This window comes from Modestobacter sp. I12A-02662, assembly GCF_041028325.1.
Lineage (GTDB): Bacteria > Actinomycetota > Actinomycetes > Mycobacteriales > Geodermatophilaceae > Modestobacter.
Genome location: NZ_JABGDE010000007.1, coordinates 225283 through 281191 on the forward strand (window position 1 = coordinate 225283; position 55909 = coordinate 281191).

55 protein-coding genes are annotated in these 55909 nt (G+C 74.5%); 33 read left to right on the top strand and 22 right to left on the bottom strand.

Annotated elements, in window-relative coordinates; translation table 11 throughout:
- The first annotated feature begins 28 nt into the window (after window positions 1-28).
- Genes HL189_RS12390 through fahA form a run of 5 tightly spaced genes read left to right on the top strand, consistent with a single transcriptional unit; the run spans window position 29 to window position 6572 of the window.
- Window positions 29-1384: an MFS transporter gene (locus HL189_RS12390; protein WP_369134004.1), complete on the top strand. Its 1356-nt coding sequence runs from the start codon at window positions 29-31 to the stop codon at window positions 1382-1384.
- 1 nt (window position 1385) lies between these two features.
- Window positions 1386-3275, top strand: a complete 1890-nt coding sequence (locus HL189_RS12395) for an FAD-dependent monooxygenase (protein WP_369134005.1) — start codon at window positions 1386-1388, stop codon at window positions 3273-3275.
- 17 nt (window positions 3276-3292) lie between these two features.
- Window positions 3293-4507: a homogentisate 1,2-dioxygenase gene (locus tag HL189_RS12400; RefSeq protein WP_369134006.1), complete on the top strand. Its 1215-nt coding sequence runs from the start codon at window positions 3293-3295 to the stop codon at window positions 4505-4507.
- Window positions 4504-5397, top strand: a complete 894-nt coding sequence (locus HL189_RS12405; RefSeq protein WP_369134007.1) for a hypothetical protein — start codon at window positions 4504-4506, stop codon at window positions 5395-5397. Before HL189_RS12400 ends, HL189_RS12405 begins: the two co-directional genes overlap by 4 nt.
- Window positions 5394-6572 carry a fumarylacetoacetase gene (gene fahA, locus HL189_RS12410; RefSeq protein ID WP_369134008.1) on the top strand — a complete coding sequence of 393 codons (1179 nt, stop codon included), beginning with the start codon at window positions 5394-5396 and terminating at the stop codon, window positions 6570-6572. Before HL189_RS12405 ends, fahA begins: the two co-directional genes overlap by 4 nt.
- Before the next feature lie 24 nt (window positions 6573-6596).
- Here fahA and HL189_RS12415 read toward each other — a convergent pair whose 3' ends face one another.
- On the bottom strand, window positions 6597-7064 hold the full coding sequence (locus tag HL189_RS12415) for a MarR family winged helix-turn-helix transcriptional regulator (protein ID WP_369134009.1): 468 nt from the start codon (window positions 7062-7064) through the stop codon (window positions 6597-6599).
- A gap of 84 nt (window positions 7065-7148) precedes the next feature.
- On the opposite strand from HL189_RS12415, the gene HL189_RS12420 reads away from it, so the two are divergent.
- From HL189_RS12420 to HL189_RS12435, 4 genes are read left to right on the top strand one after another with little or no spacing between them, the layout of a single operon-like run.
- A complete protein-coding gene (locus tag HL189_RS12420) occupies window positions 7149-7481 on the top strand; it encodes a hypothetical protein (protein WP_369134010.1) in 333 nt (110 codons plus the stop codon).
- A complete protein-coding gene (locus HL189_RS12425) occupies window positions 7478-8311 on the top strand; it encodes a slipin family protein (RefSeq protein WP_369134011.1) in 834 nt (277 codons plus the stop codon). Before HL189_RS12420 ends, HL189_RS12425 begins: the two co-directional genes overlap by 4 nt.
- Window positions 8312-8318: 7 nt before the next feature.
- The gene (locus HL189_RS12430; protein ID WP_369134012.1) at window positions 8319-9254 is read left to right on the top strand and encodes a universal stress protein; all 936 of its coding nucleotides are present in this window, start codon (window positions 8319-8321) and stop codon (window positions 9252-9254) included.
- On the top strand, window positions 9245-9544 hold the full coding sequence (locus tag HL189_RS12435; protein ID WP_369134013.1) for a DUF488 domain-containing protein: 300 nt from the start codon (window positions 9245-9247) through the stop codon (window positions 9542-9544). The genes HL189_RS12430 and HL189_RS12435 overlap by 10 nt, the downstream gene beginning before the upstream one ends.
- A gap of 7 nt (window positions 9545-9551) precedes the next feature.
- Here HL189_RS12435 and HL189_RS12440 read toward each other — a convergent pair whose 3' ends face one another.
- From HL189_RS12440 to HL189_RS12450, 3 genes are all read right to left on the bottom strand, one after another.
- Window positions 9552-10403 (bottom strand): class I SAM-dependent methyltransferase, encoded by an 852-nt coding sequence (locus tag HL189_RS12440; RefSeq protein WP_369134014.1) that lies wholly within the window; start codon window positions 10401-10403, stop codon window positions 9552-9554.
- A 97-nt stretch (window positions 10404-10500) separates the two neighbouring features.
- The gene (locus tag HL189_RS12445) at window positions 10501-12180 is read right to left on the bottom strand and encodes a LuxR C-terminal-related transcriptional regulator (RefSeq protein WP_369134015.1); all 1680 of its coding nucleotides are present in this window, start codon (window positions 12178-12180) and stop codon (window positions 10501-10503) included.
- Window positions 12181-12218: 38 nt separating this feature from the next.
- Window positions 12219-12806 (bottom strand): TetR/AcrR family transcriptional regulator, encoded by a 588-nt coding sequence (locus HL189_RS12450; protein WP_369134016.1) that lies wholly within the window; start codon window positions 12804-12806, stop codon window positions 12219-12221.
- A 71-nt stretch (window positions 12807-12877) separates the two neighbouring features.
- On the opposite strand from HL189_RS12450, the gene HL189_RS12455 reads away from it, so the two are divergent.
- The 5 genes from HL189_RS12455 (at window position 12878) to HL189_RS12475 (ending at window position 17843) form a co-directional block, all read left to right on the top strand.
- On the top strand, window positions 12878-14020 hold the full coding sequence (locus HL189_RS12455) for an alpha/beta hydrolase (protein ID WP_369134017.1): 1143 nt from the start codon (window positions 12878-12880) through the stop codon (window positions 14018-14020).
- On the top strand, window positions 14017-15222 hold the full coding sequence (locus HL189_RS12460) for an FAD-dependent oxidoreductase (protein WP_369134018.1): 1206 nt from the start codon (window positions 14017-14019) through the stop codon (window positions 15220-15222). The genes HL189_RS12455 and HL189_RS12460 overlap by 4 nt, the downstream gene beginning before the upstream one ends.
- An 85-nt stretch (window positions 15223-15307) precedes the next feature.
- Window positions 15308-16738 carry a serine hydrolase domain-containing protein gene (locus HL189_RS12465; protein ID WP_369134019.1) on the top strand — a complete coding sequence of 477 codons (1431 nt, stop codon included), beginning with the start codon at window positions 15308-15310 and terminating at the stop codon, window positions 16736-16738.
- Between the two features lie 4 nt (window positions 16739-16742).
- Window positions 16743-17264, top strand: a complete 522-nt coding sequence (locus HL189_RS12470; RefSeq protein ID WP_369134020.1) for a GNAT family N-acetyltransferase — start codon at window positions 16743-16745, stop codon at window positions 17262-17264.
- Between the two features lie 150 nt (window positions 17265-17414).
- Window positions 17415-17843, top strand: a complete 429-nt coding sequence (locus tag HL189_RS12475; RefSeq protein WP_369134021.1) for a hypothetical protein — start codon at window positions 17415-17417, stop codon at window positions 17841-17843.
- Between the two features lie 104 nt (window positions 17844-17947).
- Here HL189_RS12475 and HL189_RS12480 read toward each other — a convergent pair whose 3' ends face one another.
- Entirely contained in the window at window positions 17948-18535 is a 588-nt protein-coding gene (locus tag HL189_RS12480) for a TetR/AcrR family transcriptional regulator (protein ID WP_369134022.1), read from the bottom strand.
- Between the two features lie 77 nt (window positions 18536-18612).
- Here HL189_RS12480 and HL189_RS12485 point away from each other — a divergent pair, with 77 nt between their 5' ends.
- Both HL189_RS12485 and HL189_RS12490 read left to right on the top strand, forming a co-directional pair.
- Window positions 18613-19671 (top strand): hypothetical protein, encoded by a 1059-nt coding sequence (locus HL189_RS12485; RefSeq protein ID WP_369134023.1) that lies wholly within the window; start codon window positions 18613-18615, stop codon window positions 19669-19671.
- 71 nt (window positions 19672-19742) lie between these two features.
- Window positions 19743-20336, top strand: coding sequence for a hypothetical protein (locus HL189_RS12490; protein WP_369134024.1), 594 nt, complete (start codon window positions 19743-19745; stop codon window positions 20334-20336).
- An 85-nt stretch (window positions 20337-20421) separates the two neighbouring features.
- Here the strand turns inward: HL189_RS12490 and HL189_RS12495 are convergent, their stop codons facing one another.
- From HL189_RS12495 to HL189_RS12510, 4 genes are all read right to left on the bottom strand, one after another.
- Window positions 20422-21837, bottom strand: coding sequence for an ATP-binding protein (locus HL189_RS12495; protein ID WP_369134025.1), 1416 nt, complete (start codon window positions 21835-21837; stop codon window positions 20422-20424).
- A 262-nt stretch (window positions 21838-22099) separates the two neighbouring features.
- The gene (locus tag HL189_RS12500) at window positions 22100-22804 is read right to left on the bottom strand and encodes an NRDE family protein (protein ID WP_369134026.1); all 705 of its coding nucleotides are present in this window, start codon (window positions 22802-22804) and stop codon (window positions 22100-22102) included.
- Between the two features lie 74 nt (window positions 22805-22878).
- Window positions 22879-23040: a hypothetical protein gene (locus tag HL189_RS12505; protein WP_369134027.1), complete on the bottom strand. Its 162-nt coding sequence runs from the start codon at window positions 23038-23040 to the stop codon at window positions 22879-22881.
- Window positions 23041-23271: 231 nt separating this feature from the next.
- A complete protein-coding gene (locus HL189_RS12510) occupies window positions 23272-23916 on the bottom strand; it encodes a hypothetical protein (RefSeq protein ID WP_369134028.1) in 645 nt (214 codons plus the stop codon).
- A 169-nt stretch (window positions 23917-24085) separates the two neighbouring features.
- Here HL189_RS12510 and HL189_RS12515 point away from each other — a divergent pair, with 169 nt between their 5' ends.
- From HL189_RS12515 to HL189_RS12540, 6 genes are all read left to right on the top strand, one after another.
- Entirely contained in the window at window positions 24086-25075 is a 990-nt protein-coding gene (locus tag HL189_RS12515; RefSeq protein ID WP_369134029.1) for an ATP-binding cassette domain-containing protein, read from the top strand.
- The gene (locus tag HL189_RS12520; RefSeq protein ID WP_369134030.1) at window positions 25072-25908 is read left to right on the top strand and encodes an ABC transporter permease; all 837 of its coding nucleotides are present in this window, start codon (window positions 25072-25074) and stop codon (window positions 25906-25908) included. The genes HL189_RS12515 and HL189_RS12520 overlap by 4 nt, the downstream gene beginning before the upstream one ends.
- Window positions 25909-26003: 95 nt before the next feature.
- Window positions 26004-27200, top strand: a complete 1197-nt coding sequence (locus HL189_RS12525) for a CaiB/BaiF CoA transferase family protein (protein WP_369134031.1) — start codon at window positions 26004-26006, stop codon at window positions 27198-27200.
- A gap of 56 nt (window positions 27201-27256) precedes the next feature.
- Window positions 27257-29239, top strand: a complete 1983-nt coding sequence (locus HL189_RS12530; RefSeq protein ID WP_369134032.1) for an aconitate hydratase — start codon at window positions 27257-27259, stop codon at window positions 29237-29239.
- Window positions 29240-29252: 13 nt separating this feature from the next.
- Entirely contained in the window at window positions 29253-30161 is a 909-nt protein-coding gene (locus tag HL189_RS12535) for a hydroxymethylglutaryl-CoA lyase (RefSeq protein WP_369134033.1), read from the top strand.
- Between the two features lie 110 nt (window positions 30162-30271).
- Window positions 30272-31672 (top strand): SLC13 family permease, encoded by a 1401-nt coding sequence (locus tag HL189_RS12540; RefSeq protein ID WP_369134034.1) that lies wholly within the window; start codon window positions 30272-30274, stop codon window positions 31670-31672.
- Between the two features lie 29 nt (window positions 31673-31701).
- On the opposite strand, the gene HL189_RS12545 is transcribed toward HL189_RS12540, so the two are convergent.
- Entirely contained in the window at window positions 31702-32550 is an 849-nt protein-coding gene (locus HL189_RS12545) for an Asp/Glu racemase (protein WP_369134035.1), read from the bottom strand.
- A gap of 227 nt (window positions 32551-32777) precedes the next feature.
- Between HL189_RS12545 and HL189_RS12550 the strand changes: the two genes are divergently transcribed.
- The 5 genes from HL189_RS12550 (at window position 32778) to HL189_RS12570 (ending at window position 38149) form a co-directional block, all read left to right on the top strand.
- Entirely contained in the window at window positions 32778-33278 is a 501-nt protein-coding gene (locus HL189_RS12550) for a hypothetical protein (protein ID WP_369134036.1), read from the top strand.
- 70 nt (window positions 33279-33348) lie between these two features.
- Entirely contained in the window at window positions 33349-34917 is a 1569-nt protein-coding gene (locus HL189_RS12555; RefSeq protein WP_369134037.1) for a phospholipase D-like domain-containing protein, read from the top strand.
- 110 nt (window positions 34918-35027) lie between these two features.
- Complete coding sequence (locus HL189_RS12560; RefSeq protein WP_369134038.1) at window positions 35028-36110, top strand: tripartite tricarboxylate transporter substrate-binding protein; 1083 nt, start codon at window positions 35028-35030, stop codon at window positions 36108-36110.
- A gap of 70 nt (window positions 36111-36180) precedes the next feature.
- A complete protein-coding gene (locus HL189_RS12565; protein ID WP_369134039.1) occupies window positions 36181-36639 on the top strand; it encodes a tripartite tricarboxylate transporter TctB family protein in 459 nt (152 codons plus the stop codon).
- Window positions 36640-36646: 7 nt separating this feature from the next.
- A complete protein-coding gene (locus tag HL189_RS12570) occupies window positions 36647-38149 on the top strand; it encodes a tripartite tricarboxylate transporter permease (protein WP_369134040.1) in 1503 nt (500 codons plus the stop codon).
- A gap of 19 nt (window positions 38150-38168) precedes the next feature.
- Here HL189_RS12570 and HL189_RS12575 read toward each other — a convergent pair whose 3' ends face one another.
- The 4 genes from HL189_RS12575 to HL189_RS12590 all read right to left on the bottom strand — a co-directional run bounded on the left by HL189_RS12575 (window position 38169) and on the right by HL189_RS12590 (window position 41332).
- On the bottom strand, window positions 38169-38780 hold the full coding sequence (locus tag HL189_RS12575) for a hypothetical protein (protein ID WP_369134041.1): 612 nt from the start codon (window positions 38778-38780) through the stop codon (window positions 38169-38171).
- A 120-nt stretch (window positions 38781-38900) separates the two neighbouring features.
- Complete coding sequence (locus tag HL189_RS12580) at window positions 38901-39431, bottom strand: DUF6653 family protein (RefSeq protein WP_369134042.1); 531 nt, start codon at window positions 39429-39431, stop codon at window positions 38901-38903.
- A 114-nt stretch (window positions 39432-39545) separates the two neighbouring features.
- The gene (locus HL189_RS12585; protein ID WP_369134043.1) at window positions 39546-40166 is read right to left on the bottom strand and encodes a response regulator; all 621 of its coding nucleotides are present in this window, start codon (window positions 40164-40166) and stop codon (window positions 39546-39548) included.
- The gene (locus tag HL189_RS12590; RefSeq protein ID WP_369134044.1) at window positions 40163-41332 is read right to left on the bottom strand and encodes a sensor histidine kinase; all 1170 of its coding nucleotides are present in this window, start codon (window positions 41330-41332) and stop codon (window positions 40163-40165) included. Before HL189_RS12590 ends, HL189_RS12585 begins: the two co-directional genes overlap by 4 nt.
- A 141-nt stretch (window positions 41333-41473) precedes the next feature.
- On the opposite strand from HL189_RS12590, the gene HL189_RS12595 reads away from it, so the two are divergent.
- Window positions 41474-42175: a VTT domain-containing protein gene (locus tag HL189_RS12595; protein ID WP_369134045.1), complete on the top strand. Its 702-nt coding sequence runs from the start codon at window positions 41474-41476 to the stop codon at window positions 42173-42175.
- Window positions 42176-42285: 110 nt separating this feature from the next.
- On the opposite strand, the gene HL189_RS12600 is transcribed toward HL189_RS12595, so the two are convergent.
- From HL189_RS12600 to HL189_RS12625, 6 genes are all read right to left on the bottom strand, one after another.
- Window positions 42286-42852 (bottom strand): dihydrofolate reductase family protein, encoded by a 567-nt coding sequence (locus HL189_RS12600; RefSeq protein WP_369134046.1) that lies wholly within the window; start codon window positions 42850-42852, stop codon window positions 42286-42288.
- Between the two features lie 129 nt (window positions 42853-42981).
- The gene (locus HL189_RS12605) at window positions 42982-43851 is read right to left on the bottom strand and encodes an alpha/beta fold hydrolase (RefSeq protein ID WP_369134047.1); all 870 of its coding nucleotides are present in this window, start codon (window positions 43849-43851) and stop codon (window positions 42982-42984) included.
- Window positions 43852-43947: 96 nt separating this feature from the next.
- The gene (locus tag HL189_RS12610) at window positions 43948-44592 is read right to left on the bottom strand and encodes a trimeric intracellular cation channel family protein (RefSeq protein WP_369134048.1); all 645 of its coding nucleotides are present in this window, start codon (window positions 44590-44592) and stop codon (window positions 43948-43950) included.
- A gap of 86 nt (window positions 44593-44678) precedes the next feature.
- A complete protein-coding gene (locus HL189_RS12615; RefSeq protein ID WP_369134049.1) occupies window positions 44679-46040 on the bottom strand; it encodes a glucose-6-phosphate dehydrogenase in 1362 nt (453 codons plus the stop codon).
- Window positions 46037-47881 carry a glycoside hydrolase family 15 protein gene (locus HL189_RS12620; RefSeq protein WP_369134050.1) on the bottom strand — a complete coding sequence of 615 codons (1845 nt, stop codon included), beginning with the start codon at window positions 47879-47881 and terminating at the stop codon, window positions 46037-46039. Before HL189_RS12620 ends, HL189_RS12615 begins: the two co-directional genes overlap by 4 nt.
- 141 nt (window positions 47882-48022) lie before the next feature.
- Window positions 48023-48505 carry a MarR family winged helix-turn-helix transcriptional regulator gene (locus HL189_RS12625; protein ID WP_369134051.1) on the bottom strand — a complete coding sequence of 161 codons (483 nt, stop codon included), beginning with the start codon at window positions 48503-48505 and terminating at the stop codon, window positions 48023-48025.
- 69 nt (window positions 48506-48574) lie between these two features.
- Between HL189_RS12625 and HL189_RS12630 the strand changes: the two genes are divergently transcribed.
- The 4 genes from HL189_RS12630 (at window position 48575) to HL189_RS12645 (ending at window position 52289) form a co-directional block, all read left to right on the top strand.
- Window positions 48575-49048 carry a general stress protein gene (locus HL189_RS12630; RefSeq protein ID WP_369134052.1) on the top strand — a complete coding sequence of 158 codons (474 nt, stop codon included), beginning with the start codon at window positions 48575-48577 and terminating at the stop codon, window positions 49046-49048.
- A gap of 168 nt (window positions 49049-49216) precedes the next feature.
- Window positions 49217-49423 (top strand): DUF2191 domain-containing protein, encoded by a 207-nt coding sequence (locus HL189_RS12635; RefSeq protein WP_369134053.1) that lies wholly within the window; start codon window positions 49217-49219, stop codon window positions 49421-49423.
- Complete coding sequence (locus HL189_RS12640) at window positions 49420-49836, top strand: PIN domain-containing protein (protein ID WP_369134054.1); 417 nt, start codon at window positions 49420-49422, stop codon at window positions 49834-49836. Before HL189_RS12635 ends, HL189_RS12640 begins: the two co-directional genes overlap by 4 nt.
- Window positions 49837-49949: 113 nt before the next feature.
- Entirely contained in the window at window positions 49950-52289 is a 2340-nt protein-coding gene (locus tag HL189_RS12645) for a glycoside hydrolase family 65 protein (RefSeq protein ID WP_369134055.1), read from the top strand.
- A gap of 12 nt (window positions 52290-52301) precedes the next feature.
- Here the strand turns inward: HL189_RS12645 and HL189_RS12650 are convergent, their stop codons facing one another.
- Window positions 52302-53522 (bottom strand): hypothetical protein, encoded by a 1221-nt coding sequence (locus tag HL189_RS12650; RefSeq protein WP_369134056.1) that lies wholly within the window; start codon window positions 53520-53522, stop codon window positions 52302-52304.
- A gap of 102 nt (window positions 53523-53624) precedes the next feature.
- Between HL189_RS12650 and HL189_RS12655 the strand changes: the two genes are divergently transcribed.
- Window positions 53625-54662, top strand: coding sequence for a site-specific integrase (locus HL189_RS12655; protein WP_369134057.1), 1038 nt, complete (start codon window positions 53625-53627; stop codon window positions 54660-54662).
- A gap of 106 nt (window positions 54663-54768) precedes the next feature.
- Here HL189_RS12655 and HL189_RS12660 read toward each other — a convergent pair whose 3' ends face one another.
- On the bottom strand, window positions 54769-55881 hold the full coding sequence (locus HL189_RS12660) for an alcohol dehydrogenase catalytic domain-containing protein (RefSeq protein ID WP_369134058.1): 1113 nt from the start codon (window positions 55879-55881) through the stop codon (window positions 54769-54771).
- Window positions 55882-55909: the final 28 nt, after the last annotated feature.

The following is a 55909-nucleotide window of genomic DNA, read 5'->3' on the forward strand; positions in this document are numbered from 1 at the left end:
GCCGTCCTCCAGAGCGGAAGGTCACCTGATGGCGACTACGGTCACGCCCCACCGGAGCCCGCACCAGAAGACCGTGCGGCGGGCTGTCGCGGGCAGCTTCGTCGGCACGGCGATCGAGTGGTACGACTTCTTCATCTACGGGACGGCGGCCGCGCTCGTCCTCGGGCCGCAGTTCTTCCCCGGCTCCTCGGACCTCGCCGGCACCCTCGCCGCGTTCGCCACGCTGGCCGTCGGCTTCATCGCCCGGCCCATCGGCGGCGTGGTGATGGGCCACTTCGGCGACCGGACCGGCCGCAAGTCGATGCTGGTCGTCTCCATGGTGCTGATGGGCACCGCGACGGTCGGCATCGGGCTGCTGCCCACCTACGACAGCATCGGCGTGTGGGCGCCGGTGCTGCTGGTCGCCCTGCGCTTCGTCCAAGGCATCGGCGTCGGCGGCGAGTGGGGCGGCGCCGTCCTGATGGCCACCGAGCACGCCCCGCCGGGCAAGCGGGGGCTCTACGGCTCCGCGCCCCAGATGGGCGTCCCCGCCGGTGTGATCCTGGCCAACGTCGTCTTCCTGGTGTGCACCCAGTCGATGAGCGAGCAGGCGTTCCTGGCCTGGGGCTGGCGGCTGCCGTTCCTGTTCAGCGTCGCGCTGATCGCCGTCGCGATGTGGATCCGCCTCGGCGTGCTGGAGACCCCGGCCTTCCAGGCCGCCGCCGACGACGACCGGATCGCCCGGATCCCGATCGTGGAGGTGCTCGCCACCAGCTGGCGCACGGTGCTGCTCGCCGGCGGCACGTTCATCGCCACCAACGGCATCGCCTACGTCTTGATGGTCTACGTCCTCAGCTACGGGACCACGGAGCTCGGCTTCAGCCGGGGCACCATGCTCACCCTGCTGATCGCCTCCTGCCCGGTCTGGATGCTGGGCATGGGCCTGTCCGCTCACCTCTCCGACCGGCTCGGCCGGCGCCGGGTCTACGTGGCCTCGGCGATCGCCCTGCTCGCGACGTCGGCGGTGTTCTTCCCGCTGATCGACACCGCCTCGGTGCCGGTGATGCTCGCGGCGATGCTGGTCCTGGCCTTCGTCCTCGGCTGCACGGTCGGCCCGCAGTCGGCGGTGTTCGCCGAGCTGTTCCCCGCGCACCTGCGCTACAGCGGCGCCTCGCTGGGCTACCAGGTGGGCGCCATCCTCGGCGGCGGTCTCGCCCCGTTCCTGGCGACCTGGCTGTACGCCCGGTTCGGCACAACGCTGGCCATCTCCGCCTACTTCGTGGCCGTGAGCCTGGTCAGCCTGGCCTGCGCCGTCGCCCTCCTGCGTCCCCGCCGCGCGACGGCGGCGTTCGCCCCCGCACCGGCGCAGCCCGAGCTGCAGCCGCTCGTCGAGAAGGTGGCCTGACATGACCACGTCCCCCTACTACCAGCCCCGCCAGTACGAGCCCGCGACCTTCCCGTCGATGACGGCGGCCGACCCGGCCCTGCCCGTCGTGGTGGTCGGCGCCGGCCCGGTCGGGATGGGCGTGGCGCTGGGCCTGGCCCACCGCGGCATCCCCGTCACCGTCCTGGAGGCCGCCACCGGGGTCTCCTTCGGCAGCCGCGCCATCTGCGTCTCCCGGCACAGCCTCGAGGTCGCCGACCGGCTGGGGTTCGGCGAGGAGCTCACCCGGCTGGCGCTGCCCTGGGACGGCGGCCGGAGCCTCTACCGCGACGTGGAGGTGCTGCGGTTCCGCATGCCGAACGAGCCGCACGCCGTGCGGCCGCCGATGGTCAACGTCTCGCAGTCCGAGCTCGAGCAGGTCATGGCCGACGCCTGCGCGGCCCACCCGCTGGTCACCCTGCACTGGGGCGCCCCCGTCGCCCGGTTCACCGAGGACGACGACGGCGTGGACCTGGAGGTGGAGACCGCGGCCGGGCACCGGCACCTGCGGGCCCGCTGGGTGGTGGCCGCCGACGGCGGCCGCAGCCGGATGCGCGAGCTCACCGGCGTCCGGCTGCAGGGCACCAGCTACGAGGGCCGGTACGTCATCGCCGACATCCACTGGCCCTGCGACCTGCCGGCCGAGCGGACGGTCTGGTTCGACCCGCCGAGCAACCCCGGCTCGACGGTGATCATGCACCGCCAGCCCAACGACGTCTGGCGCATCGACTACCAGCTCGACCCCGGCGAGGACGCCGAGGCCGAGACGCAGGAGGAGCGGATCCGGGCCCGGATCAGCGACCACCTGGCCTGGCTGGGGCACGAGGGCCCGTGGACGCTGGAGTGGTTCGGCTTCTACAAGGCGCACGCCCTGGCGCTGGACAGCTTCGTCCACGGCCGGGTGCTGTTCGCCGGCGACGCGGCCCACCTCGTCCCCATCTTCGGCGTCCGCGGGCTCAACTCCGGCATGGAGGACGCCGAGACGCTGACCTGGATGCTGGCCGCGGTGCTCGGCGGGGTCGCCGACCCCGCGCTGCTGGACACCTACTCGGCCGAGCGGCACCACGCCTGGGAGCAGAACGTGGCCAACGCCGGCAAGTCGACGCTGATCATGACCCCGGGCAGCCACGGGCACCGGGTCACCCGGGACGCGCTGCTGGCCCTGGCCACCGTGCGGCCGGAGTTCAACCACCTGATCAACCCGCGGCAGAGCAGCGCCACCCACGCGCGCTGCTCACCGCTGACCGTCGCCGCCGCGCCCGGTACGCCGGGGCTGCTGCCCGGCGACCCGGTGGGCGACCGCCGGGTCCGGCTGGCCGACGGCAAGGAGACCAGCCTCGACCAGGTCCGCGGCCGCGGCTTCCTGCTGGTCGGGTTCGGCCTGGACCCGGCGGCGACGGCCGACGCCGCCCGGCTGCGCGACGCGCTGGCCGCGGCGCTGGGCGCCGAGGAGGTCGGCCTGGCGCTGGTGGCCCCGGAGGCCGACGTCCCGCCGTTCGTCCCCGAGCTGGACGACGAGTCCGGTGAGCTGGCCGCCGCGTGGGGAGCCCGGCCCGGTGAGGTGTTCGTCGTCCGCCCCGACGGGCTGCTGCTCGCCCGGGGCCCGGTGGCCGGGCACGCCGGGTTGCCGGCCCACCTGCGCGCCGGCCGGCCCGCCGCGGCCGGTCCGTCGCAGCAGGCGGCGGACGCGGTCGCGCTGCCGCCCGCCGAGGCGGCCCGCGAGGCCGCCTGGCTGGCGCTGTCGGCCGGCCTGGACGCCGTGCCCGCCGGCGACCGCGAGGGCGTGCTGGCCCGGCTGGCCCTGCTGCTGGCCGACCGGGTCGGCACCGACGACTTCCTGGCCGCCGTCTCGACCGCGGCCTCCACCCGCTGAACCCGAGGAGACCCGACATGCCGTACTACCGTTCCGCCGGCTCCGTCCCCCGGAAGCGGCACACCCAGCACCGCGCCGCCGACGGCGGCCTCTACTCCGAGGAGCTGATGGGGGAGGAGGGCTTCTCCTCCGACTCCTCCCTGCTCTACCACGTCGACGTCCCCTCGGCCGTGGTGGACGTGCGCGCCTGGCACCTGCCCGACCAGTCGCTCACCCCCAACCACCCGATGGCCCCGCGGCACTTCGCCACGCACGCCCTCTTCGACGGCGGCGCGACCGGGGTGGACGCGGTCACCGGCCGGCGGCTGCTGCTGGGCAACGGGGACGTGCGGCTGTCCTACGTGGTCGCCGACGCCCCGAGCCCGCTGTACCGCAACGCGGTCGGCGACGAGTGCCTCTACGTGGAGTCCGGCCGGGCCGAGGTCCGGACGCTGTTCGGTGACCTGTCGGTCGGCGAGGGTGACTACGTGATCGTCCCGCGGGCCACCACCTACGACGTGGTGCCCACCGGCGGGCCGGTGCGGATCTACGCGATCGAGGCCAACTCGCACATCGGCCCGCCCAAGCGCTACCTGTCGCGGTACGGCCAGCTCCTCGAGCACGCGCCCTACTGCGAGCGGGACCTGCGCGGGCCGGCCGAGCCACGGGTCGTCGAGGGGGAGGACGTCGACGTCCACATCAAGCACCGCGGCCCAGGCCCGGGCGGCATCGCCGGCACGGTGCACACCTACCCGAAGCACCCCTTCGACGTGGTGGGCTGGGACGGCTGCCTGTACCCGTACGCCTTCAACGTCGCCGACTACGAGCCGATCACCGGCCGGATCCACCAGCCGCCGCCGGCGCACGAGGTGTTCGCGGGCAACAACTTCGTCATCTGCAACTTCGTGCCGCGCAAGGTCGACTACCACCCGCTGGCGGTGCCGGTGCCCTACTACCACTCGAACGTCGACTCCGACGAGGTGATGTTCTACTGCGGCGGCGACTACGAGGCCCGCAAGGGCTCCGGCATCGGGCAGGGCTCGATCAGCCTGCATCCCGGCGGGCACCCGCACGGGCCCCAGCCGGGCGCCGTGGAGCGCTCGATCGGCGCCGACTTCTTCGACGAGCTCGCCGTCATGGTCGACACCTTCCGGCCGCTGGAGCTGGGTGAGGCGGCCCGGGCCACGGACGACGGCCGGTACGCCTACTCCTGGTCGGGCGGCCGGCGGCTCCGGTTGGAGCAGCCGGCATGACCGCCGCCGAGCCCGCCGGTCCCCGGCTGTTCGAGGGCCTGTGCGACGACGCGGCGGTGTTCCCGCCCGGCAACCTGCCGCTCGCGCAGGCGGTGCCGGCCCATCTGGAGCACCAGGCCGGCTGGTACCACCGGCTGGTGGGCCCCTTCGTCGTGGCGGCCGCCGCGCTGCCCGAGCTGGCCGGTCTGCTGCTCGGCCGGCCCGCGGGGTCGTTCGACGTCGCGCTCACCGTCCCCGAGCCCGCTGCCGTGGCGGGCGCCCTGGCGGCGGCCGACGGCATCGCGGCCGTCCGGGTGGTCGCGGTGGAGGTCGCCGTCCCGGCCGGCATCGGCGCCGGTGGGGTCGTGCCGGTGCTCGACGCGGCGCGCGCCGGGTGTCCCGGCGTCCCCGTCTTCGTCGAGCTGCCCCGCGACGGGCGCCGCCCCGACCTCGTCCGGGCGCTGGCCGGCACCGGCCTGCTGGCCAAGCTCCGCACCGGCGGCGTGCGGGCCGAGCTGTACCCCGGGGAGGCGGAGCTCGCCCGGGCGCTGGTCGCCACCGCGCGGGCGGGCCTGCCGGTCAAGGCCACCGCCGGCCTGCACCACGCGATCCGCAACACCGACCCGGTGACCGGTTTCGAGCAGCACGGCTTCCTCAACGTGCTCACCGCGGTGGACGCCGCCCTCGACGGCGCCGACGCCGCCGACGCCGAACGCCTGCTGGCCGAGCGGGACCCTGAGGTGCTGGCCGACCGGATCTCCGCGCTGGCCGACCGGAGCGCCCGGCTGCGGGAGCAGTTCCGCTCGCTCGGCACCTGCAGCATCGTCGAGCCGCTCGACGAGCTGGTCGCGCTCGGCCTGCTCGACCCAGCCCTCCTCTCGACCACCGCCCCGATCGGAGTTCCCCGATGACCACCGTGACCGTGCCCGAGGGTTCCCTCTTCGGCCCGTCCAACCTGCCGTACGGCGTCTACTCCGTCGCGGGCTCGGCCCCGCGGGTCGCCACCCGCCTCGGGGACGCGGTGGTCGACCTCGCCGTCCTGCTGGGCGACGAGGTGTTCGCCGCTCCGACGCTGAACCCGTTCATGGCGCAGGGGCACGACCGGTGGGTCGCCGTCCGCCGGGAGATCACCGAGCGCGTGACCGGCGACGTCCCCGACGAGGCGCTGCACGACCTGGCCGACGTCACCCTGCACCTGCCGATCGACGTGGCCGACTACGTCGACTTCTACGCGTCGGAGCACCACGCCGCCAACCTCGGCCGGCTGTTCCGGCCGGGCAACCCCGATCCGCTGATGCCCAACTGGAAGCACCTGCCGGTCGGCTACCACGGGCGGGCGAGCTCGATCGTCGTCTCGGGCACCGACGTCGTCCGGCCGTGCGGGCAGCGCAAGGGCGCGGACGACCCGGCGCCGGTCTTCGGCCCCTCGGTGCGGCTGGACATCGAGGCCGAGCTCGGCTTCGTCGTCGGCGCGGGCTCGGCGATGGGGGAGCGGATCCCGGTCGAGGACGTCGAGCGGCACGTGTTCGGCGTCGTCGTCTTCAACGACTGGTCGGCGCGGGACATCCAGGCGTGGGAGTACGTGCCGCTCGGACCCAACCTCGGGAAGTCCTTCGCCTCGACCGTCTCGCCGTGGGTGGTGCCGCTGCTCGCGCTGGAGGCGGCGAAGGTGCCCACCCCCGTCCAGGACCCGCAGCCGCTGCCCTACCTGTCGATGGACCGCCCCTGGGGGCTGGACGTCGACCTGTCGGTGCGCTGGAACGGGCAGGAGGTCAGCCGCCCGCCCTACCGGGAGATGTACTGGTCCCCGGCGCAGATGCTGGCGCACCTGACGGTCAACGGAGCCCCCTCGCGGACCGGCGACGTCTTCGCCTCCGGGACGATCTCGGGGCCGGCCAAGGAGACCCGCGGCGCGTTCATCGAGCTCACCTGGGGTGGCGCGGAGCCGGTGACGGTGAACGGGGAGCAGCGCACCTTCCTGGAGGACGGCGACGAGGTCGTGATCACCGCGTCCGCCCCGGGACCCGACGGCACCCGGCTCGGCTTCGGCGAGGCCCGCGGGCGGATCCTGCCGGCGACCTGCTGAGCCCGGCCGGCGCCGCGGCCCCGGTCAGTCGCCGGCCTGCCAACGGGGGAGGGTCAGGGCGGCGTCCATCCGGCGCAGCTCGTCCCGGTGCAGGGCGCTGAGCCGGCCGAGGAGCTGTTCCCCGCGGTCGGTCAGCACCACCCGCACCGCGCGGGCGTCGTCGGGGTCGGCCGCCCGCTCGACGAGGCCCTGGCCCTGGGCCCGGTCGACCAGCTCCACGACGCTGTGGTGGCGCAGCTGGAGCCGGTCGGCGAGCTCGCGCACCACCGCCCAGTCGCGTCCGGGGAAGCCCTTGAGCGCCAGCATGAGCTGGTACTGCTGCGGCGTGACGCCGTGCCGGCGCACCGTCTCCTCGCTGAACCGGAGGTAGCGGCGGATGCCGAAGCGGAACCGGGCCAGGGCCTCGAAGTCCTGCTTGGTCAACGGGTGCCCGGCGGGCTCGTCCGCGGGTGCGGGCAGTTCCCCGCCTGCGCCGCCGTCGTCCACTGTCACACCCGCATTCTATCGTGTTACGATACTTACCTCGAACCGCCCGGTCGGGGCGCGGCTCGAGAGGCCGCCTTCAGGAGGTGGGTCGTGCTCAGTGACCACGAGCAGCGCGCGATCGAGGAGCTCGAGCGCTGCTTCGCGACCGAGGCGCAGGAACCGGTCCGATCCGGGCCCCTGACGAGGCGGCCCGTCCGCCGGGCGACCTGTCCACCGGGCCTGCGGGTGGTCCTGGCCTGCGTCGCCGCCGCCGTCCTCTTCGCCGCCGTGCCCGAGGCAGCGCTCGCCCTGGCGCTCGCGGCCGCGATCGGCTGGTCGTCCTGGCGGCTGTGGCCGTACCTGGCGGACGGCGGCAGCGTCCCGCCGGGCGGGCCGTTCCGGCCGCGTTCCGAGCGGCCGGCGGAGGTGGAGGTGGAGGAATGACTCTCTACGTGCTCCTGGCGATCGTGCTCGGGGTCCTCGTGCTGCTCGGCAGCTCGGTGCGGGTGGTCACCCAGTACGAGCGCGGGGTCGTCCTGCGGTTCGGCCGCCTCCGGTCCGGCGTCCGGGACCCGGGTCTGACGGTCATCGCCCCGCTCGCCGACCGGCTGCACAAGGTCAGCATGCAGATCGTGACGATGCCCGTGCCGGCGCAGGAGGGCATCACCCGGGACAACGTCACCGTGCGGGTGGACGCCGTCGTCTACTACCGGGTCTTCGACCCGGTCCGGGTCGTCGTGGACGTGCAGGACTACCAGCACGCGGTGGGCCAGGTCGCGCAGGCGTCCCTGCGCTCGATCATCGGCAAGAGCGACCTGGACGACCTGCTCTCCAACCGGGAGCGGCTGAACCAGGGGCTGGAGCTCATGATCGACAACCCGGCCGTGGACTGGGGGGTGCACATCGACCGCGTCGAGATCAAGGACGTGGCCCTGCCGGAGACGATGAAGCGGTCCATGTCGCGGCAGGCCGAGGCCGAACGGGAACGCCGGTCCCGGGTCATCACGGCCGAGGGCGAGCTCCAGGCGTCGCAGAAGCTGGCCCAGGCGGCCGAGGTCATGGCGGCCCATCCCGCCGCGCTCCAGCTGCGCCTGCTGCAGACCGTCGTCGAGGTCGCCGCGGAGAAGAACTCGACCCTCGTGCTGCCGTTCCCGGTGGAGCTGCTCCGCTTCCTCGAGCGGGCGACCCCCGGGGACGCAGCCGCCGCCGGGGCGGCACTGACCGAGGCCGTTCGCGCCGAGGTCGCGAGGGCCCCGGCGACCACAGCCCGGTGAGCGCGTCGTGAGCGGCGGGCAGGCCGGGCCGGTCGTCGTGGCGGTCGGGCACGGCGGTACCGGCGAGGCGCTGGACTGGGCGGCCGCCGAGGCGTCCGCCCGGGGGTGCGGGCTGCGCGTCGTCCATGCCGAGCCGCTCCGGTGGGCGGTCGACCCCTCCGGACTGGCTCCGGCGGCGGACATCTGGTCCTCTCGCGCGGCCGCCGAGCAGATCATGGCGGCGGCGCTGCGTCGGGCGCGGGCGGTGGCCCCGGACGTGGCCGTCTCCGCGGAGTCCGTCGTCGGTCCTCCGGTGCCGCTGCTGGTGTCCGCCGGGCGCGGCGCGCAACTGCTCGTCCTGGGGAGCCGCGACACCCCGTTCACCTGGAGGCTGCCGGCGCTCTCCACCTGCGACCGGGTCGCCGGCCGGGCGCCGTGTCCCGTCGCCGTGGTGCGGCCGCTGCGCAGCGGCCCGCACGCCGGATCGTCCCCCGGGGTGGTGGTGGGTGTGGGTGGTCGCGGAGCGTGCGCCGGCGTGCTCGCCGTCGCGTTCCGCGCGGCTGCCCAGCGGGGGGTGCCGGTCCGGGTGGTGCACGCCTGGTCGCCGGACGTCCCGGCGGACCACGAGGCGGTGTGCGGGCCGGCGGCCGCCGCCGAGGAGCGCGCCCGGCTGGTCGTCGACGAGGCGCTCGCCGGGTGGCGGAGCCGGTTCGCGGACGTGGTCGTGGAGACGCGGCTGCCCGTCGACGACCCCGCCGCCGCCCTGGTCCGCGAGTCGGCGGGCGCCTCGCTGACCGTGGTGGGGTCCCGGCCCCGGACCAGGGTCGGGACGGCGCTGGTCGGCTCGGTGAGCCGGAGCGTCGCCCGGCGGGCCCGGTGCCCGGTGGTCGTCGTCCGCACCGCGACGGCGGAGCGGCCCGGGGTCGCGGTGGACGACCGGCGCCGGCGGGCGCCGTGGCAGTGATCCACCTGGCCCGGGTGTACGACCGGGACGCGCCCGGGACCGGACCCCGGTTCCTGGTCGAGCGGCTGTGGCCGCGCGGCGTGCGACGGGCCGACCTGGCGTCGAGCGACTGGCTGAAGGACGCCGGGCCCAGCGACGAGCTCCGGCGGTGGTTCGGCCACGACCCGGAGAAGTGGGACGAGTTCCGGCGACGCCATGCCGCCGAGCTCGACGGGCGCCCCGAGTCGTGGCGACCGGTCGCCCTCCGGGAACACCTGAGCAGGCACCTCGAGCAGGCTGCGCCGCGATGACCGGGCCTCACGCGGTCCCGACGCCGATGTTGAGGGGGGCGGTCAGCACGGCGGGTCCCGTGCCGCCGGAACGGTCGCGGATCATGCCGTCGAGCACCTTCCGCACCGTCGCCTGCTGATCGGCCGTGAGGTCACCCACGATCGCTCCGGTGATCGGGTTGCTGCCCAGCATCCAGTTCCACAGGTCCTGCCCGGAGCGGACCTCGATCCGCTCCTGAAGGGTCGTCTCCACCGAGACGTCGCGCAGACCGGCGTCGGTCAACCGCCGGCGCAACACGTCCGGATCCGCCACCTGGAACTCCGGCGGCGGGGGATCCTCCGGCAGCCCCTCGAACCCGGGAAGCACGACCCGCAGCGCCGCGATGAAGAGCTGCAGGGCCTCGAACTCCGCCGGGGAGCCGTAGGCGATCAGCAGGACCCGACCTCCGGGCCGGGTGACCCGGACCATCTCGCGCAGCGCCACCGGCTGGTCCGGCACGAGCATGACGCCGAACTGGGAGCCCGTGACGTCGAAGCCGTCGTCCTCGACGTCGAGGGCGTGGGCGTCCATCACGCGTGCCTCGGCGTCGAGCCCCTCCTCGCGGACCCGCGCCCGGAACCGTTCCTGCATCACCGGTGACCAGTCGGTGGCCAGCACCCGGGCGCCGAGACGGGCCGCGGGCAGGCTCAGGCCGCCCGTTCCGGCCGCGACGTCCAGGAACCGGTCGCCCGGGGCCAGCCCCGCGAGGGCGAGACCGGCGTGCGCGAACTGCGCCTCGCCGGGCGCGACGAACTCGTCGTAGCCCGCCGCGATCGCGTCCCAGGCCTCCGGCGTGGACACCTCGTGCCGAGTGCCCGTCGTCCCTGCATCCGTCCCCATGGCCCCTCCTCCCGATCGGGCCGCCCGGCGCCCGGTTGACGCGGCCGACGCCCGGGGACGACGTTAGGGAGCCGGGACGGCCGCCACATCGGGCAGATCATGGAGATCGCCGGGGTGCGCGGGTCGGTGGTCCTGCGGAGGACGCCGGGACCAGGTCGTGCGTGTAGGCGTACGCCGTGGCCGCCGAGCGGGACGACAGACCCAGTTTCGAGAAGACGCTGCTCACGTGCGTGGCCACAGTCTTCTCGCTGATGCAGAGCTCGGCGGCGATCGCCCGGTTGGTCCGGCCGGTCGCCACCAGCGTCAGCACCTCCACCTCGCGGGCGGTGAGCCCGTCCGCGGTGCGGGTCGCCCGGCCCGGGAACAGCCTCTCGACCGACGCCAGGTCCGGCGCCGCCGCCAGCTCTCGGAAGACCGACCGCGCCGCGTCCAGCTCCATCCGTGCTCCGCCCTCGTCCCCCGACGACCGGCAGGCCAGACCGATCAGCACCCGTGCACGCGCCGCGTCGTACGGTGCGCCGAGCTCGCACCAGGCGGCCGCCGCGCGGCGGAGGGCGCTGAGAGCGGCTCGGGTGTCACCCTCGGCCAGCAGTACCGCGCCGGTCGCGTGCAGTGCCCCTGCGCGCAGCCAGGGTGAGTGCCACCCGGACGCGAGCATCGACAGCTCATCGACCGCAGCACGGGCGCCAGTGACGTCCCCACGGGCGAGCAGGACCTCGACGTAGCCGGCCAGCAGGCCCACCCGCGTTCCCGGCTCCCCGGTCTCGTCCAGGGCGCGGCGCAGCGCGGCGCCCGCCTCGTCGACGCGGCCCTGCCGCAGCCGTAGCAGCGCGAGACCGGGTTCCGGCCGGCGTCCCCACCGGTGGGCCTGCCGGTACGCCTCCTCGGCCTCGGCGAACTCGCCCCGGAGCCGGTGCAGCTCGGCCCGCACGTAGGAGGCCGCGCCCAGGACGGGCTGACCGGTCGGTCGGGCGAGGCGGTCGCAGGCGCGCTGCACCTCGATCCCGGCATCCGACCACGCCCCGCGCAGCAGCATGAGCTCGGCACGGTGCACCAGGCACTGACCGCGGTAGAGCACCAGCTGCGGCTGGCTCTCGCACCAGCGGCTGAGTGCCTCGGTCCACTCCTGGGCCCGGCGCACGTCGCAGACCTCCTGGCACCCCTCGATCACCGTGCAGTACAGGTCGCCGACGACGGCGGGCGACACCTCGTGGGCCGTGATCGCGACCATGCCGTCGTCCATCAGCGCCATGCCCTCGGCGACCTCCCCGAGGTGGATCAGGCAGCGGCCCCGGCCGACCCGGGCCAGCGCGCCGAGTTGGGGATCGGAGAAGCGGTCGCCGACCGCGGCGGCCTCGGCGAACTCCGCGCTGCCGCCCGCCGGGTCGCCGTCGAACGTCTGGCGGAGCGCGGCCGCGTAGCGCAGGTAGCCCTGCTCGACGCAGTCCGGTCCGCTCTCCTCGAGCAGCCGCTTCGCCCGGTGGATCCACCCGCCGGCGCGGGCGGGCCGGCCGCTGTTCACCAGGGCGAAGGCGATCCAGAACGCACACCGGGCGGCGGAGGCGATGTCGCCGAGCCCGACGTCCACACGATGAGCGCGCGCCCAGACGTCGATGCTCTCCTCGTCCCTGCCGGTCAGGAACGCGGCGATCGCCAGCCGCTCGAGGTCCGCGGGCTCGAGCCGGACCTCGGCGTCCGCGGCCGACAGGTGCGACCACGCGTCCGCCCACGCCCGCCGTCCGAAGGACTGCCGGCCCAGATCGACCGCACCAGCCATGAGCACAGTCTCGCCCCGTTCCGGTCCTCGCGGCTGCGTCAGGGCGTTGCGCCTCGCAGCGGGACGTCGACCGCCTGGAGCAGGCGGCCGACCAGGCGTCGCAGGCTGCTCATCGAGGGCGGGGTCAAGCCGCCGTCCGGAGCGGTGAGCCGGCTGAGGAGCAGGCCGTCCAGGAGGACGAGGAGGTCCTGCGCGCGGTCCGCGGGATCGGGGACGCCGAGCGCGGCGAGCTGCTCGGTGAGGCGGGCGTGCACGGGGGCCGTGTTGGCCAGCAGGGCCTGGCGCAGTTCCGGCCGCCGGATGCCCTCCAGGGTCAGCTCGTACCGCGCCAGCTGCCGGTCGCGGCCGTGGGTCAGCAGGCCGTGGACCACGGCCGTGAAGGTCTCCGCGAACTCCTCGCCGGTGGGGTGCGACAGCGCGGGGAGGCTCGCCGCGTCGAGGTCGGACATCCGGCGCACGATGGCGCGCAGCAGGTCGAGCCGGGTGCGGAAGTAGTAGGACGTCGAGCCCTCGGGGACACCGGCCGTGCGGTCGACGGCCCGGTGGGTGAGCCCCCGGCCCCCCTCGCGGGCCAGGGTGGTGATCGCCGCGTCGGCGAGCCGGGTCCTGCGGGTGTCGCCCGCCATCGATTCCTCCTTGCGCCGACCCTCTACGGCTGTAGTGTAGGCGGTGCCACTACAGCCGTAGAGGAGGGGTCGTGTCCACCGGATCCGTCGCGGCCCTGGTGCTGTACGCCGGCAGCGTGCTGCTGGCCCCGGAACCGATCCGGCGTCCTCGGGCGCTGGCGGTGGCGAGCTACCTGGTCGGGCTGGGCGTCAGCGAGCCCCAGCTGTTCCTCGTCCTGGTGCTGATCACGACCGTGCCGGCCCTCGGCTCGAGCGGGCTGCTGGACGACCCGGCCGGGTGGTGGCTGCTCGCGTTGGCAGCGCTGACCTGCGCCGGCCTGGCCCTCCTCGCGCTGCGGTCGGTACGGGCCGGGGACACGGTCCGCCGGGCGGTGGCCGAGGGGCTGGGGGAGGAGACGGGACGCCGCCGGCCGGGTCTGCTGCGGGCGCTGCACGTGCTGGTGGCGCCGTTCCCCGTGCACCCGCGGCGGGTGGAACGGATCGCGGACCTGGCGTACGGGGACGCCGGGCGGCGCAACCGGCTGGACGTCTACCGGCCCCGCTTCCGGCCGGCCGGCGCCCCTACCCTGGTCCACCTGCACGGCGGTGGCTACGTCAGCGGAGCCAAGCACCGGGAGGCGCGCGCCCTGCTGCACCGGATGGCCGCCGAGAGCTGGGTCTGCGTGAGCGCGGACTACCCGCTGCGCCCGGCGGCCGGGTTCGTCGACCACGTCGGCGACGTCGAGAGGGTGCTCGCCCGGGTCAGGGAGCACGGGCCCGCGTACGGCGCCGACCCCGACACCGTCGTCGTCTCCGGCAGCTCGGCCGGCGGCCACCTGGCGACCCTCGCCGCCCTGACGCCGGGTGAGCCGGCGTTCCAGCCCGGGTTCGAGCAGGCCGACACCACGGTGACCGCTGCCGTGTGCCTGTACGGCCGCTGCTACGGGCGCGCGGCGGGGGACTCGCCGCCGTCGTCCTCGCTCGACCTCCATGCGGCGCACGCGCCGCCGTTCTTCCTGGCCCGCGGCGACCGGGACAGCTACCTGCCGGTGGAGGGCGCCCGCGCGTTCGCCGCGCGGCTGCGGCGTTCCTCGTCGCCCCCCGTCGTGTACGCCGAGCTGCCCGGCGGGCAGCACGGCTTCGACCGGTTCCGCTCCCTGCGGTTCGATGCCGTGGGGGACGGCGTCGCGGCCTTCCTCGCCGGGGTGTGCGCGGTTCCCGGGAGGCGGGCGTGACCGGGCGGGCGCTCCGCCCGGTGTCGCTCCCGGAACAGCTGGCCGCCGTCCGGCGCGATCCGCTGCGGGTCCTCGTCGTCGGCGCCGGGGTGGCCGGCGTGACCCTCGCCCAGCTCCTGCGGACGGCTGGCCTCCATCCGGTGCTGGTCGACCGCCGGACGGCGGACGCCGCCCCCGGTTACATGCTGGGGTTGATGCCGCTGGTCGACCCGGCGCTGCGGCTGCTGGGGGTCGAGGACGCCTACCGGGAACGCAGCGTGCCGGTGCGGCGCTACGCCCTGCGCGACCGGACCGGCCGCCCGGTGCGGGAGTACGACCTGGGCAGCCTGCTGGCCTTCGGCGACTACCGCGGCATCGAGCGCGGCGAGCTGCTGGCCGTGCTGGCCGCGGCCGGGGGAGCGGTGACCCACGGCGCGACGGTCACCGGTCTGGAGCAGGACGGCGGCCGGGTGCGGGCCGTGCTGGCCGACGGCGCCGGTGAGGAGCGGGCCGAGTTCGACGCGGTCATCGCCGCCGACGGGATGCACTCGGCCACCCGCGCGCTGGTCCTGGACAGCGGGCAGGTCACCGGCTTCGACACCGGCTGGGGTGGCTGGGTCGGCTGGGCCGGGGCCGACGGCGCCCCCGACCGGTACGACGAGTGCTGGGGCGCCGGGTTCCTCCTCGGCACCTATCCGGTCCCGGACCGGGTCGGGGTCTTCGTGGGCGGCCCGCGGCGGGACACCGCGGCCGGTCCCGCCGCCTTCGCGGCGCGGGTGCGCGGACAGGTCCGCGGCGGCGACGTGCGCCTGGACGGCGCCCTGGCCGCGGTCGCCGGCGCCGGCACGCGCTTCTGGCCGATGACCGACGTCCGGTCCGCGACCTGGTCCGCCGGGCGGGTGGGCCTGGTCGGCGACGCCGCGGCCGGGTTCCTCCCGACGGCGGGGATCGGCGCGGGGATGGCCATCGAGTCCGCCGCGGTGCTGGGCCGGCTGCTGCTCCAGGCCACCCCGGACTCCGTGCCCGAGGTGCTGCGCCGGTTCGAGGCCCGGCAGCGGCCCCGGGTCGAGGCCGCGCAGCAGAACTCCCGGCTCCTGTCCCGGCTGGTGTTCCGCACCTCCCGGCCGGCCGCCGTCGCCCGCGACCTGGCCGCCCGGTTCCTGAGCCTCGACCGGGCGCTGGCCCCCATCCGCCGGCTCCTGGCGGACCGACCCGAGATCTGAGCCGGCGGTGGCTCCACGCAGGCGCAGCGGGGCAGGACGTCGCGCGGGAACAGCACTCGCGCTGGCTGCCTGCCTGGTGGTGGTCGTGGCCACCTGGGCGGTCCCCGCGACGGCCGGTGCGCGGCCGACGGCACCTGGCGCCGCGGAGCTGACCGCCTACTTGCATGCCGCGCAGCGGGACACGGGGTTGCCGGGTGTGGCCGCGGCGGTCGTCCAGGGGGACCGGACGGTCTTCGTCGGTGGCGTCGGCCGGGACGGCGCCGGCGGGACCGTCTCGCCGTCCACCCGGTTCCGCGTCGCGTCGCTGAGCAAGTCGTTCACCGCGGTCGCCGTCCTGCAGCTCGTGCAGGACGGGCGCATCGGCCTCGACGGGCCCGTCCGCGCCCACCTGCCCGCCTTCCTCCCGAACGACCCCGGCGCCGGGCGCGTGACGGTGCGGCACCTGCTCAACCAGACCAGTGGACTGGCCGACTCGAGCTGGCCGCAGGTGGCCGACGACTCCGCCGACGACCTGGCCGCCCGGGTGGCCGGGCTGCGCACCGCCCGCCTGGTCGACGAGCCGGGCTCGCGGTTCCACTACACCGACCTGAACTACCAGGTGCTCGGCCGGCTGGTCGAGGTCGTGGCCGGGATCCCGCTCGACCGGTACCTCCGCGAGCGCGTCCTCGATCCGCTCGGCATGGGCAGCACCGTCTCGGTGCCCACGGCGGCGGCCGGCGCCCGGCTGGACGGGCTCGCGCGCGGCTCCGTCCTCCTGTTCGGCCGGCCGGTGGCCCGGAACGAGCTCGACGGCCTGCTCGCCGGATCGAGCGGGGTGGTCACGACGGCCGCGGACATGGCCCGCTGGCTGTCGTTCCAGCTGACCGGGCGCACTCCCACCGGAGAGGTGCCGCTCCGGCCGGAGCTGCTCGACCTGACCCACCGCCCGCCCGAGGACAGCGGGTCGGGCTACGCGATGGGGTGGCAGCTGACGAGCGGACCGGCCGGCCCGGTACGGCTGGAGCACACCGGGGTGCTGTCGACCACGTTCGCCCACCAGGTGCTCCTTCCGGACACCGGCGTGGCCTTCGCGCTGCTCTACAACGGGAACAGCGCGCTGGCCGACACCGCGGGCGTCGCCGACGGGGTGGCCGCCCTGCTCGCCGGGGAGGAGCCGGCCGCCGTCCGGGACATCCGGCTGACCGTCGGTCTCCTGGCCGCGGTCGGTCTCGCCGTCCTGGCGGCGGGGGCGCGCGGGCTCCGCCGGGCGGCGCGCTGGGCGGCCCGCCGCCGGACCAGGCCGGGCTGGACGACGGCCGTCCGGCTGACCGCACCGGTCCTCCCGGCGGTGCTGCTGGTGCTGCTCCCCGGCATCCTCCGGAAGGTCATCGACCGGTCGTTCACGGCCTGGCAGCTCACCCTGGCCGCTCCCGACGTCGTCCTCGTGCTCGTCGTCGGCGCGGTCACCGGTCTGGCCGTCTCCGCCGCGCGAGGCGTCGCGCTGATCCGGACCCGCGCTCCGGCTGGGGAACAGTGACGCCATGCTGATCCGACGAGAGCTGCCGGAGGACGAACCGGCCGTCACCGAGGTGCACGCCGAGGCGTTCGCCCCGTTCTACCCCGGGTCGCACCCGGTCGAGCCGGGCCTGGTGGCCCGGCTGCGGAGCAGCGACGCCTGGCTGCCACCGCTGTCGCTGGTGGCCGTCGTCGACGGCGCGGTCGTCGGGCACGTGTGCTGCACCCGCGGCGCGCTCCTGCCGGGCGGGTACCCGGCCCTCGGCCTCGGGCCGCTCGGGGTCCGGGAACGGCAGCAGCGATCGGGGGTCGGCAGCGCGCTGATGCACGCGGTCCTCGGCGCGGCCGACGCGCTCGACGAAACCCTCGTCGTCCTGCTCGGTCATCCCGACTACTACCCGCGCTTCGGTTTCAGGCCGGCGGCCGAGCTGGCCATCGAGCCGCAGGACCCCGAGTGGGCGCCCGCCTTCCAGGCCCGGGCCCTGACCAGCCACCGCCCCGAGCTCCGGGGCCGCTTCGAGTACGCCCAGCCCTTCAGCGAGCTGTGACGCGGCCCGTCCCGGCGGCCGTCGCACCACCGCTTCGACACCACGACGGCGCAGCCCCAGGGTGCGAGCAAGATCCCCGACACCTGGAGGCCCCGTGCTCCGTCGTCGGCCTGCCGCCGTCGTCCTCGCGGTGGCCGTCCTGGTCAGCGGGTGTGCGAGCAGCCGGGGCAGGCGACGGCGGCCCCGTCGGCGACCGACGGCGGAGCGGCGGCGACGTGCGCGGCCAGGCCGGAGGCGGACGTCCGCAGCGCCGAGGGCTGGCTGGGCTGGCTGGCGTGGGCCGCGACCACCACAGCCGGCACCGCGGCGGACCTGGCGGCCCTGCACGCCTCGCTCAGCGCGGGCGACCCGCCCGCGGCGCGGCAGCACCTGGAGTGGCAGCCGCCGCCGGCCGGCTACGCCGGGCTCGGCTTCAAGGGCGGGGCGCTCCCGGGGGTGCGCACCGAGGCCATCACCGTCCGCCGGGACGACGGCACCACCGGCGTCGGGGTGCTCCTGGTCGAGAGTCTGGACGTGGAGGAGTGGACGCAGACGCTCACGGCGGCGCTGCCGCACAGCAGCTGCTCATCGGGGCGCTGACCGACCCGGACGTGGCCCAGCAGCTCGGCTGCGCGCTCCCGACCCGTTAGCCGGTCGGCCGGGTCGGGCCGCCACTGACCCGAGAGGGCTGCCCGGCGCGGGCGTCACCGCGTGGCCAGGTCGTCGAGGTGGCGGGAGAGGACAGTCGTCAACAGCTCCGGACTGCAGTGCGCCGGACGCATCGCGGCATGGACGGCGAGTCCGTCGAGCAGCGCGAAGAGACGATCGGTCTCGACGTCCACGTCGACCGGGGCGCGCTCCGGGCCGACGAGCAGCCGGACCCACCCGAGGCAGGCGTCCCGCAGCAGGTCGTAGCCCTCGTCACGGAGAGCCCGCAGGGCCGGGTCGACGAGCGCACGCGCCGTGAAGGCCAGCCACACCTCGTTCTCCGCCCGGCGCTCGTCGTCGAGCGGAAGCAGTTCGCGCAGCACCGTCTCCGCCGCCCGGCGCGGATCATCCGGGACGCGCAGGCTCGCCACCCGTTGCTCGATCCGGTCGATGACCAACCGCATGGCGAAGACCAGCAGTTCGGACTGGGTGCCGAAGTAGTGCCTGAGCGACCCCATCGACAGGCCGGCCTCTCTGGCGACGGCACGCACGGAGGCGCCGTCGAGTCCGTCGCGCCGGACGACGCGCCAGACCGCCTCGGCGAGGTCGTGGCGACGCCCGACAGGATCCACGGTTCTCGGCACGGCTCCGTTGTAGCACGCCTGTGCTAGCTTCGGGTTCTAGCACAATCGTGCTACTTGCTCGTTCTGAGGACCGTGCCATGCGCACCAGGCGACCGCACACGTCGACCGCACCGCCCTCTGCCCTGCCGCCGACCGGACTGTTCCGGCCGGGCGGTCTGCTACGCCGGCGCAGCGTTCGACTGACCGCGGCCGGGTGGGCGGGAGCCGACGTCTGGGTCGCGGTGACCGCCGACGCCGCGTTGCCCTTCGACTGGCCGGCCTTCGCGGGCCGCTCCGTCGTGGGCAGGCTCGTCGATGCCAACCTGGCCATGCTGCAGGTCCTGCTCTTGATGGGTGTGGTCGTCGCGCTCACCCGCACCCGCGCGAGGCCCGACGTGGCCGGCCGGGCGCCCGAACGCCCGGTCGCCCGGCGCGAGGTCCTGTGGCTCCTGGGCTACGGCGTCATCGGTCAGGCCGGCGGTTTCCTCCTGGCCCGGCTGCTCGGCTGGCACGCCTTCGGGCTCCACCTCGCAGGGACCCTGTACGGAACGCACGAACACGTCGTGCAGGCGGAGGCCGTCGCCTGGGCCTCCTACAACCTCCTCGTCTACGCGGTGGTGCCGCTGGTCCTCTTCCGGCGTCGGTACTCCGCCGAGGCACTCAACCTGACGTCGGCCGACCGGCACCGGGACAGCGTGCTGATCGGAGTGGTCCTGGCCATCGAGTCCCTGTTCCAGCTGCTCGTGCTCGAGCCGGACCTCCTCCGACTGAACGGTCGGCAACTCGTCCTCGGGGCCACCGTCGCCTTCGTCCTCTATCTCGCCGGAGCCGTGCTGCCGGCCATGGTGTTCGTCTACGCGATCCTCGTGCCGCGCCTCCTCCGGCTGACCGGCTCCACGGCCGGCACGGTGGTCCTGGGCGGCCTCACGTACACGCTGCTGCACGTCTGGGACGCCTGGACCGTGTTCTCGACGCCGGGCGACGCCGTGCTCTCCGTCGTCTTCCTGGTGTTCACCTACCTGGGCCCGGGGATGATCAAGACCCTCCTCACCGTCCGGACCGGCAACGCCTGGGTGCACGTGTGGGGCTACCACGCGTTCGCCCCGCACACGCTCTTCGAGACCACCCACATGGTGAGGGTGTTCCACATCCGGTGACCCGTCTCCGGGAGCCGCGCTCCGCCAGCGACATCCCGCGCGAGGTCCGGGGGCCCCTACGGTGCAGCGACATGACGTACCGAGCCACCCTCGTGGCGCTCTCCTCGGTCCAGCTGGCCGCTCAACTGGCCGGCCACGTCGTGGCCGTGCGCCGGCGGCGGCACTTCGACGTCCCGTTCATGGCGGGGAGCCCGGAGCACATCGTGCGGGACTGGCTCTGGTTCGGCACGGCCTACAGCGCACCTCCGTACCTGCTCGGGCCGCAGATCTGGGCCATCGCCCGGCTGCTCCGCGGGCCGGACGACCGCGCGTGCCGGGTGCTCCGCCGGCTGGGGACGGGGCTGACCCTGGGCTATCCGAGCGAGCGGTGGAACCGGGTCCGGCTGCGTCCGGGCAGGTTCGACCCGATCGAGACGCCGATCGTCGTCGCCGGGTGGAGCGGGGCGGTGGCGATGGCCCTTCTCGCCCGCCAGTGCCGAGGCGCTGATCAGGCGGGCTCGGGCACGCCGCCGGGGTCGCCACCCGGGTCGTCCGGTGTCGACTCGATCGGCGGGGGCGGCAGCGGCTCGGCCGCGTCGGGGAGCAGTTCCGCGGCGTCGTCGGGCACCGGCCGGTCGGGATCGATCTCGGGATCCGGCTCGGGCAGCGGGGCGACCATGCCGTGAGTCAACCAGCGCGTCGTCCGCCTCGCGATGTCGCGCGCGGACGTGCGCGTGGAGCGGTCGGCGGGCTGTCCCCGGCCGGCACGGCTCAGCGGGCCGGGTCGGCGGGCTGCGCGGAACCGCCCGGCACCGCGAGGGGCAGCCGTACCCGGAGCACGGTGGCGCCCGGCCCGGTCTCGATGCTGATGTCACCGCGGTGCCGGTCGACGATCCGCCGGGAGATGTCCAGACCGAGGCCGGTGCCCTCGCCCACGCCCTTGGTCGTGTAGAAGGGGTCGAAGGCGTGCTGCCTGGTCTCCGCGGACATCCCGGAGCCGGTGTCGGCGACCTCCACGACCACCGCACCCCGGCCGAGACGCGTGGACAGGCGGAGCGTCCCGCGGCCGTCCATCGCGTCGAGCGCGTTGGTGATGAGGTTGGTCCAGACCTGGTTCAGCTCGGCGGCGAGCGCGGAGATGCGCGGGACGTCGGCGCCGTAGTCCCGCACCACGACCACGTCGTCCGGGATGCGGTGCGCCAGCACCACCAGGGTGCTCTCCAGCCCCTCGACCAGGTCGGTGGTCTGCATCGAGGCGCGGTCGAGCTGGGAGTAGGACTTCACGGCCGCGACCAGGTCGGAGATGCGACGCGCGGACTCCTTCACCTCCTCCAGCAGACCGGTCGCGGAGAGCGTGTTCGCGACCCAGTCCAGCGCCGCCTCGAGCGCGGCTGCACCGCCGGCCTCCGCGACCCGCTCGCACCAGTCGACGTCGGCGCCGGCTGCGGCGAGGACCGGGGCCAGCACCCAGTCCTGCCGCACCGACCGCGCGGACAGCCAGTCCGCGAGTGCGTCCTCCCGGTCCGCGAGGTCCATCGGGTCCACGGACGACGGCCGGGGGACGAGCTCCTGCCGCAGTGCGTCGATGCGGCCGAACTGCTCGGCGGAGATCGGCAGCGCGACGAGTTGCTGCAGGGAGGACAGCAGCCCGGCGTACGCCTCGCCGAGCGCGTCCACCGCCCGCGTCGCCGCGGCGGCGGGGTTGTTGAGCTCGTGGGCGAGCCCGGCCGCCAGGGTGCCGAGGGCGGCGAGCGCCTCCCGCTGCCGCGCCATCGACTCGTAGTTGCGAGCGGACCGGGAGACGCCCTCGATGAGGTGCAGGCCCAGCGGGAAGCGGGTCGTCCACAGCCGGCGGAGGTCGTCGGCGGACACCCGGAGCATGCAGCCGGCGGTGACGGCGCGTCCGGTCGCCAGGTAGGCGCCGTGCTCGTCCCAGGCGCGGAAGCCGCCGGCCCACCGTCCGGGCACGTCCATGACCCCGAGCTGGGTCTCGTCGCGTCCCACGTGGCGCAGGAGGTCCACGCTCCCGTCCAGGAGCACCCACCAGTGCTCGGCGGGGTGGTTCTCCCGGAACAGCACCTCGCCGGGCCGGAACGGCACCTCGGTGCCCACCTCGAGCAGGGTGGCCAGCAGGTCGTCGCCGGTGCCGTCGAAGAGCCCGATCGGGCGGACCGTGTGGAGCTCCATCTCGAACCCTCCTGACCGACCCCCTGCCCGGCCGGACCTGTGGCGGGGAAGCGTCCCGACGGAGCCCGGGGATCACCTGGTGGTGGCGCGATCGAAGCACAACCCGCGCCGGGACGTGCCGGTCCGCTGAGCGCCGCCTCGCGGGGCGCCGGGAGGGGCCGATCCGGTCGGGGCGGACGGGCAGCTCGGCCGACCACCGGCTACTGGCTGCGCCGGCGTGGGGGCTCCCCGTCCGCTGCCGGCACCCACCTGCGGCACCCGGTCAGGACGTAGGGACGGACGTGCCGAAAGCGGCGGTGTCCCAGGGGCCGGCGGTCCAGGGACGGCGGCTGTACTCGAGGTGCAGCCGCCCGGGGCGGGCGTCGACGAGCTCGGCGAACACCGTGCCGTACACCTGGCCGTCCCGCTCGTGCCGGACGACCAGGGCCGAGGGATCGTCGGCGGGTGGCCGCGCCTGGACCAGGCCGCGCCAGCCGTCGGGGAACGTCGCCGTGGCCAGCGCTCCACGCCAGCGGTCGGCCTTGCGGTCCTCCGGCCCGCCGGACGTCATCACGTGCGTGCCCTCGGCGTGCTCGGTCTCGGTGAGCCGGTCACCGTCGAACAGCCACGTGGTCAGTCGGGCCGGGCTCACCAGGACGAGCAGGAAACCTGCCATGCCGGTGAGCTGGACGCGCGAGACCCAGTCGGTCCCGTGGACGGCGCCGAGCAGGGGCAGCACGCCCCGGCTCGGGGACCCCGGCGCGGCCGGCCGATCGTGGTAGCGGTTGAGCACGAGCGCGGTGACGCCGCTGCCGACCCCGGTGGCGCACCACGTGCCCCCGGCGAGCCGGTCGCGCCCGCCGACGACGTCGGGGAACTGCGGCCACCACCGGTCGGGGACGTCGAACGCGCGGGAGGTCACCTCGTCGCGGATCGCGAGGACCTCCACGGGCCGGTCGGCGGACCGGCGCACCACCACCGTGCACATGCCCGCATCCTCCCGTTCCGCATCCGGCCCGGGACGTGCGCCCCGGTCCGGCCGGACCGCGAGCTCCGGGCCGGTCAGCGGCCGGAGGGACGCCGGCGCGCACGCCGGGCGGCGATCACCGGCAGCTGCCGGTGATCGGCGGCGGGCTCGGTGCGGCTCCTCGCCTCCTCGGCGAGCTGGCGGGCGGCGACGACGGACGCCGGTTCCTCGCCGCGACCTGGTGGTCGTTGGGGCATCGTCCCTGTCTCTCCCGGGGGTGGCCGTCTGCCGGTGTCGTGGCCGACGGCAGACGTCGGGCGGATCGCGCCGGGACGTTCCGGAGGGCCCGTGGTCCCCGGCGTCGTCAGCGTTGCGGCGTCGACTCCCGCTGACCATCGGGGGGCACCCCCAACCGGCACCCCGGCCGTGGGGGATGACCCTGACCGCTGGTTCCCCGGCTCCGTCGCGTGCGCGGCGGGGGACTGGGCTCAGAGGAGCGCGATGCCCATCGCGAGGCCGACCAGCACGGTCAGCCGCACCGTCCACCGTCCCGCGGTGAGCCAGCCGCCGGGCAGCGGCGGGCGGACGGTCACCCCCGGCGACGGCGGCCCGACGACGGGCGCGAGCCAGCGCAGCGTGACGGCGACGTGCCGGCGCTCCGCGGCCACCTTCTCCCGGTGGTCGGCGAGCGCGGTGAACAGGTGCAGGGGCAACGCCAGGACACCGAGGACGGCGAGGACGGCGCTGACCGGGTCGTCGCCCGAGGACGAGCTGGAGATGTCGGTGGTGCCGCTGTCGTCGGAGTCCGCGTGCCCGACGAAGCGGAACACCCGCGCGCCGTGCCACAGGTGCAGCCCGCGGCCGTTGCGGGACGGTGCGGGGCTGTGGAACTGCGCCAGCGGCGCCGAGACGACGATGCGCTCACCCCCGAGCGGCCCGACCCGGACGACGGAGAGCACCCCGCCGGACATCTCCAGCCGCACGCCCCGGCGGCCGATGCCGAGCGGGGTGAACCGGCGGGCCCAGCGCAGCGGGGGCGCCACCGCGCCCGGACCGTCGCGCGGAGGTGTCGGCTGCTGTCGCCCGACCCGGTCGGCCCGGCGCGGCTGCTGGATGGTGTCCCGTCTCGGCACGACCGGAGAAGCTACGGCAACGGTGCAGGTCCCAGGGCAGGTCAGGGGCACGCGCCGACTCGAGGGTCCACCCTGGCCGGCGGAAAGTCGCTGGCGTGCGATGACTCCACGGTCGAGAGTCGGTCAGACCCTCCAGAGATGCCCGTGCGACCCCGAGGTGAGGAAGTCGATGACCACACACACCCCGCTCGCGATCGATGCGAGCGGGCTCGGCAAGTCCTTCGGGGAGACGCGTGCCGTCGCCGGGGTGGACCTCGCCGTACCGGTGGGCGCGATCTACGGCGTGCTGGGGCCCAACGGGGCGGGGAAGACCACCACCATCCGGATGCTGGCCACGTTGATCCCCCCGGACGCGGGCAGCGCCCGGGTCCTGGGGCACGACATCGTGTCCGAGGCCGACACGGTCCGGGAGCTGGTCAGCCTGACCGGCCAGCTGGCCTCGGTCGACGAGGAGCTCACCGGCCGGGAGAACCTCGTGCTGCTCGGCCGCCTGCTCGGCTACTCGCGGGCCGGCGCCAGGGACCGTGCGGACGAGCTGCTCGACGCCTTCGACATCGCCGACGCCGCCGGCCGGCTGGTCAAGCACTACTCCGGCGGCATGCGCCGCCGGCTCGACATCGCGGCGAGCATCGTCGTCACGCCGCGGCTGATGTTCCTCGACGAGCCGACGACCGGGCTGGACCCCCGCTCGCGCAACCAGGTCTGGGAGATCGCCCGGGCGCTGGTCGCCGAGGGGACGACGATCCTGCTGTGCACGCAGTACCTCGAGGAGGCCGACCAGCTCGCCGACGGCATCGCCGTGATCGACCGGGGCCGGGTCATCGCCGAGGGAACGCCCCGGGACCTCAAGGCCTCGATCGGCACCGGCTCCCTGCACGTCCGCCTGCTCGACCCGGGGCGGCGCGCCGAAGCCGCCTCGATGCTGGAACGCACGGTGGGCCCGGTGGTGCTGGAACCGGACCCGGCGGCGCTGTCGGCCACCGGGGCGGACGCCGACCGGGCGGCGTGCGCCGTCGCCGAGCTCTCCCGCGCGGGCGTCCCGCTGGCGCACTTCTCCCTGCAGCAGCCCAGCCTCGACGAGGTCTTCCTCGCGCTCACCGGCCATGCCGCCGAGACGACGTCCGCGTCCTCCGAGACCCTCCAGGAGAACCTGTCATGACCGCGACGACCCGGGCGCACGACTCCGCTGACACCGCGGCGGTGCGCCGGGCCATCTCCTCCACCCCCCGGCCTGCCCGGCCCGGGCCGCTGTCGGCCGCCCTGACGTTCGGCTGGCGGGGCATGCTGAAGGTCAAGCACGTGCCCGAGCAGCTGCTCGACGTCACGGTCACGCCGGTGATGTTCCTGCTGATGTTCACGTACCTGTTCGGCGGTGCGATCGCCGGGTCCACCAGCGCCTACCTGGACTACACGCTCCCGGGGCTGCTGGTCATGTCGGTGCTGTTCACGACCGTCTACTCCGGGGTCTCGCTGAACACCGACCTGACGAAGGGGGTCGTCGACCGGTTCCGCTCGCTGCCGATCTGGCGGCCGGCGCCGCTGCTGGGCTCGCTGCTCGGCGACAGCGTCCGGTACGTGATCGCCGGCACCGTGATCATCGTCGTCGGTGTCGCGCTGGGTTTCCGGCCCGGCGGCGGCGTCCCCGGGGCGGCTGCCGCACTGGCCCTGGTCGTCGCCTTCTCGTTCGGGCTGTCGTGGGTCTTCTCGGTCCTCGGCCTGCTGCTGAGGTCCCCGAACGCGGTGATGAACGCCGGGTTCATGGCGATCTTCCCGCTGACCTTCGTGTCCAACGTCTTCGTCGACCCCGCCACGCTGCCGGGCCCGCTCGAGGCGTTCGTCGACGTCAACCCCATCTCCGTCCTGGCCACCGCGTCCCGGTCGCTCATGGCCGGTGCGCCCGACGGCGCCGCCATCGGCGTCTCCCTCGCGGTGGCGGCGGCGCTGGCCGCGGTGTTCATGCCGCTGACCACGAGGCTGTACCGCAGCCGCTGAGCCGGCCGGCCCGGCCTCGGCGTGCGCAGCCGGCCCATCCGGGGCACCATGCGGGGTCCAGGAAGGGCACCGTCTCCGTTGGGGCTGGGTGATCCGTGGCAGAGACCGCACTGGCCGGCATCCGGGTCGTGGAGCTGGGACAGGTCATCGCCGGTCCGTTCTGCGGGCAGTTGCTCGGTGACCTGGGCGCCGACGTCATCAAGGTGGAACCCCCGCGGGTGGGGGACGTGCTGCGGCAGTGGGGCCGCGTGCACGACACCGACGGGGACTCGTTGTGGTGGCGGGTCACCGGCCGGAACAAGCGCAGCGTGACCGTGGACCTGCGCCGTCCCGAGGGGCAGGACCTCGTGCGGCGGCTCGTCGGGCGGGCCGACGTCCTGCTGGAGAACTTCCGGCCGGGGACCCTCGAGCGGTGGGGGCTCGGTTGGGAGGAGCTCTCGCGCCTCAACGAGCGCCTGGTGCTCGTGCGGGTGAGCGGCTTCGGGCAGTCCGGGCCGTACGCGAAGCGGGCCGGGTACGCCGCCGTCGGCGAGGCGATGGGTGGCCTGCGGGCGCTGACCGGCTACCCCGACCGCCCGCCGACGCGCGTGGGCCTGTCGATCGGCGACTCACTGGCCGGCACCATGGCGGCGCTGGGTGCCGTCGCCGCGCTCCAGGCCCGGTCCCGGACCGGTCGGGGCCAGGTGGTCGACGCCTCCATCTTCGAGTCGGTGCTCGCGATGACCGAGGCGCTGGTGCCGGAGTGGCAGGTCGCGGAGGTGCGGCGGGAGCGGAGCGGTCCCACCCTGCCCGGCATCGCGCCCAGCAACGTCTATCCCACCGCCGACGGCCAGGTGCTGATCGCCGCGAACCAGGACTCCGTCTTCCGGCGGCTCACCACGGCGATGGGCATGCCCGAGCTCGCGGACGACCCGCGGTTCCGCGACCACCGGGCCAGGGGCGACCGGCAGGACGAGCTGGACGGGATCATCGCCGGGTGGACCCGGGCCCGGGACTCGGCGGAGGCGCTGGAGTCGCTGCACGAGGTGGGGGTGCCGGCCGGCCTGGTGTACGAGCCGGCCGACATGCTCGCAGATCCGCACTTCCAGGCCCGGGAGTCGATCGTCCACGTGGCCGACGAGGAGTACGGGGAGGTGGCCATGCCGGCGGTGGTCCCGCGGCTGAGCGCCACGCCGGGTTCGGTCCGGCGGCCGGCGCCCCGGCTGGGTGAGCACACCGACGCCGTCCTGACCGAGCTGCTGGACCTGAGCCCCCAGGAGATCGACGACCTCCGCTCCGCGGGGGTCATCTGAGCCGACGAGGGAACCCCGTGGACGACTCCCGTGCCGATGGAAGCAGGGCTGGACCCGTGCCCGACAACGTGACCCGCAAGCTCCTCCGGGACCACCTCGTGGCAGGGGAGCTGGAACCAGGGGCGACCCTGACGCTCGCCGTGGACCAGGTCCTCATCGAGGACGCGACCGGGACCATGACCGCGATGCAGTTCGAGATGCTCGGCGTCGAGGAGCTGGGGGTGCCCCTCGCGGTCCAGTACGTCGACCACAACGTCCTGCAGATCGACGACAAGAACCTGCAGGACCACAAGTACCTGGAGAGCTTCTGCCGCCGCTACGGCCTCCGGTACTCCCCGGCCGGCAACGGCATCTCGCACTACCTGCACCTCGAGCACTTCGCCCGGCCGGGCGAGCTGCTGGTCGGGGCCGACTCGCACACCACCTCCTCCGGCGCGGTGGGGATGTTCGCGGTGGGCGCGGGGGGCCTCGACGTCGCCGTGGCGATGGCCGGCTACGGCTACGACCTCGCGTGCCCCCGCGTGGTCGGCGTCGAGCTCACCGGCCGGCTGCCGGCCTGGGTCGAGGCCAAGGACGTGATCCTCGAGCTGCTCCGCCGCACGACCGTCCGGGGCGGTCTGGGCACCGTCTTCGAGTTCTTCGGCGAGGGCGTCGCCGGGCTGCCCGTCACCGACCGGGCCACGATCGCCAACATGATCGTCGAGACGGGGGCGACGACGGCGGTCTTCCCCTCCGACGAGCAGACCCGTGCCTGGCTGAGGTCCCAGGCCCGCGAGGAGGACTTCCGGCCGCTGGTCGCCGACCCCGGCGCCGGTTTCGACGACGTCGTGCGCATCGACCTCGCCGACCTCGAACCCCTGGTGGCCAGGCCGCACTCGCCCGACAACGTCGTCCCGGTGCGAGAGGTCGCCGGCACCCGGATCGTCCAGGTCTGCGTCGGCTCGTCGGTGAACAGCTCCTACCAGAACCTGGCCACCGTCGCCGAGGTGCTGCGGGGCCGGACGGTGCACCCGGACCTGCAGGTGACGGTCAACCCGGGGTCCCGGCAGATCCTCGACACCATCACGCGCTCGGGCGTCTACGGCCACCTGCTCAACGCCGGCGCCCGGGTGCTCGAACCGATCTGCGGCCCGTGCGTGGGGATCGGCTACGCCCCGACGAAGGGGGAGCCCTCGTTGCGCACCTTCAACCGGAACTTCCCCGGGCGCAGCGGCACCGCGGGGGACAGCGTGTGGCTGTGCTCCCCGTCCACGGCCGCCGCGAGCGCCCTCCACGGCGTGATCACCGACCCCCGCACCCTGGGCGAGCCACCGGAGCTGCCACCGGCGGACAACGACCCGCTGGTCGACGCCCGCTTCATCACCGCCGTCCTGCCGCCCGGGGAACGGCGGCGGGTGCAGATCTGGCGCGGTCCCAACCAGCAGCCGCCCCCGGACATCGGCCCGCTGCCCGACGACGTCGAGGGTCGGGTGGTGATCGTCCTCGGCGACGACATCTCCACCGGCGACATGGCCCCCGACGGCGCGATCGCGATGTCGATCTGGTCGGACATCACCGCCTGCGCGAGGTTCATGTTCCAGCGCAACGACCCCGACTTCCACTCCCGCGTGACGTCCTGGGGCGGCGGGATCATCGTGGCCGGCCACAACTACGGTCAGGGCTCCTCCCGGGAGCACGCCGCGCTGAACCCGCGCTTCCTCGGCGTGCGGGCCATCGTCGCGGCCGGTTTCGCCCGCATCCACCGCAGCAACCTCATCGCCCAGGGCATCGTCCCCCTGGTCGCCGAGGACGCGGCCGGCTCGGCGTCGGTGGGCGACACCTGGCGCATCCCGGGGCTGCGCGCCGCCGTCGGCAGCGGTGCCGACGAGGTGTCCGTGGACGTCGAAGGGCAGGGCGGGCTCGCCGTGCGGCTGCAGCTGGCACCGGCCGAGCGGGAGCTCCTGCTGGCCGGCGGCCTGCTCGCGCACACGCGGGCGGGCCGCCGCCCACTCGTCCCGGACGCCCGCCGCACGCCCGCGCCGTTCGCTCCAGGCTCCTGATCGGGGGGCGGTCATGGACAACCGGATCGAGATCGTCGAGGGCAGCCCGCGCGACGGGCTGCAGAACGAGCGCGAGGTGGTGAGCACCGCCGCCAAGGTGCGCCTCGTCGAGGACCTCGTGGCCGCCGGCGTCCGCCGCATGGAGGTCACCAGCTTCGTCCACCCCGAGCGGGTGCCGCAGATGGCCGACGCGGAGCAGGTGATGGCGGCCGTGCCGCGGCGGGACGACCTCAGCTGCATCGGGCTCGTTCTCAACCTCCGTGGCGCGGTCCGCGCGACGGCGGCGGGGGTCGACGAGATCAACTACGTGGTGCCCGCGACCGACACGTTCGGCCAGCGCAACCAGGGCGTCACCACCCGGCAGGCGCTGGACGCGCTGGGACCGATCGGGACGGTGGCCCGGGAGCACGGCGCGAGACTCAGCGTGACCGTCGCGGTCGGCTTCGGCTGCCCGTACGAGGGCGAGGTGTCCACGGCCCGGCTGTCCGAGGTCGCCGGCGAGGTCGTGGCGGCCGGCGTCGACGAGCTGGCGCTGGCCGACACGCTCGGCTCCGCCGTCCCCCGGGAGGTCACCGAGCGGGTCCGGGCCGTCCAGCACCTGGCCACCCCGCTGCGCCTGCACCTGCACGAGACCCGCCACACCGGCCTCGCCAACGCCCTGGCGGCGATCGAGGCCGGGGTGACCGTGCTCGACGCCAGTGCCGCAGGTCTCGGCGGATGCCCCTTCGCTCCCGGCGCGGCCGGGAACGTCGCCACCGAGGACCTCGCGTGGATGCTGGCGCGCAGCGGTTACGACACCGGACTGGACGTCCCCGGGGTCGTCGCGGCCGGACGCCGCGTGTGTGCCTCCATCGGTCTCGAGCCTCGGTCCGGGGTGGCCCGGGCCGTCGCCTCCCCCGAGGCAGCCATCCCGGTCCACTGACCCAGCACCACCAGCACCACCAGCACCACAGGCACCACAGGCACCACCAGCACCGCGGACCCGGGTCCCCCGACCCGGGCCCACCGCTCCCGGCCCAGCGGAGGATGACCATGTCACCGGAAGTCGTGTCGCTGCTCGTCCTGCTGGTCATCCTGGTCATCGCCACGGTGCTGCCCATCAACATGGGCGCGCTGGGCTTCGGGGCGGCCTTCCTCCTCGGCACGCTGGTGCTCGGCATGAGCGTCGACGAGATCCTGGCGGGCTTCCCGGCCGGCCTGTTCCTCACCCTCGCGGGCATCACCTACCTGTTCGCGATCGCGCAGATCAACGGGACGGTCGACCTGCTGATCCGCGGCGCGATCCGGCTGGTCGGCGGCCGGATCGCGGCCATCCCGTGGATCATGTTCGCCGTCACGGCGCTGCTCGTCGGGATCGGTGCCCTGTTCGCGGTGGCCATCGTCGCGCCGATCGCCCTGCGGTTCGCCTTCCGGTACAAGATCAACGCCTTGATGATGGGCATGATGGTGGTGCACGGGGCGCTGGGCGGCGCGTTCACCCCGATCAGCGTGTACGGGAGCTTCGTCAACGGGCTCGTGAGCGACAGCGGGCTGGAGAGCAGCCCGATCATGCTGACCGTGGCCCCGCTGGCCTTCAACGCCGCCATCGGCGCCCTCATCTTCTTCTTGCTGGGGGGACGGCAGCTCCTCGCCGCCCGGACGCACCACCACGACGAGGCGGTGGAGCGCGAGGCGGTGGAGCGCGAGGCGGTGGAGGCCAGCGCCGTCACCGGTGGGGGGCCGGGCAGCGCGGGGACCGCGCCGGCCCGGGGGCACGGTGTCCAGGCGGCGGCCTCGCCGGAGGACCCGGCGCCGGAGGCGCGCACCCCGGCCGGGGAGACGGATGCGCCCCAGCGGATCCGGGTCGAGCAGGTCGCCACCATCGTCGGCCTGCTGGTGTTCGCCGTCCTGACCGTGGTGTGGGCCCTGGACGTGGGCTTCACGTCGATCCTGATCGGGGTGCTCCTGGCGCTGATCCACCCCAAGGCCACGAAGGGGGCGGTCGACAAGATCGCCTGGTCGACGGTGCTGCTCATCGCCGGTGTGCTGACCTACGTCGGCGTGCTGGAGGCGGCCGGGACGATCGACTACATCAGCAACGCCATCGCCGGGCTCGGGGCCCCGCTGCTGGCGGCGCTGCTCATCTGCTACCTCGGCGGCATCGCCTCCGCGTTCGCGTCGTCCGTGGCGATCCTGGGCGTGATGATCCCGCTGGCGATCCCGTTCCTGCAGCAAGGGGGGATCGGCGCCGTCGGGTTCATCGTCGCGCTGGCCATCGCCACGACGGTGGTGGACGTCAGCCCGTTCTCCACGAACGGAGCGCTGGTCCTGGCCAACGCCCAGGACATCGACCGCGACCGCTTCTACCGGCAGATGCTGGCCTACGCCGGCATCGTCGTGGTGCTCGGCCCGCTGCTGGCCTGGGCGGTCTTCGTGCTCCCCGGCTGGCTGTGAGGCCCGGCTGCCTGTGAGGCCGGGACCCCCTACTGGGCGGCGGCGGGGTAGGGCTCGGGGAGCGGTGTCGACGCCGGGCCCTCGTCGCTGGTCGGTTCGGGCGTCGGCCGCGGCGCCGGCGCCATCCGCACCTCCCCGCTGAGCAGCCGGCCCGCGCCCGGCACGCGGGGCTCGAGCCCGAGCTCGGTGAGGATGGTGAACACCGTCGCGGTCGCCGCCGACAGGACCGGCAGGCCGGCGGCGTCCTCGACCGGCTGCACCGCGGCCAGCGACGGCATCTGCACGCAGGCCGACAGCACCAGCACGTCGGCGTCGCCCACGTCGACGCGGCGCCAGTGCTCGCGCAGGTCGGCCGGGTCCAGCCGGGCGACCGCGAGGTTGTCCGAGACCTCGAGGCTCAGCGCGTCGCAGACCTCGACCCCCGCGTCCTCGATGTACTCCGCGACGAGCCGGGTGAGCGGCTTCATGTAGGGGGTCACCATCGCGATGCGCTTCGCCCCCATCGCGTCCAGCGCGCGGAGCAGGGCACCGGCGCTGGAGATGACGGGGATGTCCAGACCCTCGCCCTGCAGGACCCCGGCGATCTGCCCCTCGGCGTGGCAGTGGTAGCCCGGGCCCTGCGCCATGATCGCGACGAGGCAGGCGGAGGCGACGACGTCGGGGCGCGCATCGGCCAGCTCCAGGGAGGCGCGCTCGGTCTGCGCGTTCATCCGCGCGAGCTCCTCGGGGGTGACGTGCTTCATCCGCATGCGGCTGGAGTGGAACGTGAACCGGTCCTCGGGCAGGACCTGCTCACGATCGCGGAGCATCCGCGGCAGTTCGGTCTCCATGGTCAGGTTCGAGCTCGGCACGATCATGCCGATGCGGTGGTCGCGCACGGGTACCTCCGAGGTGTCGGCGACCTGGGTCGGGTGCCGGTCGGTGCCGGAGGTCTACCCACCGGCCGCCGCGGCACCCACGACACTCCGGCACCCCCCGCCCGGCGGGGAATGTGGTGGACCGCCGCCGCGTCCCGGTGGTCTGCTGGCACGGCAGCACCCGATCGGCCCCGTCACCGGTGCCCTGGACGAGGGTCCCGGACCGAACCCTCGCCTCAGGAGTCGTCATGTCCGAGCCCGCCCTCGCGCCGGGTCCGCGCCGCGGGTGGCGGCACCTCAACCTCGCCTGCCTCACCGCCCTGACGGCCTACTCGGCGGCGGTGGGCTGGCAGGCGCAGGTCGTCTCCTACCCGCTCTACCGGGCCGTCGGGGACGAGGAGTTCGCTGCGTACCACCAGCAGTACAACAAGGCGATACCGCTGGTGGTGATCGTCCCGGGCTTCGCGTCCTTCCTGGCCGGCGGCGCCTTCTACTGGACCCGGCCGGCCGAGGTGCCCCGCTCCGCGGCGCTGGTCGTCAGCGCGGCCGGCGGGGCCTCCCTCGTGGCCACGGTGCTCTGGGCCATCCCGATGCACGACCGGCTGGACCGGGTCGGCCGGTCCCCGGGCACCATCGACAGCCTGCTCCGGGCGAACCTGCTGCGCACGGTCGCGCTGACCGGCAGCACCCTCACCCTGATCTGGTCGACGTGGCGGAGCTGGGGGAGGACCGGAGCCGGCCGTTCGTGACGTCCCCGATCGGCGGCCCGAGGAGTGGCGCGTTGGTTCCTCCCGCGGCGACGGGCACACTGCCGATGTGATGGACGGCGGCGCAGCGACGACGGAGCCCGACCCCGATCGCGGTGTCGCGCTGCGCGAGGCCGGCGACGACGGCCGGCCGGAGCAGGGCGCGCCGCTGCTGATCCCCGGCGAGACCTGCTGGCGGATCGAGCGGGCCACCCGCCTGGCGATCTTCGTCGACGCGGCCGGCTACTTCGCCACCCTCAAGCGTGCCGTGCTGCGCGCCGAGCGGCGGGTGCTGTTCATCGGCTGGGACTTCGACCCCCGCATCCGGCTCGACCCGCTCGGTGGCGGCCGGCCGAGGGACGACCGGCTGGGCGCCGTCCTGGAGAAGGCGGTGGAGGAGAACCCGCAGCTGGAGATCGGCGTCCTGCAGTGGGACCTGGGCATGGTCAGGGCGCTCGGCCGGGGCCTGAAGCCGATCGTGCTGCTCGACCGGCGCACCCCCGACCGGCTCACGTTCGCCGTCGACACCCACCACCCGGTCGGCGGTGCGCACCACCAGAAGATCGTGGTCATCGACGACTGCCTGGCCTTCACCGGTGGCATCGACATCACCGCGGACCGCTGGGACACCTCCGAGCACGCCGACGGCAACCCGCACCGACGCCGGCCGGCGGCCGGACGGGCCCCGGGCCGGCTGACCGGGCCGTGGCACGACGCGACGAGCATCATGACGGGGCCCGCCGCCCGTGCGGTCGCCGAGCTCGCGCGCGAGCGGTGGGAGAGCGGCACCGGGGAACGGCTCGAACCGATCGCCGAGGAGCGGGACTGCTGGCCCGAGGAGGTCGAGCCCCTGCTCACCGACGTCGACGTGGCGATCTCCCGCACCCGCCCCGAGCACGGCGGCACGCCGCTCGTGCACGAGATCGAGCTCCTGTGGCTGGCCGTGATCGCCGCGGCCCGCCGCTCGATCTACGTGGAGAGCCAGTACTTCGCCAGCCGCCGGATCGCCGAGGCGATCGCCGAGCGGCTGCGCGAGCCCGACGGCCCCGACGTCGTCGTGCTCAACCCGTGGACGGCCGACGGCTGGCTCTCGGAGAAGGCGATGGGGACCGCGCGCGCCCGGGTGCTGGAGATCGTCCGCGAGGCCGACGTCCACGACCGGTTCCGCCTCTACACGCCGGTCACGGAGCAGCGGGACCACATCTACGTGCACGCCAAGGTGACCGTGGTCGACGACCGCCTGCTGCGCCTGGGGTCCAGCAACGTGAACAACCGCTCGATGGGCCTGGACACCGAGTGCGACCTGGCGATCGAGGCGGTCGACGGGCGGCCGGGGGCGGACCGGCTGGCCGCGACCATCGTCGGCGTCCGGGACCGCCTGCTCGCCGAGCACCTGGGGTGCACGCCGGACGACGTCGCCGCCGCGATCGCCGACAGCGGCTCCCTCGTGCAGGGCATCGAGCGGCTGCGCCGGCCGACCGGCCGGTCGCTGGTGCCGTTCGAGCCGCCCGAGCTCAACCCGGCCGACCGGGCGCTGGCGGAGTCCGAGGTGATGGACCCGGAGAAGACGCCGAACCGGTGGCGCCGGGTCGAGCGGTTCTTCGCCCGCCGCCGGCGGCCGCGGCACCGGGTGCGCACCTGACCCGCCGGGGCCAGCACCGGCCGGGACGTGCGTCGATGCCCCTGTGGCGAAGATCACATCCCTGCTAGCCTCGCCGGTCCGAGCCGGCTCGCGCTTCCGGGAGGTCCCTCATGCGACAGGACCAGGTGGACGACGCCAGGACGCGCCCGTCCTCCCCAGCCGGCCGCCTCGGTCGGTCTCGACTGGCGACCGGTCTGGCCGCTGCCACGGTCGCCCTCGCCGGGTGCGGGGGCGGCGGCGGTGGTGAGGGCGGTGCCGGTGGTGACGGCGGAGCAGGGGCCGCCGAGGGTTACCCGGACGGCGACATCACCTTCGTCGTCCCGTTCTCGGCCGGCGGGCCCACGGACACGGTGACCCGGCTCATCGCGGAGCCGATGGCCGAGGAGCTCGGCGGGAGCATCGTCGTCCAGAACGTCGAGGGTGCCGGCGGCACGGTCGCAGCCGGTGAGGTCGCCGCGGCCAACCCGGACGGCTACACGGTGCTGATGCACCACATCGGCATGTCGACCGCGCCGTCGCTGTACCCGGACCTCGCGTACGACCCGTTGGTGGACTTCGAGACGGTGGGGCTGGTCACCGAGGTCCCCATGACGATCGTCGCGCGGAGCGACCTCGAGCCCCAGACCATGGACGAGCTGGTGGCGTACCTGAAGGAGAACGCGGACACCGTCACCCTCGCCAACGCCGGCATCGGCGCGGCCTCGCACCTGTGCGGGCTGCTCCTCCAGGAGGCCATCGGCCAGGAGCTGACGGAGGTGCCCTACGAGGGCACCGGCCCGGCCCTGACCGATCTCGTCGCCGGCCAGGTGGACGTGATGTGCGACCAGACCACCAACACCACCGGGCAGATCCAGGGCGGTGAGATCAAGGCCTACGCCGTCACCACTCCGGAGCGGGTGGAGAGTCTCCCCGATCTGCCGACCACGGAGGAGGCAGGTCTGCCGGAGCTCCAGGTCAGTGTGTGGCACGGCCTCTACGTCCCGGCGGAGACCCCCGACGACATCGTCCAGCGGCTCTCCGACGCCCTCAAGGTCGCGCTCGCCGACCAGGGCGTGATCGACCAGTTGGCCGATCTGGGCAGCGCACCCTCCTCCGAGGCGGAGGCGACGCCGGAGGCGCACACCGAACGGCTCACCGAGCAGATCGAGCTCTGGCGGCCGATCATCGAGCAGGCAGGTGTCTCGGCGGACTGATCACGGACGACGATGGGCGGCGCCGGCCGCTCCGCCGTCCCCTCTCCTCTCGATCCGTGAGGACCTGACTGTGGACTGGCGCGGGGCACGCAAGGACCTGCTCGCGGGTGCGACCTTCGTCGGCTTCGGGCTGGCCTTCGCCATCACGGCGAGCACCTACGAGGTCGGTACCGCGCTGCGCATGGGTCCCGGCTACCTCCCTCTCGTGCTGGGGGCCCTGCTGGTCCTCCTCGGGATCCTCATCGCCGTCACGGGGTTCGTCGCCGGCGAGGGGGGTGGGATCGGCCCGGTCCCGTGGAAGGCGGCGGGACTCCTGGTCGTCGCCCTGGTCTTCTTCGGTTCCACGGTGCGGGGGCTGGGCCTGGTCCCGTCACTGCTGGTGACGGTCTTCCTGTCGGCGATGGCGGGCCGCCGCGCGCGCGTGGTCCCCGCCGTCGTGACATCCGCGTCGCTCACGGCCCTCAGCGTGCTGATCTTCGTGATCGCCCTCCAGTTGCGGCTGCCGTACTTCGGCCCGTGGCTCGGGTAGCGCGCCGATGGGAGTGCTGGAGGGTCTCGGGCTGGGCCTCGAGACGGCGCTGACGCCCGCGAACCTGCTCTTCTGCCTGATCGGCGTCGCCCTGGGCACCGCCGTGGGCGTCCTGCCCGGCATCGGGCCGACCGCGACGATCGCCATGCTGCTGCCGATCACCTTCGGCCTCGAGCCGGTCACCTCGCTGATCATGCTGGCCGGCATCTACTACGGGGCTCAGTACGGTGGGTCGACCACTGCCGTCCTCATCAACCTGCCCGGCGAGTCCTCGGCGGCCGTGACGGCGATCGACGGTCACGAGATGGCCAAACGGGGTCGTGCCGGACCGGCTCTCGCCACCGCCGCGCTGGGCTCGTTCTTCGCCGGCACGGTGGGGACGATCGCCCTGGCCCTGTTCGCCGCGCCGATCTCGCGGGCGGCGCTCGAGTTCGGCCCGGCGGAGTACTTCTCGCTGGTGGTCCTGGGGCTGATCGCCTCCATCGCGCTGGCGAGCGGCTCGACCCTCAAGGCGCTGGCGATGATCGTCCTCGGGCTGCTGCTCGGGACCGTGGGCCAGGACATCTACTCCGGCACGCCGCGGTTCACCTTCGGCCAGCGCGAGCTCTACGGCGGCCTGAACTTCGTGTCCCTGGCCGTCGGCATGTTCGGCGTCGCCGAGATCCTCCGCAACCTGGAGGGGGAGACGAAGCGGACCGTCACGGTCGCGAAGGTCAGGAACCTGTGGCTCACCAAGGAAGACGTCCGGAGGATCACCGCCCCCGTGCTGCGCGGCACGGGACTGGGCACGGTGCTGGGTGTGCTGCCGGGCGCGGGTCACGTGCTCGCGTCGTTCGTGTCCTACTCGGTGGAGAAGCGCGTCTCGAAGCACCCGCAGGAATTCGGCCGGGGCGCGATCGAAGGTGTGGCCGGGCCGGAGTCGGCGAACAACGCCGCCGCGCAGACCTCCTTCGTCCCGCTGCTCACGCTGGGACTGCCGGCCAACTCGATCATGGCCCTGCTCGTGGGCGCCTTCATCATCCAGGGGATCACACCGGGCCCGAACGTCATCACGGACGAACCGGCGCTGGTCTGGGGCCTCATCGTGTCGATGTGGATAGGCAACCTCTTCCTGGTCCTGCTCAACCTCCCCCTCATCGGGCTGTGGGTGAGGATGCTGTCCATCCCGTACGGGGTGCTCTTCCCCGCGATCATCGCCTTCGCCTCGATCGGCTGCTACTCGCTGGGACTGAACGCCTACCACGTCTACGCGGTCGCGTTCTTCGGCATCCTGGGCTACTTCCTGATCAAGCTGGGCTGCGAGCCGGCGCCCTTGCTCCTGGGATTCGTCCTCGGCCCGCTGCTGGAGGAGTACCTCCGCCGTGCCCTGATCATCTCCCGCGGCGACCCGACGGTCTTCCTCACCCGACCGATCTCCCTGGTCCTCCTCGTCCTGGCGGCCGCCGCGTTCGTCCTGGCCGTGCTGCCGGCGGTCCGTCGCAAGCGCGAGGACGTGTTCGAGGACGAGTGAGAGGACCGGGGTGTGCTGGTCAGACGGTCTCGGGTACCCGCAGATGGGCGAGGACGAGGTCGAACTCGGCGACTTCGAGGAGGTCCATGTCCATCCGCGCGGCGAACTCCTCGCGCAGGGTCGTGAACTGGTCACGGGTGTGCGCCATCGCCTCGTGGCTCTCGAACACGACCGTCGAGACGCACCGCCCGTCCGTGCGGTCCACCAGGAGACTGTTGCTGCAGAAGCCCGGCGTCTCCTCCCACCAGGGCATCAGGCTGTCCCGATAGGCCTCGATCACCCGGTCCACGTTCGCGGGATCGGTCCGGGTCCACGTCACCCGGGCACATCCACCGTCGTGGTGCGCCCGGTGCAGGACGGCGATCTCCCACTCCCGGACCTCGGGCGTGACACCGAACATCACGGCCGCGCGTTCCCGCGACCCGGCAACCCGCTCCGCGCTGGCGCGCATCGCCGCCGCGGTCTCCCAGGCGCTCGTGGCGATGCATCGACCGTCGCGGTCGATCAGCAGCGACAGACCGACGCAGCCGTCCAGCCGGGTGACCGTCGGCATGACGTCGTCGCGGATGAAGGCGGTGAGGTCGTCGACGACCTCGGGGCGGCCCCGCATGGTGGTGGATCGGGCGTACATGTCACCGCTCCTCCCTGGTGACGGCGACACCCCTGCGGCATCGCCGCGCGGCCCACTCTGCTCTTCCCGGGACGCCCGGACAACGGCCGCGGTGATCCGCCCACGGGCGGCACCAGCCGATCACCGCTGCGGCGGGTCCGCTCGCCGGGATGCCGGGGTTCCGCCGGTCGCGCCGGCCGGTGCGACGTCGTCGTAGAGGACGGCCATGCGGTCGATGAACCAGACCTTCCCGGCCATCTGGACCGCCAGGCCGAACAGGACCATCCACCCGTTGCGCACGACCAGGCCCCTCGCGATGAACGGCACGCCCAGTGCACTGACGGCGCCGAGCACGTTCGGTGCGACCCGGTGACGCGCAGGGACGGGGACCTCGTCCCGTTTCGCCCAGTAGGTCTCGCCCAGCACCCCCTTGGACGCCCAGGAGTCCAGCGAGCGCGGTGGCGGGAAGGCTCGGGGGTTGATCGCGGTCCACGCGCACACCAGTCCGACCGGGACCAGGCACCCCCACCCGAACCGCGTCCGACTCCAGATCGCCGCGGCCAGCAAGGGCGGGATCGGGATGCGTGTGTAGACGCTCCACGGGTTCGCATGGCGCGCCCAGGCGTCCCCCTCGAGCCCGAATGCCCTGGCCATCCTGGCGTCCATCGTCATGTCGATGCCTCCTCGCCCGCCCGGCGTCCCGTTCCTGGCACCGAGGGTCCCGACCCCGGGCGGGAGAGCACAACACCCCGCTTCGCCGGCCGGCGGAGGTGCTGATCTGCTCCGTCAGGGCGGTGCCCGGAGCCATCCGTTCTCGCGGGCGATCCGGTGGGCCTCGGCCCGGGACCCGGCCCCCAGCTTGGCGGTGATCGCCGCGAGGTGGTTGCGGACCGTGCCCGGCGACAGGAACACCGTGCGGGCGATCTCGCGGACCGGCCGGTCCTCACCGGCGACGGTCAGCACCTCGCTCTCCCGTGGCGTCAGCGGCGAGGGAGGGGCGGTGAGCGCGTCGGCGGCCAGGACCGGGTCCACGTAGCGCTGACCCGCGTGCACCCGGCGGACGACGTCGGCCAGTGCCGTGCCGGGGGCGCCCTTGGCCAGGAAGCCGCGCGCCCCGGACGCGAGGGCCTGGCGCAGCACGTGCGGCCGACCGTGGCCGGTGAGGATCACGCCCGCACACGCGGGGAGCGCCCGGCCCAGCTCGGTGACGACGCCGATGCCGTCCACCACCGGCATCCGCAGGTCGACGACCGCGACGTCGGGGCGGTGGGCCAGCGCGCGGTCGATGGCCTGGCGGCCGTCGGCCGCGGTCGCCACCACCTCGATGTCGGACTCGCGCTCCAGCAGCCCGACCAGCGCCTCGCGGATCAGCTCCTCGTCCTCGGCGAGCAGCACCCGGATCGTCACGGGAGCCCGGGGCGCCCGGGCGCCAGCTCCACCCGCACCTCGAACCGACCGTCGTCGGCCGGCCCGGACGCCAGCCGAGCGCCCGCGGCAGCGCAGCGCGCGGCCAGGGAGGCGAGCCCGGTCCCGGAGGAGGGCGCGCCGGCCGCGATGCCGGACCGCGTGCCTCCCGCGCCGTCGTTCACGATCACCAGTGTGCGGCGCGGCCCCGTTCCGGGGAACGCGATCGCGACCGTGCGCGCGTCGCTGTGCCGCAGGATGTTGGTGACCGCCTCGCGGACCACGGCGGCCAGCAGCCGGGAATCGGCCGCGGGCAGCTGAGCGGTGTCGACGTCGACGCTGGTCCCGATCCCGGCGGAGCGGAGGACCAGCTCGGCGGCCGCGATCTGCGTCGGCAGGTCGGCAACGGTCTCGCCGTGGACCGCGCGCCGGGCCTCGGCGAGCGTGGCTGCCGCGAGCAGCCGGATCTCGTCGCTCTCCGCGGCGGAGCGGGCGGGGTCGGTCGCGGCGAGCGCCGACGCCAGCTCGGCCTTGAGCGCGATGATCCCGAGCCGGGAGCCGAGCACGTCGTGCAGCTCGCGGCTCACCCGCAGGCGCTCCTCGGCGATCACGAGGTCTGCCACCGCGTCCCGGCCGGCCTCCGCCGCCCACAACAGGTCCAGCAGCCACACGAGCACGAGGCCGGTGAGCCACACGACCAGACCGGAACCGATCGCCGTCCCCAGGCTCGCCGCCGCATCACCGGCGAAGACGACGGCGCCGACGACCGCCGTTGCGCCGAGGCCGACGGCCACGACGACGCCTGCCCGCGGAACGGCGAGAGCACTCGCACCGATGACGAACCCCGCCACCCACCCCCACGGCTCGGAGCCGGCCTCGGCCCACGCGAACGACGGCGGCCACAGCGCGAGGGCCACGACCACCAGCAGGCCGATCAACCGGATGCGGACGTGCCGCGGCTGCCCGGGGCTGACCGCGGCGCGGAGGACCAGCGCCAGCGCCCCGGCGAAGAGCGCCAGCCCGAGCCCGTACACCGCCGTCGTGAGCGCCGACGGCGGCCGGGTGAGCCGCAGCGGGACCACGAGCGCCCACGCGTAGCTGAGGAGCAGCGTGCCGAGCACCACCAGCCGGGGGCTGATCGGGGAGCGGCGGGGACGGTCTGGGCTCATCGGGTCCGCTGCTCCGGGCGAGGGCGTCCGCATACGGGACATCGTCGGCTCCGCCGCGGTCGACCGGGGCGTGCACGGTGCACGGCCGACCCGTGACGATCGCGGGTGCCCGTCGACCGGTCGAACGCGCACCGTCGGGGCATGAGCGCCGCACCGACCACTTCCCCCGCCTCTCTTCGGTGGCGTCGGTTGACTCCCTGGCAGGGGCCGGCCACCCGGGTGGACCTGGCGCTGATGGGCGCGATCCTGGCGGTGGTGGCGCTCGGGCTCGCGTTGCGGCCGCTCAAGCCGTTCCTGCTCGCCTCGCACCCGGTGGCCCTGGAGTTCCTCACCGGCGACCTGACGGCGATCGGCGCCGCCGCGGCGTTCGCCCGGATCGGCGAGGCCCCGCTCTGGCTGGTCGTCGTCGCGGGGGCGGCCGGCATGGTGAAGCTGGACTGGCTGACGTGGTGGACCGGACGGCGGTGGGGCGGGGGCATCGTCAGGATGTTCACCACCAGCGAGCCGGCCCTGCGCTTCGCCGCCCGGGCCAGGGAGCTCGACCCCTGGACCGTGCGGACCGCGGTCGTCCTCGCCGTCCTGCCCGGCGTCCCCACCGCGGTGGTCTACGCCGTGGCCGGCTGGGCGGGGATGCGCCTGGCCACCTTCCTCCTCCTCGACCTCGCGGGTGCCCTGCTGATGACCGGCCTCGTCGCGGGGCTCGGCTACGGGCTCGGTCAGCGGGCGGTGGACGTCGTGCTGCTGGTCGACGAGCACGCGTCCGTGGTGAGCCTGACGGTGATCGCCCTGGCCGCGGTCCTCCCGCTGGTCAAGCGGCGGATCCGGCGGAGGGCCCGGGCGTGAGCCGGCCCCGGTCGGGGGTCGTGGGCGCTCCCGCGCCGGCCGGCGGCGCCCGATGCGCCCCAGGCCGAGCACGATGCCGCTGGCGAGGCGGAGCAGTCCCGCACGGGCCGTCAGCTCCGGTCGTAGGTGACGACGCGGACGCCGTTGTCGTAGTCGACCTGTCCCCGCGATCGGAAGCTGCGGGGCCGCGGGTCCGCGCCGGCGAAGAGCGGCAGGCCGCTGCCGAGGACGACCGGGCTGATCTTCAGCACCAGCCGGTCGATCTCGTCGCACAGCTGCCCGGCGAGGTGCGCGCCGCCGCACAGCCACAGGTCCCCGCCGTCGGCGTCCGCCTTCAGCCGGCGGACGTGCGCCGCGGCGTTCCCGGAGACGACCTCCACCTCCTCGGGGACGGCCAGGTCGCGGCCGGAGAACACCACCTGCCGCAGGTGGGGGTAGGGGCTGGGGACGGCGCCCGGCACCTGGTAGGTCCTGGCGCCCATGAGGACGGTGCCGAAGACCCGGTTCGGGGCGTCGATGCCGAGGGCTTCCCGCACCGGGGCCGGGAACGTCTCGGGGTAGTCCGCGGCCAGTCCGGCGAGGTGGTCGCCACTCACCAGCAGCGGGGTGAAGTCGCCGTCCGGCGCGGCGATGAAGCCGTCCAGCGACGTGGCCACGAGGTAGACGAGGCTGCTCACGGGTTCCTCCTCCCAGGGTGCAGCGTGCCAGCCGTGGCGCCAGCAGCGCGTCCAGGCGGCTCGGCCGCGCGGATGCCGCTCGGCCGTCGCCCGGCCGTCGCCCGGGCGTGCCGACCGCGGACCGGGTGGTCACTGCGCGGCGTCGACGCGTCCCGTGTGGTCCAGGACGGCCGCGGCCAGCGGCTGCAGCACGGGGAGCGGCAGGGCGTGTCCCATCCCCGGCACCGTCACGAGGACGGCGGTGGGGATCGCCGCTGCGATGCGGGCGGCCGCCGGGGGTGGGTTGATCGGGTCGTTGGGCGCCTCGAGCACCAGGGTCGGCACCGTCACCTGGGCGAGCTCGGCACCGCGGGCCAGCCCGCTCTGGTCGGCCCGCGCGTGCGCCGCCGGGTTGTCGTGCCGGCCGGCGTGCTCGACGATCCGCTCCTCTCCCCGGCGGAACTCCTCGGCGTCGAAGGCGATGTCCACGCCGTTCAGCAACCGCCAGTGCTCCACCCGCCAGCCGAGCTCCTCGTCGCGGGTCCGCGGGTCCGCGAGGTGCTGCCACAGCTCGAGCAGCCGGGGGTCGGTGTCGGTGAACGCGGCGGGGGCCGCACCGTCCGCCCCGGCGCCCTCGAGCACCGAGGTCGCGAAGACGGTGGCGGACAGCAACCTGTCCGGGTGGTCGAGCAGCATCAGCTGGACGAGCGTGCCGCCCATCGACATGCCCACCACGTGTGCGCGTGCGATGCCGAGCGTGTCCAGGATCCGCACCGCATCGTCGGCCAGGTCCCGCAGCGCGTACGGCTGAGCGTCGAAGGCCCACGTCGACCGGCCGGTGTCGCGGTGGTCGTAGCGGACGACGCGGTGCCGCTCGCCGAGCGCGCGCACGAGGTCGTCGGGCCACGTGAGGCCGGAGGCGTTCGCGCCCATGACGAGCAGCAGCGGAGACCCGTCGGCGGGTCCGGTCTCCTCGACCCACAGCCGGACCCCGGGGGCGACGTCGACGAACCGTTCCACCCCTGCATGCAAGCACCTCACGCCCGCGGAGCGCGACGCCGTTTCCAGCGCGTACCCGGCGCCCACCTCGGGCCGCCCCCGGCGGTCCGGGAGCGGTCAGCGGTCCTCCGGCCCCGGCTCCAGCGGCTGTGGGGGCAACGGTGCGTCCAGGTCGAAGTGGACGCCGATCATGCGGATCAGGAAGCACAGCGCCGCCGCTCCGACCGCGGGCACCGGCCCGTCGACGTCGAGCGACGTCATCACGACGGTCGCGGTGGCGCCCAGCAGAGCGGGGATGGCGTAGAGCCCGCTGCTCAACACCGAGGGGACCTGCCGGATCAGGACGTCGCGGATCGTGCCGCCCCCCACGCCGGTGATCGCGCCGAGGATCACCGCCTGTGCCGGCCCGAGGCCCAGCTGGAGGGCCTTGCCGGCCCCGGTGACGGCGAACAGGCTCAGCCCCGCGGCGTCCAGCACGGTGATCGGCGTGTTCAGCCGGTGCAGGTGGCGGCCGGAGACGAAGGCGATCAGTCCGCCGCCGGCCGCCACGGCCAGGTAGCGCCAGTCGTTGAACGTGGCCGGCGGCAGGTCGAGCAGGACGTCGCGGAGGATCCCGCCCCCGAGCGCGGTGATCATGCCCAGCGTCACCACGCCGACGATGTCCAGCCTGGTGTGGCGCAGCGCGGTCAGCGCGCCGTTGAGGGCGAAGGCGAACGTCCCGAGGAGGTCCAGCCCGAGCAGGACGGGTGCCCCGGTGGTCATCCAGCGGTTCTACCAGGCGTGTCGGTCCCTCGACGCCTCGTCCGCCGGTGGGCGGCCGACCTCGCGCAGTCCCGCCAGCTGGCACCTCACCCGGCGGCGGCCGGGCCCGCGGAGCCGGCGGGGTAGTCCTGCAGCGGCACCTCGTCGGCGACCCAGGCGCTCAGGATCGGCTCGACGATCCGCCAGCTCTCCTCGGCCTCGTCGTCGCTGATGGAGAGCGTGGTGTCCCCGGCCAGCAGCTCACGGAGCAGGATCCCGTACGCGGGCAGCTCCGGGGGCGGCAGCTGCGTCTCGAGGACGTGCCGTTCGAGGTCGAACGGGTCGCCGGCACCGTTGAGGTTGAGCTCCAGGGCGATGCTGTCGGGCTCGAGGTGCATCCGCAGCACGCCGGGTTCCGGCTGCCGGTCACCGAACGGCAGGTGCGGGACCGGCCTGAAGTGGACGGCGATCTCCCGGCGGTCGGTGCCCAGCGCCTTGCCGGTGCGCAGCCGGAACGGCACGCCGGCCCAGCGCCAGTTGTCGATGGTGACGGTGAACTCCGCATAGGTCTCGGTGCCCCGGGACGGGTCGACCCCCTCCTCCTCCACGTAGCTCGGCAGCCGCCGTCCGTCGACGGTGCCGCCGGTGTAGCGGCCGCGCACCGTGTCCCGAGCCATGTCCGAGGGCGGGCGGACGGCGCGCAGCACGTCGGCCTTGTGCGCGGGCAGCGTGGTGTCGTCGATCGCGTGCGGCGGCTCCATGGCCACCAGCGCGAGCAGCTGCAGCAGGTGGTTCTGCAGCATGTCGCGCAGCGCGCCGGCGGTGTCGTAGTAGCCGGCTCGACCCTCGAGGCCCAGCGTCTCGTCGAAGACGATCTCCACCCGCTCGACGTGGGTGGCGTTCCAGACCGGCTCGATGAGCCGGTTCGCGAAGCGCAACCCGAGGATGTTCAGCGCGGTCTGCATCGCGAGGAAGTGGTCGATCCGGAAGACCGCCCGCTCGGGGACGAGGCGGTGGAGCACCTCGTTGAGGGCGCGGGCGTCGGCCCCGTCCCGGCCGAAGGGCTTCTCGACCACGATCTGCGCGCCCTCGGGCAGCCCCACGTCGACCAGGGCCTCCAGCGTCGGGAGGAAGATCGTGTTCGGCAGCGCCAGGTAGACCACCGGCACCCCGGTGACCCGGTCCAGCGCGGCCCGCAGCTGCTCCGCCGAGGTGACGTCGCCCTGCACGTGCTGCAGGCCGGCGGCCAGTCGCTCGCGAACCTGCTCGTCGACGTCCGCGGCGTGGGTGGCCAGCTGGTCCCGCGCCCAGTCGCGGTAGGCGACGTCGTCCCACTCCTGCTGGCTCACCGCCAGCACCTCGGCCGTCGCACCCGGCCCGCCGGTGGCCAGCAGGTGCGCCAGGGAGGGCAGCAGCAACCGGCCGGTGAGGTCGCCGGAACCGCCGAGCACGGCCAGGGAGCGCCTCATCGCCGGGCCTGCTCGGCCCGGGCCAGGGCCCAGCCGCTGGAGACGACCCCCACGTGGCTGAACGCCTGCGGGAAGTTGCCGAGGAAGGCGCCGCTGCCCGGGTCGATCTCCTCGGCCAGCAGCCCCAGGTCGGACGCCCGCCCGCACAGCGACTCGTACAGCGCGTGCGCCTCGTCCAGCCGGCCCTGACCGGTGAGGTTGTCCACCAGCCAGAAGCTGCACAGCAGGAAGGCGCCCTCCTGCCCCGGCAGACCGTCGGGGGACGCGGTGTGCAGGTACCGGTAGAGCAGGCCGTCGCCGGCGTCCAGCTCGCGGCGCACCGCCTCGGCGGTCGCCACCATGCGCGGGTCGTCGGCGGCGATGACCCGGCGCAGCGGCAGGGCCAGCAACGATCCGTCCAGGCCGCCGCGCCCCGTGCCGTCCGCGGAGGCCAGGTGCTCGGTGAACGTCCCCCGCTCGGGGTCCCAGGCCCGATCGAGCAGGGTGGCCTGGATGTGGTCGGCGGCGGCCCGCCAGCGGTCCCGCGGTGCGGGCAGGTCGCACAGGTCGGCGGTGCGCAGCGCCCGGTCGACGGCGACGTGGCACAGGGCGACCGAGTAGGTGAAGGGCCGGCCGGTGGCCCGGATCTCCCAGATCCCGCTGTCGGCGGTGTCCCAGCGCTCCAGCGCCTGCTCGGTGAGCGACCGCAGCACCCGCCACAGGTGCTCGTCGACGCCCCCGCCCGAGCGGACGTACTGGTAGGCCACGTCGAGCAGCTCCCCGTAGACGTCGTGCTGGTGCTGACCGGCGGCGCCGTTGCCCCAGCGGACCGGGCCCGAGCCGCGGTAGCCGGCCAGGGAGAGGTCCTCCCACTCGATGTCGGGCTGGTCGCCGTTCAGGGCGTACATGATGCTGACCCGCCGGTCGCGTTCGGCGTTGGTCAGCGTCCAGGCCAGGAACGAGTCGGACTCGCTGGTCATGCCGATGCGCCGCAGCGCGTAGGTGGAGAAGGCGGCGTCGCGCACCCAGGTGTAGCGGTAGTCCCAGTTGCGCACACCGCCGATGACCTCGGGCAGCGAGGAGGTGGCGGCGGCCATGATCGCCCCGCTGGGCGCGTGGTCCAGCAGCTTGAGGGTCAGCGCGGAGCGGCGCACCAGGTCCCGCTGCGGGCCCTCGTAGGAGAGCCGCTGCGCCCAGCGGTGCCAGGCCTGCACCGTCTGGTCCACCAGCTGGTCGGGGTCGGTGCGGTAGAGGATCCGCGTGTTGCCCGACCAGTCCAGGACGGCGGTCAGCCGTTCCCCGGCGTGCAGCCGCACCCGGCCGGTGAGCGAGCCGTCCCGGGCCGGGGTGAGCGGGTGCGAGCACCACAGCACCAGGTGCAGGTCACGGTGGGCGCCCGACAGCATCCGCCACGCTCCGCCCTCTTGGGTGACCTGGACGGGGTCGAAGGGGGCGAGCCGCACCTCCAGCTCGACGCTGCCGCTGACCACGTGCGCCAGGCGCAGCAGCTCCCCGCGTCCGGAGGGCACCGACTCACCCAGGTCGGCTCCCGCGCGGAGCGTCAGGCAGTCGGTCAGCTGGAGCACTCCGTCGGTGCCGCGGAGCTCGGTCACCAGCACCCCGGTGTCCTCCAGGTAGCGCTGCCCGGCCTCGCGCAGGCCGACCGGCGCGATGCTGAAGGCGCCGCCGCGGACGGGGTCCAGCAGTCCGGCGAGGAACGGTCGGCTGTCGAACTCGGGCAGGCACAGCCACGGGATCGAGCCGTCGCGGGCCACGAGCGCACAGGTGGTGCCGTCGCCGATCAGCCCGTGGTCCTCGATGGGCAGGTGGCCGTCGATCCGGTCCAGCGAGCGGGGCGGCATGGCACCACGGTCCTCGGGTGGAGAGGCTGGTCGGACCGTGCTTGCCCGACCAGCGGCCGCTCGAACCCCGGCCGGTTGCCCGACCTGCGACGGGGCGGACCGGCAGGCGCGCCGGCGAGGCCGACCGGGGGCCGGGCCGTCTCAGCGAGGAGCCGGACCCGGCCCGAGCCGGGCGGCGAACCGCGACAGGAGCCCGGCGAAGGCCTCCCGGTCGGCCGGTGCCCAGTCGGCCAGCAGGTCGGCGAGCACCCGGGCGCCCTGCCGGCGCACCTCGTCGTGCAGCCGACGCCCGGCGGCACTGCTGCTCACCAGGACGGCCCGGGCGTCCCGGGGGTCGGGGTCGCGGTCGACGAGACCCCGGCCGGTCAGCCGGCGCAGCTGGGCGGTCATCGTCGACCTGTCGACGCCCTGCCATGTCGCGATGTCGCTCGCCCGGACCGGGCCGTGGCGCACGATGCCGTCCAGCAGCCACAGGTCGGTGGGGGAGAGGCCGGCGGCCGCGGGCCCGGCCAGCTGACGCACCACCGAGGCCCGCGACGCCCAGCGCACGACCGCCGTGAGCGCCGCCTCCAGTTCGGCGTGCGCCGGGGTGATCTCCGCCGGTTCGCCCTCGTCGGGAATCATCTCTCCACCTCCTCCGTTAGTTAGAGTAGTCCAACCAAATGGGTGTGGACGAGAGAGGAGAACGACAGGATGAGCACCGCCTCGAGCACCAACACCATCACCGCGCGCCTCGTGACGCTGGCCCGGTTCGACAGCTACGCCGGCGCCCAGCACCTGGTCGACCAGCTGTCGGACGCCAAGTTCCCCGTCGAGCACAGCCGCATCGTCGGGAGCGGCATCCGCAGCGTGGAGGACGTGACCGGTCGACTCACCAAGGGGCGGGCCGCTCTGCACGGCGCCGGTTCCGGTGCGTGGCTCGGCCTGTTCATCGCCCTCCTCTTCGCGATCTTCACCATCGGGCCGGTCTGGTGGAGCGTGCTGCTGACCACCGTGGTCATCGGTGCGCTGTTCGGCGCGATCGCCGGCTTCATCGGGCACTGGGTCGGCGGCGGCCGCCGGGACTTCGCCAGCGTCCGTTCGCTCCAGGCCGACGAGTACGAGGTCCAGGTGGACGCCGGCCTCTACGACGAGGCGCTGCGTGTGGTCGGCCGGACCACCGACTGACCCGGTTCGTGGCAACGGCGTCGACGGTTGCGGGCCGGGTGCCCGCGGCGTCGGCGTCGCGGGAGTGGCGACCCGGGTCGGCGGGCTGATCGGACGCCGGACCCCTTCGGCCCGCATCGGCTATACTTCTTGCTGTCCGCGTATATACTCAGCTGGAGGAGGCGCCCGGTGACGAAGCGGTTGATCGACCTCGACGACGAGTTGCTGGCTCGCGCTCAGCGCGAGCTGAACACGAGCGGCATCTCGGACACGGTCCGCGCCGCGTTGCAGCAGGCCGCGAGCGCGGCCGCCCGGGCCCGGCAGGTCAGCTGGCTCCGCGACGGTGGCCTCGAGGAGATGGCGGAACCCGCCCAGCGAGCTGACGTGTGGCGGTGATCGCCCGCTTCCTCGTCGACACCAGCGCCGCAGCCCGGATGCGGCTGCCGGTCGTCGCCGACCGGCTGGAGCCACTCATCACCGGTGGCCTCGTGGCCAGCTGCGCCACCCTCGATGCGGAGGCCCTCTACAGCGCCCGCGGCGCGGAGGAGTACGAGAAGGTGCGAGCCGACCGCCGGGCCGCCTACGAGTACCTGCCGACGGACGACGAGCACTGGCAACGCGCGCTGGACGCGCAGCGCGTCCTGGCGCGCACCGGGCGACACCGGGCGGTGGGCATCGCGGACCTGCTGACGGCGGTGCTGGCAGCCGAACACGGGATGACGGTCCTGCACTACGACGCGGACTTCGAGATCGCTGCCGAGGTGCTGGCCTTCACCCACCGGTGGGTCCTGCCACGGGGAAGCGTGTAGCGGCCGCTCAGGAGCCGCCGGCCGGATCGCGCCGGAGCGGATCGACCGGTAGGACGGGGCGTGGGACGCCGTGGGCGCCCCTGCCCTTCCCCCCGAGCACGCGAGGACCGCCCATGACCGCCCCGGAGCTGGACGTCGATCCCTGGCTGGTCCGCGAGCCGCACGTGGACCCCGACACGGTGGGCGTCGCCGAGTCGATCTTCACCCTCGCCAACGGCTACGTCGGGATCCGGGGGACCTTCGACGAGGTCGAGCCCTCCGGCATGCGCGGCACCTACCTGTCCGGGGTCTACGAGATCCACCCCCTGTCCTATCCCGAGGGCGGCTACGGCCACCCCGAGGAGGGGCAGGCGATGCTGACCGTGGCCGACGGCTCGCCGCTGCGCCTCCTGGTCGACGGGATCGTGCTCGACGTGCGCGAGGTCCGCCCGGAGGCGCACGAGCGCTCGCTGGACCTGCGCGCCGGCACGCTGGACCGCCGCGTGCGCTGGACGGCGCAGTCGGGCGCGACGGTGGAGGTGACCTCCCGGCGGCTGGTCTCCCTGGTGGAGCGGTCCGTCTGCGCCGTCCGGTACGAGGTCCGCGTCCTGGACGCGCCCTCAGCCGCGCACGTGCTGGTCCGGTCCGAGCTGGCCGCCGGTGAGGTGACGCCGGCGGGCGTGGAGAACGACGACCCCCGGGTCGCCGCGGACCTGGACCGCGCCTTCGATCCGCGCGCTCAGATCGGCACCGCCAACGGCGGCACCCTCGTGGAACGGACGCGCCAGTCGGGCATCACGATCGCGGCCACGGTCGCCCACGAGGTCGACGGCGGGCGGGTGGGGACCGACGTCGACGAGCAGCACGTCGTCACCACGGTCGCCGCCGATCTCGGCCCGGGGGAGAGCGTCACGATCGTCAAGGTCATCGGGTACAGCTGGTCGCACGACGCCGGGAGCGACTCCGTCGTCGGCGAGGCGTCGGCGGCCGTGAGCTCCGCACTGGACCTCGGCTGGGAGGGGTTGCTCGCCCGTCAGCGTGCCGCGCTCGACGAGCTGTGGGCGACGGCGGACGTCGAGGTGGACGGCGACCCCGAGCTGCAGCAGGCGCTGCGGTACGCGGTGTTCCAGCTGTTCTGCTCGGCCGCCTGCATCTCGGATGCCCCCGTCGGCGCCAAGGGGCTGACCGGCATCGGGTACAGCGGCCACACCTTCTGGGACGTCGAGGGGTTCGTCCTGCCTGCCCTGACGCTGCTGCGCCCGGACGCGGCCGCCCGTCTGCTGCGGTGGCGCGCGGCCACCCTGGACCTGGCCCGGGAGCGTGCCCGGACGCTCGGGCTGGAGGGGGCGTCCTTCCCGTGGCGCACGATCAGCGGGCGCGAGACCTCCGCGTACTGGCCGGCGAGCACGGCGGCGATGCACGTCAACGCCGACATCTCCCGCGCCTTCTGGCTCCACCAGAACGTCACGGGGGAGGACCTCGAGTCCCTCGGCGGTCTGGCGGTGCTCGTCGAGACGGCCCGGCTGTGGATGTCGATCGGCCACGAGGACGCGGCCGGCGGGTGGCACCTGTTCGGCATGACGGGGCCGGACGAGTACACGGGGGTCGTGGACGACAACGTGTTCACCAACCTCATGGCGCGGCGCAACCTGCGGTGGGCCGCCGAGGAGTGCCGGCGGTCGGAGGCGCGTGCGTCGGAGCTGGGTGTGGACCACGCCGAGACCGCCGCGTGGCGGGCTGCGGCGGACGCGGTCCACGTCCCGTGGGACGAGGGCCTGCGCGTGCACCCCGCGAACGCGAACTTCACCTCGTACCGGGAGTGGCGGTTCGAGGACCAGCGCGACTCCTACCCCGTCCAGGAGCACCAGCACTACGCGACCTTCTACCGGCGTCAGGTGCTCAAGCAGGCCGACCTGGTCCAGGCCCTGTGGTGGTGCCGCGACGACTTCACCGACGAGGAGGTGGCGCGCGACCTCGACTACTACGAGGCGCGCACCGTCCGCGACTCCTCCCTGTCGGCGGCCGTCCAGTCGGTCGTCTGCGCCCAGGCGCAGCACCCCGACCTCGCCCTGCGCCACCTGCGGGAGTGCGCCCTCGTGGACCTGCGCGACGTCCAGGGCGACACCTCCGGCGGCCTGCACCTGGCCGCGGTGGCGGGGGCGTGGCTGGCGTTCGTCGCCGGCCTCGGCGGGCTGCGGGAGGACCACGAGGAGCTGGAGATCGCCCCGCTGCTGCCGTCCTCGCTCACCCGCACCGCCTACCACGTCACCTGGCGCGGCCGGGTGCTCCGCGTCGAGACGACGCGGGAGGGGACCACGGTCACGCTGCTGCGCGGCGAGGGGCCCGTGACCGTCCTCGTGGACGGCGCACCGCTGTCGGTGACCGCCGACGCACCCGGCCGTGCGCCGCTCCGTGCGCCGACCCCGTTGCTCGACGAGCCGAGACAGCCGGCCGGCCGCGAGCCGCGCGCCTGAGGTGGGCCGCCGTCAGGGTCGTGCCGGGCGGCCGGTGGGGGAGGAGGGATCCGCCTCGTCGGCGACCCGCGCCGGCTGAGGACCGGCTGAGCCCTCGTCCCGGGGCAGCGCCGGGATCGTCTCCCCGGCCTCGCTCCCGGCCCGCGGCGAGCCGGCCGCCGTCGCCGGTCGGGCCCGGGCCGCCGCTGCGTCGGCCACCGCCCGGTCCCGCGCCTCCTCGGCCCGCAGGCGGTCCCGTCGGCTCTCCTCGGCCCGGCGCTCCGCGCGTTCGGCCCGCGCGCCCTGCGCTCTCGCCTGCTCCGTCGCGGCCTCAGCGCGGGTCTCCGCCGCGTGGACGCGGCTCTCCGCGGCGGTGGTCTCCAGCCGGGTCGCCGCCTCCGCCTGCTCGGCACGGCTGACCGCCTGCGCTGCGTCGGCCCGCGCGCGGTCGGTCTGCGCGCGGGCCGCGCGGTCGGCCTCCCGTGCCTCGTCCCGCGCCGCCTCCGCGGACGCCGCCCGCTCCCGTGCCGACGCGGCGTCGGCGAGCGCGCGGTCCCGCTCCGCCTGCGCCCGGGCCGCCTCGCTCCGGGCGGACCCGGCGTCGCGCACGGCCGCGTCGCGTCGTCCCTCGGCGTCCTGCCGCGCCGCCTCGGCCGCATCCGCGGCGGCTGCGGCGGCGGCCGCGTCGGCGCGCGCTCGCCCCGCCTCGGACTGCGCGGCCTCGGTGGCCTCCCGGGCGGTGGCCGCCTGTTCCCGGGCTGTCGCTGCCTCGCCCCGCGCACCGGCCGCCTCGGCCTCGGCCTTCGTCGCCACCTCGAGGGCCTCCCGCGTCGACCGTTCGGCGACGGCGCGCACCCGGTCGGCGAGGGACGCCCGCTGGTCGGCCTCGGCGATCTCTCGACGTGCGTCGGTGCGGATCGCCGCCCGCTCGACCTCCAGCAGTTCCGCGTCGGCGGCGCTGGTCAGCACCTGACGGGCACGGGCCACCTGCTCCTCGATCGAGGCGAGGGTCTGGCGGAGCCGGTCGGCGACCTCGGTCAGCGTCTCGGCGCTGCGCGCTCCCGCCGGCGGAGCGGCGGTCGCCTCCTGCGTCGGTGATGCGCGCCCGGCCGCCTCCGCCCGGCGGGCGGCGAAGGCGGACGTGCGGTTGTGGTCGGAGCGGGAGCAGTACGACGAGCGGCCGCCGGTCGGCGGGGGCGGGGCCACCCGGCGGTCGCAGTCCGGATAGGCGCAGGTCGCCGGGTCAGCGGTCATCGGTCCAGTGTCGCTCGTTCGTCCGTCAAGCGATGCCTCGGACGGACGAACGAACGGATGTGACCCTGCAACTGGGTGCGGCGCACTCCATAATCAACTGTTATGGAGTTCTCCGCGCCGGCGGTCGTGGCGTCGCCGAGCCCCTCGGGGGAGGTGGTCGGGACCGGCCCTGGACCAGCCGACGGCGGGCTGGTGCTACCCGGGGACGTCGAGTCGGTGGGGCGCTACCTGACGGCGGCCAAGGCCGAGTCCACGCGGAAGGCCTACGACGCGGACTTCCGCGCGTGGTCCGCCTGGGCCGGCCAGCGCGGCTTCACCCCGCTGCCCGCGGCGGACGCCGCGGTGGCGGCCTACCTCGCGGCCCTCAGCGACGCGGGGGCGAGCCCCCGCACCATCGCGCGGCGGCTGTCCGGCATCGGGCACGCCCACCGGGAGGCCGGGCACCCCAGTCCCTCCGAGCACCCGGGCACCCGGGAGGTCCTCCGGGGCATCCGTCGCGCGGCGGCCCGGGGCGGCCGTCGTCCGAAGAAGGCCCGGGCGATCGACACCCAGACGATCCGGGCGCTCGTCGAGGACCTCCCGGACGGAGTGGCGGGCCGGCGCGACCGGGCGCTCATCCTCACGTCCTTCGCGCTCGGGCTCCGGGCCTCGGACGCCTGCGGGCTGGACGCGGCCGACCTGGCCCCGGCCGGGCACGGCGGCCTCGACGTCACCGTCCGCTGGTCGAAGACCGACCAGGAGGGTGCCGGCGAGGTGCTGGCGCTGGCGCCCGGGACACGGGCGCAGACCTGCCCGGTGCGTGCGCTGCAGGCCTGGATCGACGCGGCCGGTCTCTCCGGCGTCCCCGGGCCGCTGTTCCGCAGCGTCGGTCGAGGCACGCGGCCACGGATCGGCTCGACGCGGATGGCGAGGTCGTCGGTGCGGCTGGTCCTGCGTCGTGCCGCCGAGCACGCCGGCGTCCCGCTCGACGGGCTGAGCCCGCACAGCCTGCGGCGGTCGTTCGCGACCGAGGGCTACAAGGCCGGTGTCAGCGAGCGGGAGCTGGCCCGCACGGGCCGGTGGGCGTCGGTGACCACCCTGCGCGGTTACGACGCGAGCAGCCGCTGGGCGGCGCCGGCATCCGCCCGGCTCGGCCTCTGAGCGGCGCCAGCCGTCGCCCGGACGACGACGCAGGACCGCGGCCAGTGGCCGGGGCCCCGCGTCGAGGGAGGCCGCGGTGGTCATGCGGCCCGGGCGCCAGGGGGCGTCAGGTCCTCGCGAAGTCGATGATCTGCCGCAGCGCGCTGCCGTCCGCCAGGTGGTCCATGGCGACGTTGATGTCCTCGAGGGGGATCGTGGCGGACACCAGCGCCTCGACCGGAAGACGTCCCTGACGCCACAGGTCGGCGAACACGGGGATGTCCCGCCGGGGAACGGCGGAGCCGAGGTAGCTGCCGATGATTGACCGCCCTCCGGCGACCAGCGCGAGGGGGGAGATGGAGGAGCGGGCGTCCGGAGGCGGGAGCCCGACGGTGACCGTCCGCCCCCCGGCGTCGGTGATCTGGACGGCGGTCTCGAAGGCGCGAGCGTTCCCGGCGGCCTCGATGACGATGTCTGCTCTCACTCCGGCCGCGAGCGCGTCGGCGGGCGTGTAGGTCGCGGCGGCGCCCAAGCCGCCGGCCTGGTCTAGCTTGTCCTGGACGCCGTCGATGCCGATCACCTCCAGGTCGTCCGACGCGAGGGCGGTGATGAGGGCGGCCATCCCGACGCCGCCGAGGCCCACGACGGCGACGCGCTGGCCGGGTTGCGGTCGGCCGGCGTTGATGACCGCGCCCCCTCCGGTGAGCACAGCGCAGCCGAGCAGGGACGCGACGGCCGGCGGGATGTCCTGGTCGACAGGGACCACCGAACGGCGGTCGACGACCGCGTGGGTGGCGAACCCCGAGACGCCGAGATGGTGGTGGACCGCCTCGCCGCCGCGGTGCAGGCGGATGGCGCCGTCCATCAGCGTCCCCTGCTCGTTGGTCGCGCTCCCCGCCAGGCAGGGTCGGATCCCGTCGGTGAGGCAGCCGGCGCAGACGCCGCAGCGGGGGAGGAAGGTCATGACGACCCTGGTGCCGACCGGGAGGTCGTCGACGTCCGACCCGGCGGCCTCGACGATGCCCGCCGCCTCGTGACCGAGCAGCATAGGAACGGGACGGGGCCGGTTCCCGTCGACCACGGACAGGTCCGAGTGGCAGATGCCCGCAGCCTCCATGCGGACCAGGACCTCGTTGCGGCCCGGGTCGTCCAGGTCGAGCTCGCTGATGGTGAGCGGGGTGCTGGTCGCGAACGGGCGGTCGTCACCGATCCGCTCCAGCACTGCTCCACGGATCCTCATGAGCTCTCCTCCGGTTGGTCGGGTGACG

Bases quoted from the DNA above. Each gene is read 5' to 3' on its own strand.
- HL189_RS12390 (WP_369134004.1), top strand. From the start codon at position 29: ATGGCGACTACGGTCACGCCCCACCGGAGCCCGCACCAGAAGACCGTG.
- HL189_RS12395 (WP_369134005.1), top strand. From the start codon at position 1,386: ATGACCACGTCCCCCTACTACCAGCCCCGCCAGTACGAGCCCGCGACC.
- HL189_RS12400 (WP_369134006.1), top strand. From the start codon at position 3,293: ATGCCGTACTACCGTTCCGCCGGCTCCGTCCCCCGGAAGCGGCACACC.
- HL189_RS12405 (WP_369134007.1), top strand. From the start codon at position 4,504: ATGACCGCCGCCGAGCCCGCCGGTCCCCGGCTGTTCGAGGGCCTGTGC.
- fahA (WP_369134008.1), top strand. From the start codon at position 5,394: ATGACCACCGTGACCGTGCCCGAGGGTTCCCTCTTCGGCCCGTCCAAC.
- HL189_RS12425 (WP_369134011.1), top strand. From the start codon at position 7,478: ATGACTCTCTACGTGCTCCTGGCGATCGTGCTCGGGGTCCTCGTGCTG.
- HL189_RS12440 (WP_369134014.1), bottom strand. From the start codon at position 10,403: ATGGGGACGGATGCAGGGACGACGGGCACTCGGCACGAGGTGTCCACG.
- HL189_RS12445 (WP_369134015.1), bottom strand. From the start codon at position 12,180: ATGGCTGGTGCGGTCGATCTGGGCCGGCAGTCCTTCGGACGGCGGGCG.
- HL189_RS12450 (WP_369134016.1), bottom strand. From the start codon at position 12,806: ATGGCGGGCGACACCCGCAGGACCCGGCTCGCCGACGCGGCGATCACC.
- HL189_RS12470 (WP_369134020.1), top strand. From the start codon at position 16,743: ATGCTGATCCGACGAGAGCTGCCGGAGGACGAACCGGCCGTCACCGAG.
- HL189_RS12485 (WP_369134023.1), top strand. From the start codon at position 18,613: ATGCGCACCAGGCGACCGCACACGTCGACCGCACCGCCCTCTGCCCTG.
- HL189_RS12490 (WP_369134024.1), top strand. From the start codon at position 19,743: ATGACGTACCGAGCCACCCTCGTGGCGCTCTCCTCGGTCCAGCTGGCC.
- HL189_RS12495 (WP_369134025.1), bottom strand. From the start codon at position 21,837: ATGGAGCTCCACACGGTCCGCCCGATCGGGCTCTTCGACGGCACCGGC.
- HL189_RS12500 (WP_369134026.1), bottom strand. From the start codon at position 22,804: ATGTGCACGGTGGTGGTGCGCCGGTCCGCCGACCGGCCCGTGGAGGTC.
- HL189_RS12505 (WP_369134027.1), bottom strand. From the start codon at position 23,040: ATGCCCCAACGACCACCAGGTCGCGGCGAGGAACCGGCGTCCGTCGTC.
- HL189_RS12515 (WP_369134029.1), top strand. From the start codon at position 24,086: ATGACCACACACACCCCGCTCGCGATCGATGCGAGCGGGCTCGGCAAG.
- HL189_RS12520 (WP_369134030.1), top strand. From the start codon at position 25,072: ATGACCGCGACGACCCGGGCGCACGACTCCGCTGACACCGCGGCGGTG.
- HL189_RS12535 (WP_369134033.1), top strand. From the start codon at position 29,253: ATGGACAACCGGATCGAGATCGTCGAGGGCAGCCCGCGCGACGGGCTG.
- HL189_RS12540 (WP_369134034.1), top strand. From the start codon at position 30,272: ATGTCACCGGAAGTCGTGTCGCTGCTCGTCCTGCTGGTCATCCTGGTC.
- HL189_RS12550 (WP_369134036.1), top strand. From the start codon at position 32,778: ATGTCCGAGCCCGCCCTCGCGCCGGGTCCGCGCCGCGGGTGGCGGCAC.
- HL189_RS12555 (WP_369134037.1), top strand. From the start codon at position 33,349: ATGGACGGCGGCGCAGCGACGACGGAGCCCGACCCCGATCGCGGTGTC.
- HL189_RS12560 (WP_369134038.1), top strand. From the start codon at position 35,028: ATGCGACAGGACCAGGTGGACGACGCCAGGACGCGCCCGTCCTCCCCA.
- HL189_RS12570 (WP_369134040.1), top strand. From the start codon at position 36,647: ATGGGAGTGCTGGAGGGTCTCGGGCTGGGCCTCGAGACGGCGCTGACG.
- HL189_RS12575 (WP_369134041.1), bottom strand. From the start codon at position 38,780: ATGTACGCCCGATCCACCACCATGCGGGGCCGCCCCGAGGTCGTCGAC.
- HL189_RS12580 (WP_369134042.1), bottom strand. From the start codon at position 39,431: ATGACGATGGACGCCAGGATGGCCAGGGCATTCGGGCTCGAGGGGGAC.
- HL189_RS12590 (WP_369134044.1), bottom strand. From the start codon at position 41,332: ATGAGCCCAGACCGTCCCCGCCGCTCCCCGATCAGCCCCCGGCTGGTG.
- HL189_RS12595 (WP_369134045.1), top strand. From the start codon at position 41,474: ATGAGCGCCGCACCGACCACTTCCCCCGCCTCTCTTCGGTGGCGTCGG.
- HL189_RS12610 (WP_369134048.1), bottom strand. From the start codon at position 44,592: ATGACCACCGGGGCACCCGTCCTGCTCGGGCTGGACCTCCTCGGGACG.
- HL189_RS12615 (WP_369134049.1), bottom strand. From the start codon at position 46,040: ATGAGGCGCTCCCTGGCCGTGCTCGGCGGTTCCGGCGACCTCACCGGC.
- HL189_RS12620 (WP_369134050.1), bottom strand. From the start codon at position 47,881: ATGCCGCCCCGCTCGCTGGACCGGATCGACGGCCACCTGCCCATCGAG.
- HL189_RS12625 (WP_369134051.1), bottom strand. From the start codon at position 48,505: ATGATTCCCGACGAGGGCGAACCGGCGGAGATCACCCCGGCGCACGCC.
- HL189_RS12630 (WP_369134052.1), top strand. From the start codon at position 48,575: ATGAGCACCGCCTCGAGCACCAACACCATCACCGCGCGCCTCGTGACG.
- HL189_RS12645 (WP_369134055.1), top strand. From the start codon at position 49,950: ATGACCGCCCCGGAGCTGGACGTCGATCCCTGGCTGGTCCGCGAGCCG.
- HL189_RS12650 (WP_369134056.1), bottom strand. From the start codon at position 53,522: ATGACCGCTGACCCGGCGACCTGCGCCTATCCGGACTGCGACCGCCGG.
- HL189_RS12655 (WP_369134057.1), top strand. From the start codon at position 53,625: ATGGAGTTCTCCGCGCCGGCGGTCGTGGCGTCGCCGAGCCCCTCGGGG.
- HL189_RS12660 (WP_369134058.1), bottom strand. From the start codon at position 55,881: ATGAGGATCCGTGGAGCAGTGCTGGAGCGGATCGGTGACGACCGCCCG.